The organism is Rhizobium sp. RCC_161_2, from assembly GCF_041355235.1.
Classification (GTDB): Bacteria; Pseudomonadota; Alphaproteobacteria; order Rhizobiales; family Rhizobiaceae; genus Rhizobium.
This window is the reverse complement of record NZ_JBFUPL010000005.1, coordinates 224,459-278,275: the sequence shown is the minus strand read 5'-3', so window position 1 is coordinate 278,275 and position 53,817 is coordinate 224,459. Positions and strand designations below refer to the sequence as shown.

The window sequence follows — 53,817 nt, the reverse complement described above, 5'->3', positions numbered from 1 at the left end:
CAATATCTTCAGTTATGCCGCTGCGCTGTTTGGGGCGATCCCGCAATGGAATCCGGTGAGCGTCGCGGTGGGGATCGTGGCGCTCGCCGCTCTGCTGCTGCTCAAGCGTGTGCCGGGCATTCCCGGCGCTTTCCTCGTGCTGGCGGCCGGCATCCTCAGCTCCTTCGTCCTCGACCTGGCCGGCCACGGCGTCAAGCTTGTCGGGACGATCGAGGTCCTGCCGCAATGGCCGTCGTTGCCCGATGCCGGCTGGGTGGCCTATTCGCGGCTGGCGCAGTTCACCGTGCCGCTGGTGCTCATTCTCTTTGCCGAATCCTGGGGAACGATGCGGGCCTTGGCGCTGCGCTACGGCGATACGCTGGCGGTCAACCGCGAGCTGGGTGCACTCGGCTTTGCCAATATCGCCAGCGCTGTCGTCCAGGGCATGCCAGTCGGCGCTGGTTTTTCCGCCGGTTTCGCCAGCGAGGCGGCAGGCGCGAAGACGCGCGCCACGGCGGTCTTCGCCGCTATCGGTCTTGCCATCCTGATTGCCTGCGCCGGGCCGCTGGTGGCGCGGCTGCCGGAGCCGGTGCTCGCCGCCGTGGTGATCGCGGCGCTGACGCATGCGCTCGACCCCAGCCCGATCCTGCGCCTCAGGCGGCTCCACCGCGATTTCTACGTTGCCCTCGGCGCCACGGCGGGCGTGCTGATTTTCGGCGTCCTCAACGGTATGCTGCTGGCGATCGCGCTGTCATTGGCCGCGATGATGCACCGGCTGGCCTCGCCCTATATCGCCCGTCTCGGGCGGCTTGGAAGCAGCCACAATTTCGTTGACCTCAGCCGCCACCAGGAGGCGTCGGAAACGCCCGGCGTTGCCATCTGGCGCCCCGGCGAACCGCTGTTCTTCGGCAATGCCGATACGATCTTCGGTGAGATCCTGTCGCGCAGCCGAGGAGAGGCGGGGATCAGGTCCGTCGTTCTCAGCCTTGAGGAGAGTTCCGACCTCGACAGCACTGCGCTCGATGCGTTGATGGAATTTGACGGCGCCATGCGCGTCGCCGGCATCCGCCTGCAATTCGCTCGCGTCCACGACCGCGTCCGCGATCTCATGGCAGCGGCCGGCATGGCGGATATCGACAGCCGTTGCAGCTTCAGCGTCGACGACGCGATCGCGGCGATCGGACAGGCATCAAAGAGCAGCGCGGCTCAGTCCGATAGCAGCCAGTAGCAAAGATGCTCGTGTTTGGCCTTGCCCTGCAGGCTGTTGACGAGCACGAAATCCCGGACGGTCCATGAGACCGGCCTTTCGAGCGTCACCTCCGGAATGAGATGGCCTTGGTAGAGCAACGTCATGTGCGGCTCGAATTTCCCCTCATGGTCATTGGCAAATCCGGTGAGCCGCATGGCTGCGTCCAACTCCCGATGAAGTGCCTTCAGCTCCGCATTTCCGTCCCTGTTCCAGAGAACCAGCGGGCGATTGTCGCCGCCTCCGAAGCTGACCGCCCGGTCAAACTCCACCTGGAAGCATCGTCCCCTGACGGTCGATGCTGCCTGCATCGCCGCAAACGCCGCTTCCTCCGGCAGGCCGCGATAGGAGCCGATCCTATAAAGCGAGATATGAGACAGATCCGGGCGGCGCGGCTTTGCCGAAAAGCCATGTTGCAGGCGCAGATCATTCGCCAGGTCGACACTTGCCGAGGCTATGTCCGGATCCGGCAGGATGGCGAAATAAAGAGCTTCCACATGCGTCGGATCGGCTTTGGATTTTCGCATCCGCGATCCCGCTCCGAGATTGAGCGAAAGCTGTCCGTTGTTTCTCATGGGATTGCTTCAAAGCCAGGCGGCCTTGCCTTGTCCTGTACGCGAAAATTCTGCGTATCCTAAGATCGCATAGTTGCAAAATCAAGAACAAAAGAGGAACATACGATCCATGCAAGAATCGGGTTGAACTTGGCCGTCCGAAGCACGATTCTCATGGCCAAGTGGAAACATGGAGCTTTTGCCATGAGCGATGCACAGCAATATTATCTGATCTTCGAAACCGCGGGCGGCTTCTGCGGGATCGCCTGGAACGATATCGGCGTCACGCGCTTCCAGCTGCCAACGAAAGAGGCAGGCTCAACCGAGCGTCTTCTGCTGCGTCGCATTCCGGATGCCCGGCCGGGCACGCCGCCGCTGGAGGTGACTGACGCGGTCGCTGCCGTGAAGCGCTATTTTGCAGGCGAGGAAATCGACTTTTCCCGTATCAAGCTGGACCTCGGCGAACTGGATAGCTTCTTCGAGCGCATCTATGCAGCTGCGCGACAGATCGGATGGGGCCACACGACGACCTACGGCGCGCTGGCAAAGCAGCTCGGCGCCGGACCGGAAGCCGCCCGCGATGTCGGCCAGGCCATGGCGCGGAACCCGGTGGCGCTGATCATCCCCTGCCATCGGGTGCTTGCCGCCGGCGGCAAGATCGGCGGCTTCTCGGCACCCGGCGGCTCCACCGCCAAGGCCCGCATGCTGGAACTCGAAGGCGTCCAGCTTGCGCCGCCGAAGCCCGTGCAGCAATCCCTCGGGTTTTAGGCGGGAGATCGGGCTTCGAGGTCAACGCTCCGGTCACGCCTGCCCGATGCCCGGCATGCCGGCAATCTGTTCGGCGAGAAAGTCGATCAGCAGCCGGACCCGGCCAATTCCCGCCCGCTCGGGAACGATCAGCATGCTGAGCGGAACCGGCGGCAGTGCATAGTCTGGTAGAATTGCCACGAGCCGGCCGTTCGCCAGCAGATCGTCGACGAGCCAGTGATGGGCGGGGGCGATGCCGCGTCCCGCGACGAGAGCTTCGCGCGCAGCAAGTCCGTGGTCGACCCGGAACCGTCCGCCGAAAGGCACCAGATGGCGCTTGCCATCCGGGCCTTCGAGGACGAGCGTATCGCTGCCCGCTATGTTTGACATCCGGATGCCTTCATGACCGGACAAATCCTGCGGGACGACAGGTATCCCCCGCGCCGCCAGATAGTTGGGTGCGGCGGCCAGCAGGCGCCGGCTCTGACCAAGCGCGCGCAGTTTCATGGAGCTGTCGGCAAGCGGACCGAGGCGTAATGCGATATCGACGCCTTCTTCGACAAGGTCGACGCGCTCGTCGGTGAGGCTGAGATCGACTGCGATCTCGGGATAGCGGTCCTGAAAGGCGAAGATCATCCGGCTGATATGCAGGACGCCGAAGGCGGCCGTGCAGGATATGCGGATCGTGCCGGCGGGCGCGCCGCGCGTGCTGCGGGCCTCATCGCCGGCGTGTTCGACAAGCCGTAGGATCTGGATGCTGTCGGCATAATAGCGGCTGCCTTCGTCAGTCATGGTGACGCGCCGGGTGGTTCTCGATAGCAGGGGAACGCCGACTGCCTCCTCGAGCTCCCGCAGATGCCGGGTTACCGTCGACTGGCCTATTCCGAGCTCGCGTGCCACCGCGGATAGGCTGCCGCGCTCCGCCACGCGGACGAAGGTTCGCATGCGCTCCAGCGTGACATCGGATTTATCCATTTTTCGGCATAGTCTTATCCATTGCCTAGATATAGCGGATCATTCCGGCACTGACTACTTTGTGGGTCAATCTTCCATCACTCAAGGACCGCTGCCCATGAAAGTTCTGCTTGTCTTTGCCCATCCCGAACCTCGCTCGCTCAACGGTGCGCTACGCGACATCGCCATCAAGGAGCTGGAAGCTCAGGGCCATGAGGTGCGGGTGTCGGACCTCTATGCCAACGGCTGGAAATCCGAGATCGACCGCGCCGACTTCCCCTCATTGGCGCCGGATGCACGCCTTATACCGGTCGCGGCGTCCAAGAATGCCTTCGACGCCGATACGTTGACCGACGATGTCAAAGCCGAGATCGAGAAGCTTCTGTGGGCGGATACCCTGATCCTGCAATTCCCTCTCTGGTGGTTCTCCATGCCGGCCATCCTGAAGGGCTGGGTCGAGCGGGTCTTTGCCTACGGCTTCGCCTATGGCGTCGGCGAACACAGTGATAAGCGCTGGGGAGACCGCTACGGTGAAGGAACGCTGGCAGGCAAGCGCGCCATGCTGATCGTCACCGCCGGCGGCTGGGAGGCGCATTACTCGCCGCGCGGGGTCAATGGACCGATCGACGACCTGCTTTTCCCGATCAATCACGGCATCCTCTATTATCCCGGCTATGATGTGCTGCCGCCCTTCGTGACCTACAGCGTCGATCGTCTCGATGAAGCCGGCTTCGGGTCCGTTGCCGAGGGCCTGCGTGAGCGGATGCGGACGCTCGGCTCCACGCCGCCCATCCCCTATCGGCAACAGAATGGCGGCGATTATCTGATCCCGAGCATGCAGCTCCGTCCGGAGCTGGGTGAGGCCACCGCGACCGGCTTTGCTCTGCATTTGAAGTATGAGACGACGGCTGATTAGCCCGACGGCCGCTCTTTCGTCGGGTTGGTGCGGTTCACTCGGGCATGACGATACGGATCGGGCGGGTTCCGATCGGAGCGCCGGTCGCGCGATCGATGGTGACAGGATCGATCTCGTCTCCGGTCTCGGCATCGAAGAACCGGGTAACACCGTCTGCGTTGCGGTGTTTTCGCCCCCAGGCGCCGATCGCGAACAAGACCGGCAGGAAATCCCGGCCCGCTTCGGTCAGCACGTATTCATCGCGCGGCGGGCGCTCCGAGTAGCGCCGCTTTTCCAGCAATCCATCTTCGGTCAGTGCCGCAAGCCGACGGGTGAGGATCGTCGGAGCGATGCTGAGGCTCTTGCGGAATTCATCGAAGCGGGTGAGCCCGGTATGGGCATCCCGCAGGATCAGCATGCTCCATGCATCCCCCACCAGAGCGAGGCTGCGGGCGATCAGGCAAGGTTGGTCCGAAAGATTCTGCATGTTAGTATCTTTTTGATAGTGACTTAGTTTCGAAATGATAGTAACTTAGTTTTCATCGATGTTCCATGACAAAAATGAAAGCTGAGACAAATGAGCAATAAAGAACGCGGCGTCGCCCTGGTCACGGGCGCTTCCTCCGGCATCGGGCTGGCAACGGCGCGAGCGCTGCGGCGCAATGGCTACCGGGTGTTCGGAACCAGCCGCAAGCCGATGGCCGATACCTCGGATGGCGTGATAATGCTGGTCTGCGACGTCACCGACGACAGGTCCGTGCAGAACGTGGTTGACGATGTCGTGAGCCGCGCGGGACGGATCGATCTTCTCGTCAATAATGCCGGGATCGGGCTGCTCGGAGGTGCCGAGGAGTCCTCTGCCGCACAGGCAAAGGCCTTGTTCGACGTCAATGTCTTCGGCGTCGTGCGCCTAACGAATGCGATCCTGCCTGTCATGAGACGCCAGCGGAGGGGCAGAATCATCAATCTGAGCTCCATTCTCGGGCTCATCCCGGCCCCGTTCAACGCCCTCTACGCATCGACCAAGCACGCGATCGAAGGCTATTCGGAATCGCTTGACCACGAAGTGAGGACGCAAGGCATCCGTGTCGTGCTGGTGGAGCCCGGCGTCACCCGCACGGCTTTCGAGGAAAATCTGACGCGCGCGGATCAGCCGCTTGCCATTTACGATACCGTTCGTGCCGACGCCGAGACACTGATGCGTGAGATCGTCGAGACGGGGGATGCGCCCGAGATCGTCGCCGACATGGTGGTCAAGGCGGTCAATGCGACGGTGCCGAAAAGACGGTACACTGCAGGAAAGGCGGCAGGCCAGATCCGCTTCATCCGCCGCTTCCTGCCGGAGTCGTTTGTCGACAAAAATCTCCGGAAATTCAATAGGCTTCCCGCCTGAGCCACCAGCGCCGTAATCTCAGGAAAGAGAGTTGTTATCATGAAGGCATTTCTGATCGATCGCTATGCGAAGGGCGCCGCTCTGCGCTTCGGTGAAGCACCTGAGCCGGTGTTGCGGGAGAACGACGTCCTGATCCAGATCCATGCGACAAGCGTAAACCCGCTGGATGCCAAGATCAGGGACGGCGAGTTCAAGCTTATCCTGCCATATCGCCTGCCGCTGATCCTCGGCAATGATGCGGCGGGCGTCGTGGTCCGGGTCGGGTCCAAGGTCCGGCGCTTTAAGCCGGGCGACGAAGTCTATGCGCGTCCGGCCAAGGACCGCATCGGTACCTTCGCGGAGTTCATCGCCATGAACGAGGCCGATGTGGCGGCAAAGCCGAAGACCCTGACGATGGAAGAGGCGGCATCGATGCCGCTCGTTGCGCTGACCGCCTGGCAGGCGCTTGTCGAGCGGGCAAAGCTTAAGAAGGGGCAGAAGGTCCTGATCCATGCCGGTTCGGGCGGCGTCGGGGCGATCGCCATCCAGCTCGCCAAGCATATCGGTGCGACCGTGGCGACAACAACGAGTACGGCCAATGTCGATCTGGTCAGGAGCCTCGGAGCGGATGTCGTCGTCGACTACAAGAAGGACGATTTCGAAAACGTGCTGCAGGGATATGATGTTGTCCTGAACAGTCTCGGCAAGGATACGCTGGAGAAATCACTCCGTGTTTTGAAGCCGGGCGGAAAGCTCATCTCGATCTCCGGCCCGCCGGATCCGGAGTTTGCCAGGGAAAACGGTTCCGGCTGGTTGCTTCAACAGGTCATGCGCCTGCTGAGCTTCGGTATCCGCCGGAAATCGAAACGTCATGGCGTCAGCTATTCGTTTCTCTTCATGAAGCCGAGTGGCGAACAGCTCGGGCAGATCGCCGCGCTGATCGAGGCAGGGGTCTTACGACCTGTCATCGATCGGGTGTTTCCGTTCGAGAAGACCAATGAGGCGCTAGCTTATGTCGAGACCGGTCGCGCCAAGGGCAAGGTCGTGATCGCCGTGAAGTGAGGCGCGCTGGAACTGTCAGCCCCGCGACCCGGCGCCGCGGGGCAGTTCCTTACGCTCTTCATTCCCGGCTACTCAATAGGGACGGCCGCCCGATCGACCGTCAACTTCATCTCGCGATAATGTTCCGTCAATCTCGTGAGATCAAAGGCCCTGTTGAGTCCGCTCGGATTTGGGAGCACCCAGACCGAAGCGCCGGCAAATTCATCCGGCTGCCTGCCCCATTCGACATGTGCTTGAAGGCTGATCGCCGCATAGGCTGCTTTGCCTAGAAACGCCAGATTGCCGGGTGCGAGCCTTCTGATCTTGTCTTCCAGTACAGGAGAAGCGGTGATGTAATCGCGCTTCGTAAGCTCGCTGGCGCTTTTCGTGGGGCGCGAGACCGCCGATGTCAGGCCCAGGCCATATCTCAGCATCTCGCGTTCCTCCTCCGCCCGCAGCAGGCGAGGCGTAAATCCGGCGAGATGCAGGACACGCCAGAAGCGGTTGCTTCGGTTCGAGAAGTTGTGGCCATCACGATGGGCTGTGAGAGCAGGGTTCAAGCCGCAGAAGACCACAGAAAGGCGCGGCGCAAGAATCTCCGCCAGCCCGCTCGCCTGCGTTGCGATTTCGGCTCGGGCATCCATCTCGGCGGCTATGGTATTCTCCTGCATATCAAACGTCCCTGCGGAGGCAAGGGCGCCTTCCGTGATCTTCGGCGCCAGATTATTGACGCAAATCAGCCATCTCGTATAGCGGCCGGATTTCGATTTCGCTCGGTCCTGGCATGGGATTGGGGCAGCGCTTTACCCAGGCGACTGCCTCGTCCATGTCCTTGACCTCCCAGAGCCAGAAGCCGGCGACCAGCTCGCGGGTCTCTGTGAAAGGTCCGTCGATGACCGTACGACCCGGACCATCGAAGGCGATACGCTTGCCCTGCGACGAGGGCTTGAGGCCGTCGGCGGTAACCAGAATGCCGGCATCGCGAAGCTCGTCGTTAAATCTGCCCATCGCCGCCATCATCTCCATAGTCTCGGGCGTGGCGAAAAACCCCTTTTCGCTGTCGTCGGTAGCCTTCACCAAAACCATAACACGCATCGTCCGTCTCCTTGTTTGAACCGGCCTCGTCGGCCTGATATCGAAACGACGAATGGCGTTTTCGAAAACCGACAGTGTCTCGCGAATTTTTTGCGATCTCGGCCGCTATCGACGCTGTGCACCGGTGTGAGCATCGATGGCCGCAATGATTTCATTCCAATCCCCGGGATGAATTTCATGGCCGCCGCTCTCGAGACGAAGAAGCTTTGCGCCTTCGATGGCTTCCGCCAGCAATTCGCCATGCTCGACCGGGAAGATCGGGTCTGCCGTACCGTGGATGATGAGAAGAGGCGCGGCCAACTCGCTGAGCTTGTTCTTCCACGCTTCCCCACCCTTCAGCATGAAGTGATTGGTCGCACTGACGAAGTTTTTTGCGCGCTTGACGTCGCGCTCGACAAGATTGCGGGCACCTGCCTCATCATAGGGGTGTGCCGTGCCGGCAATCATCCGCGTATCCTTGACGATAAAGTCGATGACCTGAGCGTTATCAGTCCAATCGATGCTCTCGCCCGCCGCCGCGTGTTCCATGTAGGTATCGCTGGTCCGCGGCAGGGCGGAGGTGTCGATACCGATCGGCGTGGTGGAGATCAATGTAAGTGTTATCACCCTTGCTGGATGAGCAAGCGCCGCGATCTGAGCGATCATCCCGCCCAGCGACATGCCGATCAGATGAACGGTGTCGATGCCGTAAGCGTCGAGCACGCGCATTGCGTCCTCGGCCATGTCGTCCATCGTATAGGGAGAGCTGCCCGGCTCGTAGAAGGTCGAAAGCCCGGTGTCGCGATTGTCATAGCGGATGACATAGCGGCCCTGGGCGGCGAGCCGCCGGCAAAACGCCTCCGGCCACCACAGCATTGAAGCCATGGCACCCATGATCAGCAGAGTAGGCTGATGGCTCGGGTCGCCAAAAGCCTGCGTGGCAATCTCCGCGCCGTCAGCCATGATGATGCGTTCACTCATTTCGGTCGCTCCTCCTCTTGCAGAATATCCGATTGCATTTAGCAATCGGTTTTGTTATCCCATAACCGATCTCGTTATGCAACCGGTTTCCCAAGGGGGTCGATAGGAACGATAATCGTTGAGGTTGCCCCATCAACCAAATGACCAAGACAGAACCAAGTGAGGGTGGAGATGTTGAATCGCGCTGACTTCTATGATGCGGAATTAAAGCGGCACAACGGGCATTTGCGCGCCGCCGCCAGCGTTGGAATACGCGACCGCGTGCTCGATATCGGTTGCGGCGCGGGACAGTCGACGCGTGAGGCCGCCCGTGTCGCGGTGGAAGGCAGCGCGATCGGTGTCGATACGTCCTCGGAGATGCTCGAGGTTGCGCGACGACGTGCCGAGGAAGCGGGCTTGAGAAATATTGCGTTTGAAGAGGGTGACGCCCAGCATCACGCATTTCCCGCTGCCGGCTTCGACCTATGCATCAGCCGGTTCGGCGTGATGTTCTTTGCCGATCCGGCGGCGGCGTTTGCCAATATCGCCCGCGCGCTGCGTCCGGGCGCGCGCCTTGCCTGGATGGTGTGGCAGAGCCAGGAGCGCAACGCGTGGTCTGGTGCCCTTCGGCGAGCCCTGGCACCGGAAACCGCAGTTTCCGCAAATGCCCTCACGCCGTTCTCACTCGGCGATCCCGCCATCGCCACAGAACTTCTGAGCACGGCCGGCTTTGTTTCGATCGATTTTATCGACGTACGGGAACCGGTCTTCTATGGCCCCGACGTCGATGCGGCGTTTGATGCGCTCATCAATCTCTATCTTGTGAAGGATGCGCTTTCGCGAACCGAGGAAGCGCCCGACAAGGCATTGCAGCGGCTGCGCGCTCTACTGGAGGCGCATATGACCACGGAGGGTGTACTCTTTGACTCGCGCGCATGGATTATCACCGCTCGGAGGCGACAGGGTGGTTGACATTGAATGCTCGGATGAGCCAGCCTCCCGTTCCCACGCGATTACTTGGATGTGCTCTAACGCTTTGTTATTATCCTGCTTTGGAACCAATGACGCGCGAAACTGTTCATCTATAACTTTGATACGACGCTGACGTCGTGCCCGGCCGGCTGGTTATAAGCGGCGCTCTAGAGGATTAGCTCATCATGAATATTTCGTCCGGATTTCGTTCAGTCGCGGTTGCCGCCATCGCTGCCGCGGGAATTGGCTTTGCCAGTGCCGCGCATGCCGAAAGCGGTACGATCCGTTTTGCCGTCTACAAGGCGGCCTTCTTCGTCGGCGGCTCCGGAGGCGAGGGCACGTTGACCTTCCATGGTCGCAAATATCCGGTCTCGATCGGCGGTATCTCGGGCGGCCTCGCCTTCGGGGCCTCCAAGACCTATTTCCAAGGCACCGTGCGCCACATTCGCCGTGCCCAGGATGTGTCGGGGATCTATGGTGCAGCGGGTGGCGGCGGCGCAGTCGGCAAAGGGGCTCAGATGATCGTCATGACCAATGACAAGGGCGCCCAGCTCGAACTCACAGGCAGGCAGGTTGGCCTGCAGGTCAACGCCGATATCAGCGGTTTGAGCATCACGGTGAAGTAAGGGCGCCACGCCTTTCGTCATGCCCCGGATGCGTCCGGTTTGCTGAATTAAGCGATTGGACACGTCCGGGAAAGGTACCCAGAGTACCTTTGCGCCGGTTACGATACGGCGCAACATTCGCAGGCAACATTCGCGGATTGAACGCCGCCGCTTCAGCGAGCGCAGTTCGCTTGCGACTGGACTACGGCAGGCGTCGCCGGCGACCTGCCGGGCGTCAGTCGCGCGATATGGACAGCCCTGCGAGAAGCGGAGCGTAGGCGGCGAGCCTGCGGGATACGAACTCCGTGAAGAGCTGCACGCGCTTCGTCTTTCGTGTCTCTCCCTGTGTGAGAAGCCAGAGCGTTCCGTACATGTGCAGGTCGGTGGCCGGCACCCTCACCAGTAGCGGGTCGGCATCTCCGACGAAGCACGGCAGTGTCGTGATGCCGAGCCCTTGCCGTACAGCAACGATCTGCGCCTCTCCGTCCGTGGTCCTGAACGGAGCCCCCGTGGTGCGAACCTCACCCTCGTGGACCCAGTCCGGAATTCCATGAATGCTGATGACGATCCACCGAATGGGATCAGGCGCGCCCGCCCGCCAAGCGGCTAGTCGATCGCGAGATATGTAAACGCCGCCGAACAACTCCGGTCCCTTCAGGCCGTGAAGATTGAGCGGCAGGGTTTTGCGGTCGTAGACGACGCGGATCGCCACGTCGGCCTCTCGGTTGGTCAGATTTGCCAGCTCGCCGGACGATAAGATTTCCATCTCGATGTCCGGATGCAGACGCGCGAAATCGGCGAAGTCCGGCATGAGCAGGTGTGTCGCCAGCGTCGGAGCCAACGTCACCCGCAGAAGCCCGCGCACGCTCTGGTCGCGACCGAAGACGCGCGTCTCCAGCTGGTGCGATGACGCTTCCATCTGGTTCGCGAGCTCGAGGACCTCCTCGCCCGCCGCCGTCAGGCGGTAGCCCGAAGGTAGCTTTTCGAACATCTGCGCCCCGAGGCGTTCCTCGAGCTGAGCGATGCGTCGCAGCACGGTCGAGTGGTTCACTCCGAGACGCTGCGCGGCAGCTCGTACTGAGCCTCCACGCGCGACGGCGAGAAAATAGCGAATGTCATCCCAGTCGATCATGGTGCAATCCGGCACCACGCGGTGCGCCTTCCAAAGCCCGTATCCAACGCATCGTACAGCAGTACGGACGGTCATCATAGCTTATGCCGGCGAGCGCGGCTCAATTCCGAATGGCGGACACCGATCGCCGCGGCTGGCACCAGTCGTCCAACCGGATCGATTTTGCACCACCGATGTGCGTGCTTCCGCACTCAACAACTGACGCCGGCGGACCCATTTCGAGGTCCTCGGAGGCAGATGTTGTCCCGACACCACGAAAGGAGAAATCATGGGAAAGCTTGAAGGTAAGGTTGCAGTCATCACGGGTGGATCGAGCGGCATGGCGCTGGCGAGCGCCAAGCGGTTCGTTGAAGAAGGCGCCTACGTTTTCATCACGGGCCGGAAACAGGAGACGCTGGACGAGGCCGTCAAGCTGATCGGTCGGAACGTGACCGGCGTGCGGGGCGACGCGGCCAATCTCGACGACCTCGACCGCCTGTTCGACACGGTCAAGCGGGAAAAGGGCAAGATCGACATCCTGTACGCGAGTGCCGGCATGGGCGAAGCCGTCCCGCTGGGCGAGATTACCGAGCAGCATTTCGATGCGGCCTTCGGCCTGAATGCGCGTGGCACCCTGTTTACGGTTCAGAAGGCGTTGCCGCTGTTCAACGACGGCGGATCGATTTTCATGACCGGGTCGGTTGCTTCGATCAAAGGTTTTCCGGGTTACAGCGTGTATGCGGCGAGCAAGGCGACGTTGCACGCATTCGCACGCGGGTGGCTCAACGAACTGAAGGGCAGGAATATCCGGGTGAACGTGCTGCACCCGGGGCCGATCGCCACGCCGATGCAGGACCAAGTCCTCACCGAGGAGGCGAAGCAGATGTTCGAAGCTCTGATCCCGCGGGGAAAGATGGGTCGTCCTGAGGAAATTGCGGCGGTCGCGCTGTTTCTTGCTTCAGACGATTCGAGCTTCGTGAATGGGGTGGAGTTGTCTGTCGACGGCGGCTTCTCGGCCATCTGAATTCGCGCCGGAGCGCCACACAACGAAACGGATAACCCGGCGCTGTTGAAGGTCGGGGAATCAATATCAACACGGATTGGAGAAGTATTATGAGCTATGCGATTGTAGGATTCGGGAGGATAGGCCAGGCCCTTGCCCACGCCTTCGCACGTAACAACATCGACGTGACCGTCGCCAGCCGGCGGCCGGCCGAGGCGTTGGCGCCGCAGGCTCGGGCGATTGGACCCACCGTCGTCGCCAAGTCGCTGCGGGATGCACTCGAGGCTGACACGATCATCTTGGCGGTCCCGTTCGGGGAGCATCGAGAGGTTGCGAAGGCCCTGCCGAGCTGGAAAGGCAAGACGGTCATCGACGCGATGAACGCGTTTCCAGTCCCTGAAGAGCTGGACGGCCTCCCGTCCTCCGCCTTCGTTGCGAAGTCGTTCACCGGCGCCAAGCTCGTGAAAGGTTTCAATCACCTGATTGCTGCCACCCTGGCTACAGATCCGATCGTCGAGGGTGGCCACCGGGTCGTCTTTCTGTCGAGCGACGACGAGGACGCGATCGCTCCCGTGGCCGCCTTGGCCAAACAACTCGGGTTCGCACCCGTCAAGCTGGGAAAGTTCGACGAGGGTGGCGCGCTGGTGCACGCACGCGGCCGCACTTGGGGCCAGCTCATCTTCCAGGATTTGTTCAAGAAGGAGCAGTAATCGATCGACGACCGTGTGATCGACGCCGAGAACCGGTCGCGCGCTAACGTCTTCGAGCAGCGCGCGACCGAATATTTGAAGGCCATGAAGTCGCGAAGGTTGGGGTGGGGCTGATGGCGTATAGGCGCCGTTCGAAGAGCGGGAGACGCGCGACAGAGCGGCAGATCTGCGGGTCGCAGAATCTTTCGACTGCTATCGATGGCCTAGGATTCGCTCGAGTCTCCTCTGCTATCCGATACTACTCCGCGGTACTCCCCTTCACTCCCACTCGATTGCTCTAAATCTAGTTATATAATTGATATATATAGATTTTTTGCTCATCCACTTTGGGCAACTCAGGTGGGTTTCACAGCGAACGAAGAAAGTACCGTCACCAACTTTCATAGCACAGCGCGCGCCACAACGCGACCCGCTGCGGCAGCGTCATCCAAGCGCCATCCCTCTCCGTTTGTAGGTGAACTGGATATCGCTGGCAGTGTGCAGATAGCCGAAAGCCGTCAAGGCTGGGCCATACTCGCCGACCGCTGATGGCCAGAGTTTCATCCACGCGCAGCCAACAGATCGTCCACCCGGGTCACGCATGCTCGCTGACGGCGTACCGGAACGATGCTCGGTTATCGGAGCGAAGGACCGGGTATCTCCGGGGACGACCCGCATCATCCCCGGGGAGCGCCTTGATGCTGGCGACCACAAACAAGTGACGGCTGGGTCGGCAGGCTCAGCGGCGGACGCGGTAGCGGATGTGCGTGGCCTCGGGTGTATCGATCACCCGAACGATCTCCAAATCGACGCGCGATGGTAAGACTTCGAACATTCGGCGGCCACATCCGAACAAGACTGGAACCTGGTGTATTTGCAGTTCGTCGAGCACGCCAGCTTCCAGCGCCCGTTGCGCCGTATACGCGCCAAGCACCAACACGTCCCGGTCCCCGGCGGCAGTCTTCGCCTGCGCCATTGCGCTCACGATCCCGTCGCTCACGTATTTGACCAACGGATAATTCGCGACGGATGGCCCGGGCGGCCTGTGACTGGGTACGAAGATCGCGACACCGTGATTGTCACCGCCCCAGTGATCGACCTGCTCCACGGTTCGCCGACCCGCCAGAATAGCACCTGGCGCGTTCCATTCATCCCACAATTGTCCGACCGGTCCGGTCGGTCGGGAAAAATCCCCGTACCACTCGTGCAACCGCATAAAGTTGTCGCCGCCGGGATTGCCCACTTCATCGTTGGGCCCCGCGATATACCCGTCCAATGACATGGACATGAAGAGCACTGACGCAGACACTTTTATCTCCTGTGGTTTTTTCCAAACTGGGGCGGTGGGAATTCGCTCTGCGGGCAGTCTTGATGTTCCCAAGGACGATCGAGCGACGCTGACGCCGACATCCCGAATACTTATTTTGGGTATTGCCCTATCTCACAAAGGGTCGGACCATGCTCGAGCCGACTGGTTTGGTCCGGCCCCATATCCAGCGAACCCTATTCCATCATACAATGGGACCAGACAGCTAGGATATAGGCGGGTCGTCTAAGGCGCCTAAACTGCGACAGAGAGCTTGTGTCGGTTGCCGCCGCACTCACGAATTGCACCGAAGCGGTGACCTCGGCTGGATGATTAGCTGGCCACGGGTGGAGTCTCGGTTTGGCTAGGCATGGCCGTTTTATTGGCTACATGCAGCAGTGCAAACTGGACACTCCCGGCAGCATAACTGGACACCTCAAGACCCACCCGCTCCGAGGGCGCGACAGCACGGTTCAAAGTGCAATGTCGCGTCCTCAATTGCTGAACTTCTTCCCGGGGAGCGGGCCGGGGGAGGTTAAATAGCCTGTGGAAACTCTGTGGGTCTTTTGGGACCCTTTGCGGACCGGCCTAAGCCTAGGAATCGTTTTCCTCAACTGCCCCTTCGAGACGGTTGACCGGCCAAAGACGTGCCTCAGGGAGAGGGGCCAGCGTTCCGTGACGCCGGCCCGCAACCTTCGGAATATGATAGCCCGCGGCAACCGGTGAAGGGAATCTGCGCTCTCAAACCAGCATCGACTGCTGGGCGAAGATACCCGCCATCGCGCCGTGCGACGATGCCAGGGTGACCGATGGCGGCGTGATGGGGTTGGCGAGGTCGCCGGCGGCGTAGATGCCGGGCATGCTGGTTTCGCGGCGCTCGTCGACCTTGAGGATGATGCCGAGAGGTGTTTTGACCGTGGCGAGCCCCAGTGATTCATGCAGGCTTGCGGACGGCTTGTTGCGCGGATGCGCGAACAGGATGTCGACCGCGACATCGGGGCCGGTATCGAGCTTGACGGTGGCGTTATGGGCCCCGCGTCGGGCGATCCCAGTGATCCGGCCATCCACGACAGGGACGTTGCGGCGAGCCAGATCGGCCCGGATATCGGGCGGAATATCGTGACCATCGGCGAAGACCGTCAATCTGTCGGTCCAATCGTGGAACAGCCTGACCTGATTCATCGACTGCGGGCCGGACCAGACGAGACCCCAATGCTGGCCGGCGACTTCAAAGCCGTCACAATAGGGGCAGGGCACAATGGATGTGCCCCAGCTTTCGGCGAACCCCGGAACATTGGGCATCTGGTCGACAACGCCATAGCTCAGGATCAGGCGGCGCGCGCCAAGGCTTTCGCCATCGCCAGTGAGGACGGAGAAATTGTCGATGGCGCCGGAGATGCTGTCGGCCCGGGCATTGACCAGCCTGATCGTGGGATAGCGCGCCAGCTGCTGCCGCGCCTCGGCCAGGATGTCCAGCGGTGGCTTGTGATCGTGGCCGAGCAGACCATGCGAGTGGCCGGCGAAGCGGTTGCGCGGCAGGCCGGTATCGAGAACGGTGACCTTGCGGCGGGCACGGCCGAGCTGCAGGGCGGCGGCGAGGCCGGCAAAGCTGCCGCCGATGATGATGACGTCATCCATGGTGATGGGCTCCGTGTTGAGGATGGAGGGGAGTGGGTTTGGTCTGGCGCGAAATAGCGTCCAGCGATACGCGCCCGAGACGGGCAGCGAGCAGGGCTCCGGCATCGCCGAGACTGTCGCCGATCACTGTATTTACCGGCCGGACGATGCCGCATTCGATATCGCCGAGCGGCCTCGGGAAACTTGATTTGGAGGACATTGTTAAAACCCACCCATTGGCTTGCACATTTTGGATACTATATGGTATCGTAATCCAAGAATTGGGATACTGTCAAGGACTGTAATTATCGTGACCCAAAACAGCCAGGCCCGGCGCGGCCGCCCCGCCAACGAGGCGCTTAGCCAAACGATAGTCGACGCCGCATGCGAACTCTTTGTGGAATTGGGTTTTCAGGCGACGACATTGGACAAGGTCGCCCAGCGAGCGAGGATATCCAAGCTCAGCATCTATCGGCACTTCGCGAACAAGGAGGCGCTGTTCAGCGCAGCCATCGCAGCCCACTGCCAACAGTTTGCACCACAGGCTCTTATTGAAAGCGTCGGCGGTTCGGCAGAACATCAACTCATGGCGGTTGGAACATACCTGCTTCGCACGCTGTTGAGCCCGGACGTCCGCAGTGTCGAAGCCATGATCATGGCCGACAAAACGAATCAAAATTCATTAAGCAAGCTCCATTATGAAGCAGGCCCTGCTTATGTCATCGCTCAAATCGAGGCCCTATTGCGTCAGTTGCACGCGAAGGCGGCTCTGAACGTGCCCGATCCTCTCCGGTCGGCCCGCTTGTTTGCCGCGCTTATCAAAGGATCCGATCTCCTGATTATCGCACGCTTCGATCAGGCGAGAGCAGAGGACGACAACGAAATCGAATCCTATTGCCGGTCGGCTGTCGCCATGTTCATCGCTGCGCACGGTGGCAACGACCAGGCTGGCGGATAGCCCCAGCAACTCTCTCGGCAACAGCACGAAGTTCATTTTCGTATTCGACGAGGATCTTCTGCACCCAGCGCAAAATTGAACTTCACTCCCACTCGATCGTGCCCGGCGGCTTCGATGTCACGTCATAAACGACGCGGTTGATGCCGCGGACTTCGTTGATGATGCGGGTCGCGGCGCGGCCGAGGAATTCCATGTCGTAGTGGTAGAAGTCGGCGGTCATGCCGTCGACGGAGGTGACGGCGCGCAGCGCACAGACGAACTCATAGGTGCGGCCGTCGCCCATGACGCCGACGGTCTGGACCGGAAGCAGCACGGCGAAGGCCTGCCAGATGGCGTCGTAGAGGCCGGCCTTGCGAATTTCGTCGAGATAGATGGCGTCGGCCTCGCGCAGGATCTCCAGCTTTTCGCGGGTGATGCCGCCCGGGCAGCGGATGGCAAGGCCCGGACCCGGGAAGGGATGGCGGCCGATGAAGCTGTCGGGCAGGCCGAGCTCCTTGCCGAGCGCGCGCACTTCATCCTTGAAAAGTTCGCGCAACGGCTCGACGAGCTGCATCTTCATGCGCTCCGGCAGGCCGCCGACATTGTGGTGCGACTTGATCGTGACCGATGGGCCGCCAGTGAAGGAGACACTTTCGATGACGTCGGGATAGAGCGTGCCCTGGCCGAGGAAATCGGCGCCGCCGAGCTTCTTGGCTTCCTCTTCGAAGGTTTCGATGAAGAGACGGCCGATGATCTTGCGCTTGGTCTCTGGGTCGCTGACGCCCTCCAGCTCGCCGATGAAGCGCTCGGAGGCATCGACATGCAGCAGATGCAGATTGTAATGCTCGCGGAACATGGCGACGACGTTGGCCGCCTCGTCCTTGCGCATCAACCCGTGGTCGACGAGGATACAGGTCAGCTGGTCGCCGACCGCCTCGTGGATCAGCAGTGCCGCGACGGAGGAATCGACGCCGCCGGAGAGCGCGCAGATGACGCGCTTATCGCCGATCTGGTCGCGGATCGCCTGCACCGCCTTGGCGCGATAGGCCGACATCGACCAGTCGCCCTTGATCCCTGCGATATTGTGGATGAAGTTGCCGATCAGCTTGGCGCCGTCGGGCGTATGCACGACTTCCGGATGGAACTGTACGCCGTAGTACTTGCGCTTCTCGTCGGCGATGAAGGCATAGGGTGCGTTCGAGGAGGTGGCGACGACTTCGAAGCCTTCCGGCAGCGCGGTAACGCGGTCGCCATGGCTCATCCACACCTGATGGCGCGAACCGGAGGACCACAGACCCTCGAACAGCGCGCAATCCTCGTTGACGTCGAGGAAGGCGCGACCGAATTCGCGGTGATGGCCGCTTTCGACCTTGCCGCCGAGCTGCATGCACATGGTCTGCTGGCCGTAGCAGATACCGAACACCGGCACGCCGCTGTCGAAAATGATTTGAGGCGCGCGGGGCGATCCTTCGTCCACGGTCGAGGCCGGGCTGCCGGAGAGGATCACGGCCTTTGGCTGCAGCCGCTTGAAGCCGGCGTCAGCGGACTGGAAGGGGACGATCTCGCAATAGACGCCCGCTTCGCGCACGCGCCGTGCGATGAGCTGCGTCACCTGGCTGCCAAAATCGACGATAAGAACGGTATCGGGCTGTGCTGTCTGGGTCATGGCGAGCCTTTAATGAAAAGTGCTTTCGCTGGCAATCGGGCAAATCGCGGCGGAGCCGAATTTATTGTCCCGATTGTCCTAACTTCTAGCGGTTTCCGGTCCTTTAGAACCAGAATACGCCGTCTTCAAGGGCGGTGAACAGCCCGTCGACGGCATTGGAAAGCTTGCGGTCGATGATATGCAGATATTCCGTCCAGTCGGAAATATGCTGCAGATCGACCTTTCCGTCGGAAATGCCGCGCAGCCCGATCAGCGGCCGGCCAAAGGCCTGGCAGGCCCGCAGCACCGCATAGGTCTCCATCTCCACCATGTCGGCGGCGATCCGGCCATAGGCCTCCGCGCCGGAAATGATGTTGCCGCCGGTCGAAAGACTGGCCTCCGGAACGCCGGGAATGCGCAGCGGCAGTTCGATGGTGGCGGGCAGGTCGAGGAAGGGTGTGCGGCCCTTCTCGAAACCGAGCGGCGAGGCATCCATGTCGCGATAGGAAACGGAGGTGGCCTGATAGACTTCCGTCTGCTCCAGCCCGGCGGAACCGGCCGATCCCAGCGACACCACGAGGTCGGGGAGGTCGTTCTGCGCTTCGAGCTGCGAAAGCGTGCGTGTCAGCACAACCGCTGCCTCGACCGGGCCGACGCCGGTGATCAGCGGCTCGAAGCGGGATCGCAGGAAGGGGCCATATTCGGCTTCGGCCGCCATCACGAACAGGATCGATTTTCCCGATACGCGCTTCAGTTCGAATGTCATCCGGTAATTCCCTCTCGGCCCCGTATGACCATCATTGTCCCGGTCATCGAGGCAATCAGCTTGGCGGGTCCATCGCCGATGGCGTAGCCGCGCCCGTCGGCGACGATGATGGTATTGCCCGGCTTGGTGACCTCGCCACGGAAGAGAAAGCGCTCCCCGCGCCCGGGCGACATCAGGTTGACCTTAAATTCGATGGTGAGGATCGAGGCCGTGGGGTCGATGAGGCTATAGGCTGCGAAACCGCAGGCCGAATCCAGCGCCGCTGAGATAATGCCGGCATGCAGGATACCGTGCTGCTGCGTCAGCTTGACGTCGAATGGCAGCTCGATCTCGACCATGCCATGCTCGACGCGCGTCAACTCGGCGCCGATGGTCGCCATCGCCGCCTGCCGCTCGAAACTCGTTCTGATGCGCGCGCGATAGTCGCCGCTGTTTTCCCCGGTCATGCTGTTCCCTTTCGCAGGTGCGAAATTGGCATGGCAAGACCGTTTGGACAAGGGTCATGCAATGGAAATCGATATCGGGGAAGTGATGCGTCTGCGACATTGTTTTTCCATGATGTTCGGTTTTCGGTATGGTCATCAAGAGATTCGAGATGGAGCTGAAATGGCGACGATCCTGCAATCGACCAAAGCCTACGAAAGCTGGATGCGCGCGCAGCTCGGTGACGATCTGGTGGAGGCCGATCTCGCCAAGAAGTACAAAAAGATGAAAAGCGGCGGTTTCGTCTTCCTGCGCGCCACCTATTGGCGCTGGGCCGAGACCATCTTCGACATCTGCCCCGACCTTGCGGATGCCCCGCAGTTGCTGGCGATCGGCGACACGCATCTGGAGAATTTCGGCACCTGGCGCGACGAGGAGGGGCGGCTGGTCTGGGGCCTCAACGATTTCGACGATGCCGCCACCATGCCCTATGCGCTCGATCTGGTGCGCCTGGCGGCAAGCGCTATCCTGGCGCGGGGCGATGCCGGCCCGACGCCGCGTGCTATCGCCGATGCCATATTGGGCGGCTATCGGCGCGGCATGCAGAAGCCCTCGGCGGTCATCCTCGAGCGCGATTATAAATGGTTGCGCAACGAGGTGATCCTGTCGAACGCAGAGCGCAAGGCGTTCTGGGATAAGTTTCGCGACCTGCCGCCGGCGACGAAACCAGTGCGCGAGCCCTATCTCGACGCATTGCGTCGGTCATTGCCGGACCCGACACTGACCTTCGTCCCCAAGCCGCGTACTGCCGGCACCGGCAGCCTCGGCCGCCCGCGTTTCGTCGCCGATGTCGAATGGCGCGGTGGGCCAGTGCTGCGCGAGGTCAAGGCGCTGGCCCAGTCCGCCTGGTCGCTCTGCCACAATCCGTCGGATACGGCGATCCATACCGGCGTCATCGCCGCCGGCCGGACGCGTGCTCCCGATCCGCGCTATCAGGTAACCGGCAAGCTGTTGGTTCGCCGGCTGTCGCCGAACAGCCGCAAGATCGAAGTCTTGGGCGATGCGCAGATCCTGCTGTCGCCCGATATGCTCGCCCTGATGGGTTTCGAAATCGCCAATTGCCATGCTGGTGACGCCTCGCGCATTCCGCCGGTTCTGGCCGATCTCGACAAGCGCGGTGGCGATTGGCTGAGGGCATCCGCCAAGGCGGCGGCAACGGCGATCAGCGTGGAGCAGGCGGAGTTTGCCAAGCGGTGGTGAGGTGAAGTCTCGGCCGCGAGTTTGCGGAGAGTGAACATGCCTCAGCCACGCCCGATCCGCACAATATGCTGATCCCAGGCCACATCGCTGTGTTGCCCCAGAAACTCGCCGCGATAGGACGACACCGCAAACCCATGCTCTGCCGGCGCAATCCCCGCCGCATCCGCTACGCTCTCGACCTTCAGCACCGCCCCGGTCTTCGCATCCAGCGTCACGGATGTGCCCTCGACGGGCGACGTCACGCCAACGAGGTTGTCGGCTCGATTGACGGCGATGGCGCCGACATAGTTGCCGAGTGCGCGGGTGGTGTCGTCCGGCAGGGGGACGAAGGTCAGATCCTCGCCCTTGGCGAAATGGCCGATGAGTGGCGGCAGGTCGTTGCGGCGGCCCTCATACTGGCAGGCGAACCAGATGCGGCCTGTGGCGTCGATATCGACGTGCCGGGTGGAGACCTGGGCGTATTGCGGCGGCAGGGCGTGCTTTTCGATCAGCCGGCCGCTTGCCGCGTCGATCAGCGTCAGCGACGGCTCCATGTGGTCGAGATTGAGTTTGGTGCGGCCGAAATCCGGATGCGTCTCGATGCCGCCATTGGCGACGATCAAAAGCTTGCCATCGTCGGACACCGTCATGTCGTGCGGGCCGGTGCCGTAGGTCTCGTATTCGCCGATGCGGTTAAAGCGGTTGCGGGCATCGTAGATGCCGATCATGCCCCTATTGGCGTCGAAATCATTCTCGCTGGCATAGAGCAGCTTGCCGTCCGGCGAAAACGTGCCGTGGCCGTAGAAGTGCCGGCCCTCGCGCGCGGTGATGACGATAGGCTCGCCCTTATTCCAGGGATCGAAGATCATCGCATAGGTGCCGGGCCGGCGGGCGAAGGCAACTGTCTTGCCGGTCGCCTTCGAAAAGGCCATGCCGTGGGCACGGGCAGGCAGCGCCACCTGGTCGATGATCTCGCCGCGCTCGGTGACAGTCGCCACGGCAAAGGAGCCATCAGCGGCGCGCATGCCGGAGGCATAGACCGCGTCGGCCCGCTCCAGCGCCATCAGGGCGCCGGGCTTCAAGGCCGCCAGGAAGGTCAGCCCTGCGGCCCTGACGAAGGTCCTGCGGTCGATCAGCGCGCTTCGCATCGCCGTCAGTCCCCGTCGGCGAAGGAGAAGCCGGCGGAAAGGCCGATCGCGCCGCCGTAATTGTCGCTGAAGCCAGTCGTCAGGTCGCGGGTCTCGGCAAGCAGCGTGTCGATCTTGGCGCGGTCGGCGTCGCTTGCGATCGCCGCGTCGATATCGGGATTGATCGTCGGCGCGGTGGCGATCAGTCTGTCGAGCAGTGCATCGATCTTGACGGCCATGTCGCGCTTGCCGGCGGGCAGGAGATCGGCCATCCCGGCCTTTTCCCAGAGCGTCTTCAGCCCTTCGAGATTGGCTGTGAGCGAGGTCCAGGTGTTGCCGGAGCGCCAGTAGATCGCCATCTTCGGCCGTGCCGCTGCCGGATCGCCCTTGTAAAAGGTTTCCAGCCGCTGGTCGCGCACGTTGCCGGCACCATGAACGAGGATGCCGAGCAGCGCCGTCACCGCCTCCTTGTTGTCCATGAATTCTTCGCTGTCCTTGCCGGGGTTCTTCCAGGACTTCTGCACGCCGTTCGGATCGTCCCATTCGTCGGCGATGTCCTTGGCGGTATTCTCGATATTGCCGGCGATGGCGGCGCCATAGCGGCAACGGAAGCCCTGCTTCTCGGAGCTGAGAACGCTCGAGCCGTTGCCGTAGAGCACATATTCCAGCGCCGTCATGCTCATCAGCGCCACGCTCTTGCCGGCGACGGCCTCGACGGTGGTGTCGTGCTCGTCGGCCTTGGCGATCAGCGCCTGTACCTGCTTCAAACCAACGCCCTTGCGGTCAGGGTAGAAGAGGATGTGCTCGAAGCGGTTCTTCTCGATGATCGGCCCCGTCTGCACGATCTCGATACGCGACCAGCTCTTCACCGTATCGCCAAAAGCGGACTGTGCGGCGGAAAGGCTTGCGGCGGAGGGATCGGCGCAAAGCGCCTTCATTGCGGTCGTCAGCTTCGAGGCGCTGTCATGCACGGCACGGTAGCCGGGGCGGATGACGTCGTCGATCGCCTTCTGCATGACCGCCGGTACGGCCGCCTCGTTCAGCCCGGCGCCGTTGGTCGTTGCCTCCTGGGCGCCGGCAGGCAGCGCCGTGAGGCTAAGAAGGAGGCTTGCGACAAGCGGCTTGGCAAGGGATGTCCACGGGCGCATCAGAGAGACTCCAGAAAGTTGATGAGGGCTTGCCTGTCGTCCGGCGGCAGGTTTGCGAAGGTATTGCGGGCTTTCTCCGCCTCTCCCCCATGCCAGAGGATGGCTTCTGTCAATGTTCGGGCGCGGCCGTCATGCAGGTAGGCTTGCCGGCCGCTCACCGTCTGCGTCAGGCCTATACCCCAGAGTGGCGGCGTGCGCCAATCGCGGCCGGATGCCACACCCACTGGCTGGCCGTCCGAGAGGCCGTCGCCCATGTCGTGCAGCAGGAAATCGGAATAGGGCCAGATCAGCTGGAAGGCCTGAACCTTGTCCTTGCCGTCGCTGCCCTTGAGATCGTCGCGCGTGACGAATTTCGGCGTATGGCAGGCGGGACAGCCGGATTGATAGAACATGTCCTTGCCGCGCAGCACATCGGGAAAGCTCGCCTTGCGCCGGGCGGGCACGGCGAGGTTTTCCGAGTAGAAGGTGACGAGATCGAGGATCGGCCCCGGCGCTTCCGTAGCGCCGAGGCGCTTCTGCACGCCGGTCGGCATGGAGAGGCATTTCGGCTGCTTGACCGTGCAATCGCCATAGGGATCCGGCCGGTCGGGGGTGGAAATGCCGATATCGGCGGAGAAGGCGCTCGCGACCTGATTGCGCACGCTCGCATTCTGCGCTTTCCAGCCGAAGCGGCCGAGCGCAATTTCGCCGGTGCGGTGATCGCGGACGATGGCGGCGCGGCCGCGAATGCCGTCGCTGTCCCGGTCGTCCGGATCGGCATGAGCGAGAATATCGGCTTCCGGAATGGCTTCGATGAGACCAAGGCCGATCATCGGCGGCGCGATGCGCGCCGAGAGCGTCGTCGTCTCGCCGAGCGGGCCATAGGCAAGGTCGGCCACGGCATAATGCGGCTTGCGCAGCGTGACGGTCTCGCCGCCCGAAAGCATCACCGTTTCCTCGGAATAGCTGACGGCCACCTTGCCCTCGGCGGCAAGGCCGGGCACGGCGAGATCCTGCAATTGCGCGCCATAGGTGGCGTCGGGAAAGTTGATCGCCTTGAAATCCCGAAGCGCCTGTTCCTCCTGCGGCGTGACCGCCGGCCGTGCCAGGCGCAGCACCATCGATGTGGCGGCGGCTCCCGCCGTCTCCGGCGGATGGCCGCGACCGTCGCGGATATGGCAGCTCTGGCAGGAGCGGGCGTTGAACAGCGGGCCAAGCCCATCCGAGGCTTGCGTGGAGGAGGGGGCGGAAACCCAGAGCTTGCGGAAAAGCGCATTGCCGAGATGGAAATTCTCTTCGCGCTCGAGGCCGAGATTGGCCGAGGGCTGCGAGAAGATATCGCGGCTGACAGGGGCGACCGTCGTGGTCGCGCCGCTCTCCATCGCCTCATAGGGCTCGGCTTTGGAGAAATCCGCGGTCGGCCGGGTGATGTCCTGCACCCGTTTTAGCTGTTCGGGCGAAAGATCGGTGCGGACGGACGGGAAATTCAGGATCTCCGCCGCGGCCAGGGTGATGGAAAAAACCAAAAAACCCGCGACGAAGGCGGGCAGGAGGGCGCGGCGAGCCGGAATGCGGGTCATATGTGTCGGAGCGGCAGCGCTTTAGACGCTGCCGCTCTCCCTTACTTACTTCTTGAAGACAGCGTTAGGATTATCCAGGCTGTCCGAGCCTTCAAGCTTGATCGTGCCGAGATCGAGTGCGGCGACGACGCGCTGGATGCTTTTCGTCTGGTCGAGCAGGCCGTCGATCGCCTTCTGGACGGTGGCGTTGCCGACCGTGTTGCCTTCGCCGATCATCTGGTCGTACTTCTCGACCGTTTCGCCGCGATGAACCATCGCCTTCATGGCATCGAGCGTGGCGTTGAGCTTGGTTTCGACTTCCTTGTCGAGCGCCTTGTCCTTGGCGGCGACCAGGTCGTGCAGCGACGGACCCTTCAGCTTCTTGCCGTCGATGCGCGTATAGTTGCCGTTATAGGCGGCAGCGATACCGATGGCGTCGTTGTTGTGCGAGTTGTAGGTGTTATCCGAGAAGCAATCATGCTCTTCTTCCGGATCGTGCAACAGCAGGCCGAGCTTCATGCGCTCGCCGGCAAGTTCGCCGTAGGAGAGCGAGCCCATGCCGGTCAGGATGGCGGCAAGGCCAGCCTTCGGATCGGCTTCGACATGCTTGGTGGCTTCGCCATCCGGCGTCCACTTTTCGGTCATTTCCTGCAGGTCGGAGACAAGCAGGGTCGAGGCAGACTTCAGATATTCGGCGCGGCGATCGCAATTGCCGTGCGTGCAATTCTTCAGGTCGTAGTCGGTGGCGGGACGTTCGCCGGCGCCGGGACCGGTGCCGTGCAGGTCCTGACCCCAGAGCAGGAATTCGATGGCGTGATAGCCGGTCGCGACATTGGCTTCGACGCCGCCGGCCTGATGCAGCGTGCCCGAGAGGAATTCCGGCGTCAGATGCGAAGCGTCGACATCCTTGCCGTTGATCTTGATCGTCTTGTTGGCGATGACATTGGCGACATAGAGCGAATTCTCGTCGCTCTCGGTGCCGTAGGAGGCGTCGACATAATCAATCAGGCCTTCGTCCAGCGGCCAGGAGTTCACCTTGCCTTCCCAGTCGTCGACGATCGGATTGCCGAAGCGATAGACTTCCGACTGCTGGTAGGGAACGCGCGCCTTGATCCAGGCGGCCTGGGCAGCCTTCAGCGTCTTGTCGCTGGGATTGGCAAGCAGCGCGTCGATGGCCTTGTCCAGCGCCTTCGCCGTGATCAGCGAATCCTCATACTTCGCATGCGCGACTTCGGCATAGTGCTTGATGATGGCGGCCGGCTCGGGAGCCTTGGCGAACGCTGGAACGGCTGATGTAGCAACGGCCAGCGCCAAAGCGGCGGCTAAATTGATTTTCAATTTCATGTTCCCTCTCCTATGACGGCTGGGGCACCGTCAAAAACTTGGCGATTGGTGTCATGTATTAAAATTAAACTGGTGTCAAACGCTCTAGTTTGTGACGATTTTCGAAGATAGGAAATTACCGACTTAGGTCCCGGCAGCGGAATAGATTTGCTTGAAAAAGCGGCAGATACAGTTCAAAAAATAGGCAAGTTGAGTCCAATCGAGTCTTCAAGCCCCCATGCATCGCCATTTCAAGCATTTCATCCATCGCCACGAGCCGGAAGGCCATTGGCACGGACATCTGAAATCCGGCCTCGGCGCGGTGACGGGCATGGTCGCGGTTGGCGGTCTGACGATCGCAACCGGCATTCCGCTACTGATTGCCCCCTTCGGCGCGACGGCCGTGCTGATCTTCGGCCAGCCGAAGAGCCCGCTGGCGCAGCCGGCCAATGTCCTTGGCGGCTATCTGCTGGCGGCGCTGGTCGGCAGTCTTGCGATGGCACTGTTTCCGGGTCTCTGGTGGGCGGCGGCCATCGCGGTCGGCCTTGCCATCGCCGGCATGCTGATGCTGCGGGTGACGCATCCGCCGGCGGGCGCGGTGCCACTGGTGGCACTCGGCTCGCATCTGTCCGCTTGGACGCTGTTTACGGTGGTCGGTCTCGGCGGTCTGCTCTTGATCGCCATTGCCGTGCTGCATCATCTCATCCCGCCGAAGCAGCAATATCCGCTGCGGGCGGAATAAACGCCCTTACTGCTTGCGCTGCAGGCGACAGAAGAAGAAGCCATCGGTATCGGTCGATGCCGGCGTCAGCGTGATGGTCTTGCCATCCGACGAACGCGGCTTCGGCGCTTCGTTGCCGAACAGCTTTTCCCAGGAACTCAGTGCCTCGACCACCTCGAACTCCGGATTGTTGGCGGCGAAGCGGTTGACCTGCGTCTCGTTTTCGTCCGGCAGGACCGAGCAGGTGACATAGAGCAACGCGCCGCCGGGGCGAACGAATTCGCCGGCCTGGGCCAGCGCTTCCTGCTGCTGGCTGATCCGTTCGTCGAGGTTCTTCTGCGTCAGCCGCCATTTCGTATCGGGACGGCGGCGCCAGGTGCCGGTGCCGGTGCAGGGCGCGTCGACCAGCACCTTGTCGAATTTGCCGCGCAGGGCAAGCAGGGCGTTGCGCTCGTCGTGAACCTGGACATTGCGGGTGCCGGCGCGCTTCAATCGCTCGATGATCGGCGCCAGCCGCCGACGATCGGTATCATAGGCGTGGACCTGGCCCTTGTTGTGCATCGCCGCCGACATGGCGAGCGTCTTGCCGCCGCCGCCGGCGCAATAATCGAGCACCTGGTCGCCCTCCTGCGGCAGGACGAGATCGGCAACAATCTGCGAGCCCTCGTCCTGAACCTCGAACCAGCCTTTCTGGAAGGAAAGCTCGGCGGTGACGTTCGGCAGGCGCGATGCGCCTTCGCCGGCGGGAATACGGATGCCGTTGCGGGCGATCTTCGAGGCTTGAGCTCCGGCGCGTTCCAGCGCCTTGACCGCCTTGTCGCGGCTGGCCTTCAGCGCGTTGGCGCGCAGGTCGAGCGTCGGCCGCTCGGCAAGCGCCTGTGCCTCGGCCAGCCAGCTATCGCCGAAAGCCTGCTGGAGGGAGGGCTCGACCCATTCGGGGATATCGCCCTGGACATGGCGGGGAGCATCCTCGAGCTTGCGGGCGGCAAAGGCGGCCAGCGCCTCGGCGCTCGGTGCTTCCGGCGCGAACTTGTCGCCATCGAGTTCGGCGGCCAGCGCTTCGGGCGTCAGGCCCCATTGGCGAAAGAGGACGGCATGGGCGAGCGCGGAGGGGCTGTCGTCGCCCATCAGCCAGGCATGCGAGAGCCGCATGCGCAGGGCGTCATAGACGATGTTACCGATCGCGGCGCGGTCGCCGGAGCCGGCGAAGCGATGGGCAAGCCCCCAATCCTTCAGGGCGTCGGCCACCGGTCGCTTGCGCGTTTCGATATCGGCAAGAACTTCGATGGCACCCTGCAGCCGGCCGCCCAAACGCATTCACTACTCTCCTGCTTGGCGCATGGCCCCGAAATCAGGATCGATTGTCGGAAGGGATCATGCGCACATCATGATGTCGCTGACACCTCATCAATCCGCACGAAGATATAGCACATGGCGGCGGATTATTGAGACGTCTCAACCGCGTGGTAGCCGCGATTGACGGAGAGAGCAAGCATTACGCCAAAACGCCGGATCGTTACCGGCGAATTTGCGGATTACCTGGAAGCGACGATTTCGTAGCAGACCTTGGCCGTGCCGGAGGAAACCATTCCGATATCCTGTGCGGCTGCACGGGAAAGATCGAGTACCCGGCCCCGAATGAAAGGTCCGCGATCGTTGATGCGAACGACGACGCTGCGGCCGTTATTGCGGTTGGTGACCTTCAGGCGTGTGCCGAAGGCAAGCGAGCGATGAGCGGCAGTAAGACGTGCGGAACTCATGCGTTCCCCAGAAGCAGTCTTGGTGGTTCCGCCGTACCATGATGCGCCCCCGCATCCCGTTGCTGCAAATGCGTCCGTAGAAAGAAAAGCAAAAGAGGCGGATATAGTCGCGGCGATCGCAATAGCACGATTGATTTTCTTCAAACCGATTTTTCCCTCAAGCAATTGAACTTGCGCCCTGCAGGCGGTGCGGGCTTAAATCGGGCCAAAAATGGCGAAAAAGTGCCTCTTGCGATCACGGAATGTTACGGACTGTAATATTCGTGATTTCGAGCAATCAATATGACACGGCGTCTGAAAAGCCGCTTCTTGGAAAAAACCTAATGGAATCAGTTAAAAACTGAATAAATTTTCTCGAACCTCCGGCGCGATGCGAAGGATCACAAAACTCGGAAAAATAATTTTCCGACTTTGCCATAATCGCTGCCCCATTTGTGCAATTTTAGAGATCGTTAACCCTAAATGCGGAGCAAATTGAACTAAGTTGAGTGGCTTAGTAGGAATTTTCATGCGAAATGGCTGGGGGTACTGGAGGCTCTGTTCAGCCGCGCCAGCGTCCCGAAGCCCATAATTCGGCGAGCGACATGCGGTACTCCGGATAACGGAAAAGGAAACCGAGGGAGCGCAGTTTTGCGTTGGAAACGCGCTTGTTCTCGCCATAGAACGAACGCGCCATCGGCGTCAGTTCCGCTGTCTCGAAAGGCTGTTCCGGCGGCGGCTCGACACCCATCAGGCGGGCCGCTTCGAAAATGATATCCTGCGGCGCGGCCGGTTCGTCGTCCGTGACATTATAGATGCCGCCGAGACGGCGGTCGGAGAGGAACTTGGCACAGGCGCCGATATCCTCGACACGGATGCGGTTGAACACCTGGTTCGCCTTGATCAGCCGCCGCGCCGTCCCTTTTTCCAGATTGCTGAAGGCATTGCGGCCGGGACCATAGATGCCGGCAAGCCTGAGTACGGCGACCGGGATGCCAAGCCGGATGCCGACGCGCAGCCAGCCATCCTCCGCTTCGACACGCTCGACGGAACGGCTGGAAACCGGATGCAGCGATGTCTCCTCGTTGATCCACGCGCCCTTATGGTCGCCATAGACGCCGACGGTGGAAAGGTATCCGATCCATTCGAGCTTCGGCATCAGCGTGGCGACATCGAGATGCGCCAGCCTGAGCAGCGGATCGCCCGCCGTACCCGGAGCAATCGATTGAATAAGGTGCGTGGCGGATTTCATTGTCTCGGCGAGCGCCGGATCGAGCGTCTCGCCGTCGAAGACGAAGGCTTCTACGCCTTGCCTGGCGAGAAGATCGGCCTTGTCCGCCGAGCGGGTCGTGCCGGTGATGCGGACACCGGAACCGGCGAAGGCCCTGGCGATGGCGGTTCCAGAATAGCCGCAGCCGAAAATCATCACATGCATCACGCCACTCCCGCCAGTTTCCATTCGGCGCGGACATCCGCGTCCGGCTCGTCGGTTCGTTCTGCCGCAAAAGCGAGGAATTCGCCAGCCGTCATCAGTCGAGACAGTGCCCAGACGGCCATGCCGCGCACCACGGGCGAGGGATCGGCGGAGAGGCGACGGCAGGCTTCGATCAAGGTGCGATCATCGGAATTGCCGGCGGCGATCAGTACGTTGCGGACGAAGCGGTCGCGGCCGATGCGCTTGACCGGCGAGCCGCTGAAGAAGGTACGGAAGGCGGCATCGTCGAGCTCAAGCAGAAAGGCGATCGACGGCTCCTTGAGGTCTTCGCGGGCGACAAGCTTCATTTCGGAGGCGGCGCTGGCGAATTTGTTCCAGGGGCAGGCGGCGAGACAGTCGTCGCAGCCATAGATACGATTGCCGATCAGCGGCCGAAGCAGCGGATCGATCGGACCTTTATGTTCTATGGTGAGATAGGAAATGCAGCGGCGCGCGTCGAGTTGGTAGGGCGCCGGGAAGGCCGCCGTCGGACAAGCGTCGAGACAGGCGCGGCAGGAACCGCAATGGTCGATCTCGGCCTGGTCCGGTTCCAGATCCGCGGTGGTGAACATCGAGCCCAGAAACAGCCAGGAGCCATGCGTGCGGCTGACGAGATTGGTGTGCTTGCCCTGCCAGCCGAGCCCGGCCGCGGCCGCCAGCGGCTTTTCCATGACCGGGGCGGTATCCACGAAGACTTTGACGTCTTCCTGCGAGCGTGCCGCAAAGCGGGTGGCGATCTCCTTCAGCCTGCCCTTGATGACGTCGTGATAGTCGCGATTGCGGGCATAGACGGAGATGGCTGCCTTGTCGGATTTCTCCAGAATGCCGCGCGGATCTTCATCGGGACCGTAATTCAGGCCGAAGACGGCGATGGAGCGCACATCGCCCCAGAGCATGCGCGGATCGCCGCGGCGCTCGCGGGTCTCTTCCATCCACGCCATGGTGCCGTGGTAGCCCTGCTCCAGGAACTGGTCGAGCCGCATGCTGGCCTCGGGAATGGCGTCCGGCCGGGTGATGCGACAGAGATCGAACCCCTGCGCCCGTGCCTCGTCGCGCAGAAAGGCGGTCAGCGTCTGCCGCCGCCTGCTTTCCTTTTCTGCTGCACGGTCTTCGGGCATATCGAGCCCTCGTCAGAAATCCAGGTCGGCGTAGTGGGATACCGGGGTGACACCGCGCACACGCTCCGCCAGGATCGGACGGAAAGACGGGCGCGATTTCAGCCGCTGATACCATTCCTTGGCAACGGGTGATTCCGCCCAGTCGATCTCGCCGAGATAGTCGAGGACGGAAATGGAAGCTGCCGCCGCCAAGTCGGCATAGCTCATCCGGTCGCCCGCGAGCCATTGCCTGGAACCCGCGAGCCAGGAGAGATATTTCATGTGCTGGCGGATATTGCCGCGTGCCATGCGCATCACCTTGGAATCAGGCGCGCCGCCGCCCTGGTCGGCGGTCATCTGCAGCTTGTAGACCCGCTCGCGCACCAGCGGCCGCGTCACGTCCTGCTCCATCTTATGCATGAACCATTCCGTCAGCCGGCGGATTTCCGCGCGCTGGAACGGGTCTTCGGCCAGAAGCCGTCGGTCGCGCTTCAGCACGCCATGGGTCTCGTCGAGATATTCGGAAATCACCGCTGCGCCGCAGAGCGCCCGCATGCTGTCGTCAACATAGACCGGCAGGGTGCCGGCCGGGTTGAGCGCCAGGAAGTCGCGTCGCTTTTCCCACGTCTGTTCCTCGATCAGTTCCGTCTGATAGCCGTATTCGGTCAGAATCAGACGGACGAACCGTGACGGAGATGACATGGAGTGATGATACAGCGTCGGCATTGATACTCGGGCTTTTGTGATTGATGCTTAAAGGCGTTTCGGGTTCGTCATGATTGTGCGACCCTAGTCATTCGTCATCGGTTGAAGCTATAGGAGCTTGGCCTAGTTAACACAAGCGAATCGGGCCGCCCCGCCGTTTGACAAAGGACACAATATGGCTGAACAAATTATTATCGCGCTGGTTTTGGGCCTTGTGGAAGGCCTTACGGAGTTTATTCCCGTTTCCTCCACGGGTCATTTGATATTGATTGGACATTTTCTCGGCTTCAAATCCGCAGGTACCTTCGAAGTTCTGATCCAGCTTGGTGCGATTCTCGCCATCTTGCTCGTCTATTTCAACCGCCTCGTTCAAATCGCCAAGGCCCTGCCGGTCAGCGTCAAGGCGCGGCATTTCGTGCTGGCCGTCCTCTTCGGCTTCCTGCCGGCGGCGGTTATCGGCGCGCTCGCCCATGATTTCATCAAGGGCGTGCTGTTCGAGACGCCTATCCTCATCTGTATCTCGCTGATTCTCGGCGGCATCGTCCTGCTCGTCATCGACAGGATCGAGTTCAAGCCGAAATATACCAGCGCCTACGATTTCTCGTGGCCGATGGCGATCAAGATCGGCTTCTTCCAGTGCCTGGCCATGATCCCCGGCACCTCGCGGTCCGGCTCGACCATCGTCGGCGCCCTGCTGCTAGGCGCGGACAAGCGTTCAGCCGCCGAGTTTTCCTTCTTCCTCGCCATGCCGACCATGGTCGGCGCCTTCACGCTGGATCTCTGGAAGAGCCGTCACGATCTCAGCATGGCCGACGGCCAGCTGATCGTCATCGGTTTCGTTGCCGCTTTCATCACGGCGCTCTTCGTGGTGCGGGCCTTGCTCGACTTCGTCTCGCGCCGTGGCTACGCACCCTTTGCATGGTGGCGTATTGGCGTCGGCATCCTCGGCCTGATCGGGCTTTACACCGTCGGCTAAGTGACGAGACACATGTCAGAAGCTGAAGAGAAGTGAGGCCGGTGAAAACCGGCCTTTTTCATGCTCGATCAGTTCGAGGATGAAGTGTCGATGGAGCCCGTCGTGCAGGGGTCGACGCCATAGGTCGGCGTGCATTCACCCTTGACCGAAGCGATGCTGCCCCGGGCCATGAACGAACCCGCGAGGATCACCAGTGCCGCGCACGCAAACAGAAGCGCGATAGACTTGCCCATCGAAAAATGCCTTTCCGCAGAAGTAGAGCGCGCCACGACATGGCTCCTTGGGTGAGCCTCTGGACGCGCGGTTGTGTTAGTCAGTGACGTGACCAATAGCAATAAATCTTCATGTTAAATTTGACGTTAATGCTAGTATTTTCGGGGTGCGTCTTTTCGGCAACGCCAGGCTGTGAATCAAGCCGGCGAAGGGTGCGCTTTCAAGGCAAAAGTGTGGCCGCAGAAACGAAAACGCCGCCTGGCGAAACCAGACGGCGCTTGAATGTCTTGAACGGTCGAGGTGTCAGGCGGCCTTGCCGGAACCGGTAAACTGACCCTGCGGACGGTAGCGCACCAGATAGGAGGGCAGCACGGAGACCAGCAGCGTTGGCAGCAGGCCGATGCCCTTCAGCGTCCGTCCCTCGGCTTCGGCTTCCTTGGAGACGACATTGTCGCTCTTCAGCAGTGTGACCTGGTCGGAGGTGATCGGCGGCGCGATCAGCGGTATCAGCGAAGCGACCGAGCCGATCAGCGAGGCCAGCCCGAAGGGGATGGAGACCAGCGGCTTCTTGCGATTGATGACCGCAAGCGTGGTCTCGAGACATTCTCGGAAGGACAACACTTCCGGGCCGCCGAGTTCATAGATCGTGCCGGCCTTCAGCTTGCCGTCGACGCCACGGGCAACGGCCTCGGCGACATCCTCGACGTAAACCGGTTGAAACTTCGTCTTGCCGCCGCCGATCAGCGGCAGGAAGGGCGCCGACCGCGACATATCGGCGAACTTGTTGAAGAAACCGTCTTCCGGACCGAAGACGATCGACGGCCGCAGGATGACGGCATCCGGCTTGATCGAGAGAATGGCGGCTTCGGCACGGCCCTTGGTGCGGGCATAGGCCGAGGGCGAATTGGCGTTGGCGCCGAGAGCGGAGACATGCGTCAGCGAAGCGCCGACGCCGCGTGCGGCTTCCGCAATGGCCTTGGCGCCGAATTCCTGCACGGCGTCGAACGTGTTGCGGCCGCTTTCAGCGAGAATCCCGACGCAATTGACGACATGCTGAGCGCCTTCGACGGCGCGGTCGATGGAGTTGCGGTAGCGCAGGTTCGCCTGCACGATCGAAATCTGGCCGAGATTGCCCTGCGGCTGCAGGTAACCGGCGAGATCGGGGCGGCGAACGGCGACACGGATGCGGTAGCCGCGCTTGGCGAGCGCGCGCACGACATGCCGCCCGATGAAACCTGATCCTCCGAACACGGTAACGAGCGGCGGAAGGTTGGACAGGGTCATGGCAGGCTCCTCGAAAGGCTTAGATGGGGCTGATCTGGTTTCGTCTTAGCCGATCCGAGGGCCGAGGTGAAGTGCCATCGCGCCGCATTGTCGAGCTGCTTTTTGAATGCGTTAAACGCCCTCGACGACAACCATTTCCGCGTCCGCCACTTCCTGGCGGATTTTGGCGGCGATCTGGTATTCCGGCGAGTTGTAGCAATCGACGGCATGTTGCAGCGAGGGGAATTCTATGACGACGTTGCGGCTGCGCGCCTGGCCTTCCAGCGGCGTGAAAGCACCCCCACGAGCCAGAAAATTCGCGCCATATCGCTCGAAAGCCGGCTTGGCGGCGGCCACGTAATCCTTGTAGCGCTCGGTATCGCGAACATCGACGCGAGCGATCCAGTATCCCTTTGCCATCTCGGCCTCCCTTTATCTCGAAATTAGAGTGCGGCATCCATTTCCGCGAGGATGGCGCGGGCGGCCTCTCTCGGGTCAGCCGCTTTGACGATCGGCCGTGCCACCACAAGATGGCTCGATCCGGCACGGATGCCTTCCGCCGGCGTCATCACGCGCTTCTGGTCGCCCTTGTCGCTGCCCACCGGGCGGATGCCGGGGGTAACCAGCGCCATATCGGGGCCGATGATCTTGCGCACGGCCGAGGCTTCCTCGGCCGAGCAGACGATGCCGCCCATGCCGGCAAGCAGCGCCTGTTCGGCGCGGCGCAGCACCAGCGTATGCGGGTCGTATTCGTATCCGGCGGCAATCAGGTCTTCCTCATCCATCGAGGTCAGCACGGTGACGCCGAGCAGGCAGAGGTCGGAGCCTTTCGCAGCGGCGACGGCCGCCTTCATCGCCTTCGGATAGGCATGCAGCGTCAGCATCGACATCCCCATCTTGACGATGTTCTCGACGCCGGAGGCGACGGTGTTGTCGATATCGAGCAGCTTCATGTCGAGGAAGATCTTCTTGCCGTCCTTGGCAAGATCTCGGGCAAATTCCAGCCCGCCGGCAAAGGCGAGCTGATAGCCGATCTTATAATAGAGAATATCGTCGCCGAGGGCGCTGACGACTTTTTCGGCCTCCTGAAGGTTTGGAACATCCAGTCCAACGATCAAGCGGTCGCGCGCGGTCATCTCAAGCCCATCCCTGCCAATTTTCCATAGGCGTCCAGTCGCATGAGACGGCGCGCTTCGCAAGATCGAATGCGAAAAGATTGCCGCCGCCTGGCGGCTGATCGCCCTGGCGCTTGATCGGCTTGCCCTCGAGGTGACATTTCAGCAGCGTGCCAACGCCGCCATGGCCGACGAATGCGATGGGCACGCGAGGGTCATGCCGCGACAGAACGGCTTCCACCTCAGAAACGATCCGCGTCTGCGCATCGATGGCGCGCTCCCACCCTTTGAAGCTTTCGTGCGGATGGGCAAAGAACCAGTCGGCCGCCTTCTCGAATTCCGGCGGGACAAGAAAGCCGGTGGCGCTGCGGTCGTTCTCATGCGTGGCTTCGATGATTTCCACCGCGGCGCCGCTCGCCGTTGCTAAAGCCTCGGCGGTCTCTATCGCCTTGCGCTCGGCGCTGGAAACGATCAGGCCGAGCTTGCCGGCCCAGGGCCGGGTCGCCGCCAGTTGCGCCCGCGCCGCACCGATTTCGGACAGGCCCCATTCCGGCACCGGAACCGTGGGGTCGATACGCACCTGCGGATGGGTGATGTAGAGAGCGAACATCGGCGACGGGATCCTGTTCTGCGGAAGAAGCTTCGGAGCCGAAATATGTCCTATCGAAAGGCAATGGCAAGATGGCTTTTCGTAGCCATTCAGCTGCGCCGATAAATCCAGAGCTGCGCCGGCGGGATGTTGCGGACAATAAAGTCGAAATGCTGGATGTGGTAGCGATCCGGCCGGGCAATGATCGGCGAAACCGGACCGTAGGAAATCTGCACCACAGGGCGGCCGGGCGGCATGCGGTCCAGCAGGCTTTCGAGCAGGGCGACGCGCGCCTTCATCGGGAAATTCAGCAGCGGAATGCCGGAAATGACGGAATCGAAGGTCTGGCCGCGCAGCACGCCGAGTGTCGTGTCGAGATCGAAGGCGTCGCCATTGATGAAATTGACGCCGGCATAACGGCGGACGAGGTGATTGTAGAAGTCGGTGGAATATTCGATGGCGACGAGGTTCTGCGGCTCGACGCCGCGCGCCAGGATGGCCTTGGTGATCGCGCCGGTTCCGGGACCAAGTTCCAGCACCGGCAGGCCCGACTGCAGGTTGATGACGCTCGCCATCTTACGGGCGGTGATCGAGGATGTCGGAACGATCGAGCCAACGGTCTTCGGACCCTGCATCATGCCTTTGAAGAAACGGATTTCCTCATCGAATTTCTTGCCCAGCCGTTCCTTGAGACGCAGCGCCATGCTCTCCCCCACCATTTTCTACAGTTGCGACTTACATATCGCTTGTGTCTAATCTTGCAATGCCGTGACGCAATAACAAAAGAAAATGTCGCAATCAACGCGCGTTAAAATAAAAGCGTCCTTCCCGTGTTCATGAGAACGCGGGAAGGACGCTTTGGTTTCGCTAGACGCGCATCGGCATCAAAACGTAGAGGGCGTCGTCACCGGCCGTGTCGCGGATCAGCGTCGGCGAGCCGGCATCTGCAAGCAGGAAGATCGCGGCGTCGCCGGACAGTTGCGCGGTGATGTCTAGCAGGTATTTGGCGTTGAAGCCGATTTCCATCGCATCCGTGTCATAGCCGACCGCGACTTCTTCCGTCGCGCTGCCCGAGTCCGGGTTGTTGACCGTCAGCAAAAGCTGACCGTCCGACAGCGCCAGCTTCACGGCGCGGCCGCGCTCCGACGAGATGGTCGAGACGCGGTCGACCGCCTGGGCGAAGCTCTGGCAATCGACCCGCATTTCCTTGTCGTTATTCGTCGGGATGACGCGCTGATAGTCGGGGAAGGTGCCATCGATCAGCTTCGAGGTCATGACGATTGAGCCGATCGTCGTGCGGATCTTGGCGTCCGACACTTCGACGGTGACGATGACGTCGGGGCTATCGACCAGTTTCTGCAGCTCGCCGACCGTCTTGCGCGGGATGATGATGCCCGGCATGCCTTCCGAACCCGAGGGGGCGCTGACATCGGCGCGGGCGAGACGGTGGCCGTCGGTGGCGACGGCCCTGAGTTTCAGGTCGCCTTCGCTTTCGATCGTGTGGAAGAAGATGCCGTTCAGATAATAGCGCGTCTCTTCGGTGGAGATCGCGAATTGCGTCCGGTCGATCAGCATCTTCAGGTCCGATGCCTTCAGCTTGAAGGAATGGCTGAAGCTGCCGGCGGTGAGATCCGGAAAATCGGATTCCGGCAGGCATTGCAGCGAGAATTTCGAGCGCCCGGAAGCGACGGTCATCGAGCCGCCGTCGGGATTGGTGGCGAGAAGCACTTCCGAACCGTCCGGCAGCTTGCGCACGATGTCGTAGAGAAGATGTGCCGGGACAGTGGTGGCGCCGGCATGCTCGACATTGGCGGGGGTTGCCTCGGTGATTTCCAGATCGAGGTCGGTCGCCTTCATGTCGAGGTTCGCGCCCTCGGCCTTCAGCAGCACGTTGGACAGGATCGGGATCGTGTTGCGACGCTCGACCACGCGATGGACGTGGTTCAGCGACTTCAGGAGGTTCGACCGCTCAATTGTAATACGCATGGATGCTACCGCTTTCGACCGTGACTGCCCGGGCGGTCCGACGCGCCCGAAGGATATGGTTCCGAGCGGCCCCGAAGGGAGCGCCCCGAAGATTGGACGGGCAAAATGACAGAACTCAGCATGCGAATGCAAGAGGCATCGGGATATGCTGCACGTCATTTCAGTAAATGATGGGGAAAGCTCACAGGATTTGCTGTGCACTTGCCGTCAGACGACGCCTCGCCCATAAAGGCGATGAATCCAAAGCGAATTCAGGACAGGCATGAACGAAGACCATCCCAGCGGCGGAGCGCGCAGCTTCCGCTTGCATAACCACACGGTTCCCGCCCGTCCGCTCGAGCCGGCGCTCTATCTTGTCGCGACGCCGATCGGCAATCTCGGCGATATCACGCTCAGGGCATTGGAAACCTTGGCCGGCGCCGATGTCCTTGCCTGCGAGGACACCCGCGTCACCCGCGTCCTGCTCGATCGCTACGGCATCCAGAACCGGCCCTATGCCTATCATGAGTACAATGCCGACGAGGTTGGGCCGCGCCTGCTGCAGGCGCTGGAAGCCGGCCGCTCCGTGGCGCTGGTCTCCGATGCCGGCACGCCGCTGGTCTCCGATCCCGGCTACCGGCTGGCGCAACAGGCGATCGAGGCCGGATATCGCGTCGTGCCCATTCCCGGCGCTTCGGCGCCGCTTGCGGCACTGGTCGGCTCCGGCCTCCCCAACGATGCCTTTCTTTTCGCCGGTTTCCTGCCGACCAAGGACAAGGCCAAGCGCGACCGGCTGGCGGAACTTGCGACCGTCCCCGCAACGCTGATCTTCTTTGAATCGCCGCATCGCATCGCCGCGACGCTGGCCGCCGCCGCCGATGTGCTCGGCGCAGAGCGCCCGGCCGCCGTCGGTCGCGAACTGACCAAGACCTTCGAGGAGTTCCGTCGCGGTACGCTCGCCGAACTCGCCGCATTTTATGAGACGGTCGATAACGTCAAGGGCGAGATTGTCTGGCTGGTCGGCCCGCCACAGGAAGTCATTACGCCGGAGGCCGATATCGACGCCATGCTCCGCGATCTCTCCAAGACCATGCCGACCGCCAAGGCGGCAGCAGAAGCCGCGCGCCTGACCGGCCTCCCGCGCAAGGATCTCTATCAGCGCCTGCTCGATATGAAGGCGCAGTCCGAGTGAAACTTTTGCCGCGTGAAAAGGCTCTTCGCGTTCGTGGAGAACTTACAAGCTGTGAAATACTGAGTTTCCATCGCTCCTAAGGAACGTTTCCATGAAAGCTGGTTTGCTAACGGTTATGTTGCTGCTCAAAATGATTGGTTATGTTTTCGCTGAAGAGCAACCGCTCGCTGGGGATTGGATCGCTATATTCGGCAATTCACAACTCACTGAGGAGCAGTCGAAGGCGCAGGTAGAAAAGATTAAGGCAGTCTATCACTTTGAAGAGGATGGCACCTTGGCGATTGACGGCATCATGTTCTATCGAGGATCGATTGCTCCACCCAAAGCCGTTCAAGGTTTTAGGGGACACTGGAAACTGGAGCCTGGTGACAAGGCTAGGAGCCAAGGGTTTGATGGCGCCGTTTTGCTGACTTTTGACGCTCTTCCATCTTGGAAAGTCAGTCGCTGTTCATTTAAGTTGACCGCAACGACACTAAAATTTGCATTTTGCTCGTTGAGGGATATTCAATTCACGAGAGGCAACTAGCCTTATTGAGCGTTCTAAAACTCAGAGATATGATATTGGCCGATACGGGCGAAAGGCTGAAGCGACAAAATGCATGGCGGCGCGGCCACATCTCCGAATATCTCGCTGCCGCTTTTCTACTGCTCAAGGGCTACCGCATCCTCGCCATCCGACATCGCACCAAGCTCGGCGAAATCGATATCATCGCCCGCAAGGGTGATCTCGCCGTCTTCGTCGAGGTCAAGGCTCGGCGTGGCGATCAGGAGGCGATCGATGCCGTTTCCTTTTCCGCGCAGAAACGCATCCGTGCCGCGAGCGACCTCTGGCTTGCCCGCCAGCCGGACTATGCGCTGCTGTCGCAACGCTACGATATCGTCGCCATCCTGCCCGGCCGCTGGCCCCGGCATTTTCAGGATGCTTTTTGACGCCGATATCATGGAGCCGTCATAAAACGCGCCTATTGCCGGACGATCCGCGCCATGCTGCTCCAAGGCATCGGCGCCTTATCTCATCTCGACAGGCCTCATCATGATCCGCAGTACCGTCTCCGACTTCGCCGTTCCTTCGCAGGAGGAGCGTCAGAGTTTCATTTCGCTGGAAAAGACCCCCGCCATCCACGCTGCGACCCTGGCGTCGCTTGCCTGCATGAACACGGTGCGTGTCGGCGGCGGGAGCGGCCAGGGGCGGCCGCTTGCTTTCCCCTTCACCGTGGCGGCGTGGAATTTGGAGCGTTGCCTTTTCCCGCTCGAATCCGCCGCCAAGCTGCGGGCGACCGATGCGCCTTTGGTGCTGCTTTCGGAAATGGATAAAGGTATGGCACGCACGGAGCAATGCGACCCGACCGCCATGGTCGCCGGTGAGCTGGGCATGAATTACGCCTATGGCGTCGAATTCCTCGAACTCAGCCTCGGCTCCGAGATCGAGCGGTCCTTCTGTAAGGACGACTTCAACGAGAAGGGCTTTCATGGCAACGCACTGATGGCTTCGACCGCGCTGAAAGACGTCTTCCTGTTCCGTCTGCCGGGCGAGGCCGTCTGGTTCAAGGACAGCAACGAGCAGCCGCGTGTCGGCGAGCGCTGCGCCATCGGCGCCATTGTCGAGACCGAAGCAGGTCCCTTCGTCGCCGTCTCGGTGCATCTCGAAAGTGTCGCTACCGTCGCCTATCGCGAACGCCAGATGGCGGCATTGATCGATGCCGTCGAGGCCTACGCGCCCGGCCTGCCGATCCTGATCGGCGGCGACCTCAATACCGGCAATCATACCGGCGGGGATTTCAGGACGGATACTCTTTTCGCGATGGCAGAGGGTCGTGGCTTCGAATGCCATGGCGGGCCGCTCGATCAGACGAGCACGCGCCCGAGCCTCATCACCCGCTTTCCCGACCGCACCATGAAGCTCGACTGGTTCCTGAGCCGTGGCCTGAAGATCGGCGAAAGCCATCTGGTCTCTTCGCTCAACGCCGACGGCAAGCCGCTCTCCGATCACGACATGATCGTCTGCACCATCGAAGGTTTTGCGGCCTGATCGCTGCAAACCGATAAAATGCCAGCTTTTTCCTGAACCGTGCCGTTACTTGTTTCGTGCCATGAAGGCCAAGACGCGCATGGAATTGGGGGATTGCATGGTCTTGAGATTGATGTTGGCGAGCATGGCGGCCTTTGCCGCCCGTGCCGTACCAGTCGCTGTGGCATTGCCGCAGTCGAAAAACTTTGTGGCGGGCGCTGCCGGCGAGATGGACATGAAGCCGTCGCCGATCGAGCCGTCCTGGGTCGTGGCAGGCACGCCGGTCGCCCGCCTTGCCGAGCATTCTCGCGGGCAGGACGATGCCGCGCTGACGGCATTGTGGGATTGTACGGCGGGCGAGTTTCACTGGCATTTCGGCTGGGACGAGACCGTGATGATCCTCGAGGGCGAGGTGCATATCACCACCGAGGATGGCGTGGAACGTCTGCTCGGCGCCGGCGACGTCGCTTATTTTGCCGGAGGCACATGGGCGACATGGCGCATCGACCGCTATGTGCGCAAGGTCGCCTTCTGCCGCAAGCCTTTCCCGAAGCCGCTGACCATGGCCTATCGCCTGCGCAATCTCGTGCGGCAGGGCGGCGCCCAGGGTATCGCCGCCTGATGCCGTCAATAGCCGTTGCGTTTGAACGCCGGCCGACCTAAATCTGTCGGCGAATTCGAGCGAGGGCAAATCATGGCGAAGATCAAGAATGTTGCGGTCCAGATGGACCATGTACAGGGCATCAACATCGCGGGCGACTCGACGTTCGCCATGAGCCTGGAGGCCCAGAACCGCGGCTACAAGCTCTTCCACTACACGCCCGAGCGCCTCAGCATGCGCGACGGCACGGTCTATGCTTCGGTCGAGCCGATGATCCTGCGCGACGTCAAGGGCGACCATTTCGAACTCGGCGAACCCGAGCGCGTCGATCTCTCGACCATGGATGTCGTCCTGCTGCGTCAGGATCCGCCCTTCGACATGGCCTATATCACCTCGACGCATCTACTCGAGCGCATTCACCCGAAGACGCTCGTGGTCAACGATCCGGCCTGGGTGCGCAACTCCCCGGAAAAGATCTTCGTCACCGAATTCGCCGACCTGATGCCGAAAACGCTGATCACTCGCGATGCCGACGAAATCCGCCGCTTCCGCGAGGAGATGGGTGACATCATCCTGAAGCCGCTCTACGGTAATGGCGGCGCCGGGGTCTTCCACTCGACGCGCGACGACCGTAACCTGTCTTCGCTGCTCGAAATGTTCGGCCAGCTCTTCCGCGAGCCCTTCATCGCCCAGCAATATCTGCCTGACGTGCGCAAGGGCGACAAGCGCATCATCCTCGTCGACGGCGAGCCGGTCGGCGCCATCAACCGCGTTCCAGCCGAACATGACAGCCGCTCCAACATGCATGTCGGCGGCCGTGCCGAGGCAACGGAGCTGACGGCGCGCGAACAGGAAATCTGCGCCCGCATCGGCCCATCGCTGAAGGCACGCGGCTTCCTCCTCGTCGGCATCGATGTCATTGGTGACTATATGACGGAGATCAACGTCACGTCGCCGACCGGCATTCGCGAGGTCAAGCGCTTCGGCGGCGCCGATATCGCCAGCCTGCTCTGGGATGCCATCGAAGCCAAGCGCGCCTGATTTCGGCGCTCTCGTCTTATTTTGTTCTTATATTACAACTTGCTGTCGTAGCATCTCGTGCGATAGTAGATTTGTTCGTTTATTGTTCTTGTTTTATTCCTTTTTCCATGCAAGATTGCAACCTACAACCTACTAAAGGGATGGGTTGTTAGCGTAAAAAGCTTGCGGCACAGGGGATAGAGCATGGTGGCGCGCGTCAGCACGGTTGCGTTTCAGGGCATTGAAGGCGTTCCCGTCGAAGTGCAGGTGATGATCGCGCCCGGCAAGGTGCTGATGCATATCGTCGGCCTGCCCGACAAGGCGGTGGCCGAAAGCCGCGAGCGCGTGCAGGCCGCACTCCACGCTTCCGGTCTGGCGCTGCCGCCGAAGAAGGTGACGGTCAATCTCGCGCCAGCTGATTTGCCCAAAGAGGGCAGTCATTTCGATCTTCCGATCGCGCTCGGGCTGATGGCAGCACTGGGCGCCATTCCGGCGGATGCGTTGTCCGCCTATGCCGTCCTTGGCGAACTCAATCTTGACGGCACGATTGCGCCCGTTGCCGGTGCATTGCCGGCCGCAATTGCCGCCAATGCCATGGGCAAGGGCCTGATCTGCCCGGCCGAAAGCGGTCCCGAAGCCGCCTGGGCCGGCGCCGAAATCGATATCCTCGCGCCACGCAGCCTGATCGCGCTCGCCAATCATTTTCGCGGCACCCAGGTCCTGTCGCGCCCGGAACCCGCCATCCGCGCAACCGCCGCCAATTTCCCGGATCTTGCCGATATCAAGGGGCAGGAAAGTGCCAAGCGGGCGCTGGAGGTAGCAGCCGCCGGTGGGCATAATCTGCTTTTTGTCGGACCGCCTGGTTCCGGCAAGTCGATGCTGGCCTCGCGCCTGCCATCCATCCTGCCGCCGCTGTCGACGGCGGAGCTACTGGAAGTGTCGATGATCCATTCCGTCGCCGGTCAGCTGTCCGGCGGTAAGCTCTCCGATCGTCGGCCCTATCGCACGCCCCATCATTCCGCCACCATGGCCGCATTGGTCGGCGGCGGCCTGCGCGCCCGGCCCGGCGAAGCCTCGCTTGCCCATCATGGCGTTCTCTTCCTTGACGAGCTTCCGGAGTTTTCACCGCAGGCGCTGGATGCGTTGCGCCAGCCGTTGGAAACGGGCGAATGCATCATCGCCCGCGCCAATCATCGTGTTTCTTACCCTGCCAGCATTCAGCTTATCGCGGCGATGAACCCTTGCCGTTGCGGCATGGCCGGCGAACCGGGCCACACCTGCGCCCGTGGTCCGCGCTGCGTCTCGGACTACCAGGGTCGTATTTCCGGGCCGCTGCTCGACCGTATCGATATCCGCATCGATGTGCCTGCGGTTTCGGCCGCTGATCTCATCCGGCCGGCAACGGCGGAAAAGAGTGCCGATGTCGCCCTTCGCGTCGCTCGCGCCCGCGAACGGCAGCGCGAACGCTTCGAGGCCGCCGGCCTGAAAGGCATCTCCACCAACGCCCGCTGCTCGACATCGATGATCGAGACCATCGCCGAGCCGGACGCCGCCGGCCTGCAATTGCTCCGTGACGCGGCCGAGAAGATGAAGTTTTCCGCCCGCGGCTATCATCGCGTCTTGAAGGTGGCGCGCACGCTCGCCGATCTCGACGACAAGCAGACGGTCGGGCGCATCCATCTCGCCGAGGCTATTTCCTACCGCATCGCCGGCGAACGGCTGACGGCGGCGGCGTGAGGGCAAGTCGCTGAAACAACAAAGGGCGCCGCAGCGCCCTTTGGGTATTTAACGATTGTAGCAGACTTTATCAGCCGCCCAGCCCCTCGAACAGGACCGTCGACAGATAACGCTCGGCGAAGGAGGGGATGATGACGACGATGCTCTTGCCTTCGTTTTCCGGCCGCTGACCGACCTTGATCGCAGCCGTCAAGGCAGCACCAGAGGAAATGCCGACCGGCACGCCTTCGAGCCTGGCGACGAGGCGGGCCTGCTGGAAGGCTTCGTCGTTGGTGACGGTGATCACTTCGTCATAGACATGGGTGTCGAGGATCTTCGGGGCGAAGCCGGCGCCGATGCCCTGGATCTTGTGCGGACCGGGATTGCCGCCGGACAGAACCGGTGAATCGGCCGGCTCGACGGCGATGACCTTGATGTCGGGATTGCGGGCCTTCAGCACCTGGCCGACGCCTGTGATCGTGCCGCCGGTGCCGATGCCGGAGACGAAGATGTCGACCTTGCCGTCGGTGTCGTTCCAGATTTCCTCGGCCGTCGTCTTACGATGGATTTCCGGGTTGGCCGGGTTTTCGAACTGCTGCGGGATGACGGCGTCGGGCAGTGTCGAGGCCAGTTCCTCGGCCTTGGCGATCGCGCCCTTCATGCCCTTCGCCCCTTCGGTCAACACCAGTTCGGCGCCGAGCAGGGCCAGCATCTTGCGGCGCTCGATCGACATGGTTTCCGGCATGGTGAGGATCAGCTTGTAGCCCTTGGCGGCAGCGGCAAAGGCGAGTGCGATGCCGGTATTGCCCGACGTCGGCTCGATCAGCACGCTCCGGCCGGGGGTGATCTTGCCCTGGGCTTCCAGGCTCTCGATCATGGCGACGCCGATGCGGTCCTTGACGGAGGCGATGGGGTTGAAGAATTCGAGCTTTGCCAAGAGGTTGGCCTTGACGCCCTTCTCCTTTGCCAGCTTGTCGAGACGCACGAGCGGCGTGTCGCCGATGGTCTCGGTGATCGAGGCATAGACGCGGCCGCGGCCTGGTTTGCGGGTGTCGGACATGGGTAGCTCTCCCTTTATTGGAATTGTGAAGGCACAATAGGATCAAACGGTAACGGAAACCAGAGTGATCCCACTCTGAGCTTCAGTTCCACTTGGGAAAAGAATCTCCTAAATGGCGTCATCGGGGAAGGTTTTTTTAGGCTGCGCGGGCGGCGATGAGGGCTACCGTGCCGGCGATGAAAACTGCGCCGCTATAGGTGAGCAAGGCTGCCAGCGTCATGGTGATCTTCCTCGAGAGACAGAGGCTTGCTCTATCGCAGCATTCCTACCTTTTCAAGCGGTTGTGCTGTCGGTGCGAATACACTACCAAAGGATTAACGGCCTGCCGAACCACGTTGTCGAAACCACGCTGCATAAGGCTCCCATGTCCTCCGCATTGCTCCTGATCGATCTCCAGAACGCCGTCCTGACCGGCCTTGGCACGCCAGCGCGCCAGCCGGCGATCGATGCCGCCTTTGAGACGGTCGTCTCCAAGCTCGCAGCGTTGAAGCGCGAGGCCCGCGCCGCCGGCGTTCCATCCTTCATCGTTCAGCATGACGGCCACGGAGCCCATCGTCTGGCCAAGCGTGGCGAAGGCTGGCAGCTGCGGCGGGAAGTCGCGCCGGAGGCGGGCGATGTCGTGGTTCACAAGACGAGTTGCGATTCTTTTTTCGAGACCGACCTCGAGCAGCGCCTGCGTGCCAAAGGGATCACCCGCCTCATCATCGGCGGCTGCATGACCCAGTTCTGTGTCGACACCACGGCCCGGCGGGCCGTCTCGCTCGGCTTTGATGTGACGCTGATCAGCGACGGCCATACGACCGCCGATATGGGCAAGCTGTCGTTCGAGGCGATTGTCTCCTATCACAATATGCTGCTTGACGGCTTTGACGCCGGGCCGCATGAAATTAAGCTTGTTCCGACAGCCCACATCGCCTTCTGACACCCCTCAGCCGGAGACCCCAATGCCGCATCTGACCAGCATGATTGCCTTTGCCCTGATTGCTCTCAGCATGGTGCTGACACCGGGGCCGAACATGATCTATCTGGTATCGCGATCGATCTCGCAGGGGCCTGCGGCCGGGCTGATTTCGCTCGGCGGCGTCGCCTGCGGCTTCGTCTTCTATATGCTGTCCGCAGCGCTGGGCATCACCGCCTTCGTCTTCGCCGTGCCCTTTGCCTATGACGCGCTTCGTCTTGCCGGCGCTGCCTATCTCGTCTGGCTTGCCTGGAATGCGCTGAAGCCCGGCGGCCGCTCCGCCTTTCAGGTGCGCGAACTGCCGAAGGACAGCAAGCGCCGGCTCTTCACCATGGGGCTGGTGACCAGCCTGTTGAACCCGAAAGTGGCGATTCTTTATCTTTCGCTGCTGCCGCAATTCATCGACCCGGCCGCCGGCAGTGTCTTCATCCAGTCGATCGCCCTCGGTTTCACGCAGATCGTCATTAGCCTGACCTTCAACGCCATCTTCGCGCTGACGGCCGGCTCCATCGCAATGTTCTTCGCCCAGCGTCCGGCCTTCATGCTGGTGCAGCGATGGCTGATGGGCACGGTGCTGGCCGGCCTCGCCGTCCGCATGGCAGTCGAGGCGCAGCGGTAATGCGGATGGTTCCGCAGCAATTTGTCGTGGGGCTGTTCTGCCTCGCTTCCTTCTGCGGTTCCGCGTCGATGGCTATGGCGGCAGACGGGGCGGCGACACAGACGATCGTCTTCCTGCGTCATGGCGAAAAACCGGAGGCAGGTCTCGGCCAGCTCAGTTGCCAGGGGCTCAATCGCGCATTGGCGCTTCCGCCGGTACTCACCCGCCTCTTCGGCAAGCCTGCAGCGATCTTCGCCCCCGATCCGTCGAAGCAAAAGGATGATTCCGGCACGTCCTATGATTATGTCCGCCCGCTTGCGACCATAGAGCCGACCGCCATTGCGCTTGGTCTGCCGGTCGACACCAGCTTCGGCTATGACGATATCGATGGCCTGAAGGCGGCGCTGGAAAAGCCGGATTATCGCGGAAAAATCGTTTTCATCGCCTGGGAGCACAAGCAGATCGTCGATCTCGCCCGCGAGCTGATGACCGATAATGGCGGTGATGCCAAGGTGGTGCCGAAGTGGCACGGCAAGGATTTCGATGGGCTCTACATCTTGCGCATCACACGCAACGGCTCATCGACAAGTGTCGCCTTCGAGCGGCTAACCGAAGGCCTCGACGGCCAATCGGAAAGCTGCCCCAACTAGAGCAATTCCAGGAAAAGTGTGCTGCGGTTTTCCGTCCGGAATTGCGTACAAACAAAAGGCCTAGAGTGTTTCTGCGCTTCAGTGAGGCGTTGAAACGCTCTAGGCAAAATAAGATCAGAAAACAGGCCGCATGAAGCTGCGCTCATAGCTGAGGATACAGCGCGTCTCCTCAGCGTAGGCAAAGGCGGCGCGGCATTCGGCATCCTCGGCCATTCTCTGACGATAGGTCTCATAGTCGGCGAGGCTCGGGAAGCTGAAGAGCGCCAGCGCAATATTGTTGGCGCCCTCATGCGGCAGGAAATAGCCATGATGCGTGCCGCCGAGGCGGTTGACGAGCGGGATCCAGAGCTTGGCGTAATGTTCGAATTCCGTGAGCTTGTAGGGGTCGATCGTGTAGCGGAGATAGCAGGTGATCATTCGGCGGCTTCCTTTGGGAGATGACCGCTTTTATGACGCGGCGGCGGGATCGTCCAGCCGAGGTTCATGCCTGCCGCTGCCGCCAGAATGATCACCGCGCCGATGATCTGCGCGACGCCAAGCACATGGCCGAAGGCGAAACGATCGACGACGATGGCGGCGATCGGATAGATGAAGGACAGCGCGCCGGTCAGATGCGTCGGCAGCTTCTGGATGGCGCCGTAGAGCAGCACATACATCAGGCCGGTATGGACGATGCCCATCGTTGCCACAATGGACCATCCGCCCGCACCTTGCGGCAAATCGGAGAAATCAGTGAAGGGCGCGAGCATGAGAATGCCGGTCGAGACCTGGATCAGCGCAATCAGATGCGGCTGCGTACCCTTCAGCCATTTGGCGGCAATCGCCGCCAGCGCATAGAAGAAGGCGGCACTGAGCGAGAGCAGGATACCGATGAGATAGCTGCCTGCAGCTCCCGTCTGCGCGGATTTGCCTTCGACGATGACAATCATGCCGGCAAAGGCGAGGCCCAGCCAGAAAAGCTTGGTGAGCGTGATCTTCTCGCCGAGAAACAGGGCGCCGAGGCCGAGCAGCATGAAGGGCTGGGTGTTGTAGACGGTGGTGGCGATCGAGATGGAGGCATGCGAATAGGCGGCGAAAAGCAGCAGCCAGTTCAGAACGATGGCGATGCCGCCGCCAACCGCAATCGCGAAGGTCCGCAGGCTGAGGATGCCGGGACGCAAGAGGCCCATGGCGCCGCAAATGACAAGAAGCGTCAGCGCGCCGATCAGGCAACGCCAGAAAACGACGCCGGTCACAGGCTGCCCCGACATCAGCACGAACCAGCCGATCGTCCCTGAAATCAGCATTGCCGCCGTCATTTCCACTGTGCCGCGTCTTATCTCGTTCATTATCCGGGCTCCCGTTTGCTGAGCCTGATAATATTGCTGCCAGCGCGCATATGATATAGGTTGGATAAAGATTATTGGCATGGATGCCTAATTATATGAGGCAATGATATGGGTGTACCTAATACGGCGATAGAACTCGATGCGATCGACCAGCGGATGCTGGAGGCGCTCGCGCGCAATGCCCGGATTTCGCTGAAGGAGCTGGCCGAGGTGGCGGGCTTGTCCTCGCCGAGCGCCGCCGAGCGGTTGCGCCGGTTGGAGGAGCGCGGCGTCATTGCGGCGTTCACCTTGGATATCGCGCCGGAAGCGATCGGCTATTCTTTGCAGGCGATCGTCCGCATCCGGCCGCTGCCCGGCCAATTGCATGTGGTCCAGCGCCTGATTCAGGAGACGCCTGAATTCATCGAATGCGACAAGGTCACTGGCGAAGACTGCTTCATCGGCCGGCTCGTGGTCCGCTCAATGGGCGACCTCGATGGCATCCTCGACAAGATCACCGAACGTGCCGAAACCAATACGTCGATGATCAAGGCAACCCCGGTCAAACGCCGGCTGCCGCCGCTGTCCCGCTAGAATTCCGCCATCACACGCCGGTCGAGCCGAAGCCGCCGATGCCGCGCGCCGTTTCGCTGATTTCGGTGATCTCAGCGACACGCACCTGCGTCACCGGCGCGATCACCACCTGGGCGATGCGCATGCCGCGCGTGATTTCGAACGGTTCGTCGCCATGATTGATCAGCAGAACCTTTACTTCGCCGCGGTAGTCGCTGTCGACCGTGCCGGGCGAATTGAGGCAGGTGATACCGTTCTTGAAGGCAAGGCCTGAGCGTGGACGGAGCTGGGCCTCGAAACCCTCGGGGATTTCGAAGATAAAGCCCGATGGCACTAGTGCCCGCTTGCCAGGCGCGAGCGTCAGGGTGGTGCCGTCTTCGATTGCCGCGCGCAGGTCCATGCCGGCGGCACCCTTGGTCTCATAGGCGGGCAGGTCGAGGCCCTGGCCATGGGCAAGGCGGATGAGATTCAGCGTCGGGCGCGTATCGGTGTGAATGGTCATGCGGCATTAGTTTGCGCGTGAGCGCCCAAGGTCAATTGCAATCCGGGCCTTGAGTCGCTAGATACGGCCGCAATTCACAGGATTCACACGCATGGCCGAAAGTCTCGCCGAGGCGGTCTCCCGCCGCCGCACATTCGCTATTATCGCCCACCCGGATGCGGGCAAGACGACGCTCACCGAAAAGCTGCTGCTGTTCGGCGGCGCCATTCAGCTTGCCGGCGAAGTCAAGGCGAAGAAGGATCGCATCCAGACGCGCTCCGACTGGATGAAGATCGAACGCGAACGCGGCATCTCGGTCGTGACCTCGGTCATGACCTTCGAATATGAAGGCAATGTCTTCAACATTCTCGATACGCCGGGCCACGAAGACTTCGCCGACGACACCTATCGCACGCTGACGGCCGTCGACGCCGCCGTCATGGTCATCGACGCGGCCAAGGGTATCGAGCCGCGGACGCTGAAGCTTTTCGAAGTCTGCCGCATGCGCGACATCCCGATCATCACTTTCATCAACAAGATGGACCGCGAAAGCCGCGATCCCTTCGAGATTCTCGATGAAGTGGAAGAAAAGCTGGCGCTGGATACCGCGCCGATCACCTGGCCGATCGGCCGGGCGAAAAGCTTCTGCGGCTCCTATCATCTGGCCGACAATACCGTGCGCGGCTCGGATACCGAAGTGGCGCCGACCCCCGTCAACGGCCCACAGGCCGTGGCCGGCCGGCTACCGGAAAACGAGCGTCAGGGCTTCATCGACGAGACGGAACTGGCGATCGAAGCCTGCCGTCCCTTCGACCGGGAGTCCTTCCTGGAGGGTCACATGACGCCGGTCTTCTTCGGCTCGGCGTTGCGCAATTACGGCGTCCGCGATCTCATCAACGCGCTCGGTGAATTCGCGCCGCCGCCGCGTGACCAGGTCGCTGATATCAGGACGGTTCACGCCACCGACGACAAGATGACGGCCTTCGTCTTCAAGATCCAGGCCAATATGGACCCGAACCATCGCGACCGCATCGCCTTTGCGCGCATCTGCTCCGGCAAGCTCGAGCGCGGCATGAAGGCGCGTCTGTCGCGCACCGGCAAGCAGCTCGGCCTGACCGCGCCGCAATTCTTCTTTGCCTCGCAGCGCCAGCTTGCGGACACCGCCTATGCCGGCGACGTGGTCGGCATTCCCAACCATGGGACGCTGCGCATCGGCGATACGCTGACGGAAGGCGAGTCGCTGGTGTTCCAGGGCGTGCCGAACTTCTCGCCGGAAATCCTGCGCCGCGTCCGTCTTGAAGATGCGATGAAGGCGAAGAAGCTGAAGGAAGCCTTGCAGCAGATGGCCGAAGAAGGCGTCGTGCAGCTCTTCTCGCCGGAAGACGGCTCGCCCGCCATCGTCGGCGTCGTCGGCGCGCTACAGCTTGACGTGTTGAAGGAGCGGTTGATGGCCGAATACGGTCTGCCCGTCTCCTTCGAAATGTCGCGCTTCTCCGTCTGCCGCTGGATCTCGGCCGATCAGGCCGCCGACCTCGACAAGTTTGTCACCGCCCGTCGCGGCGACATCGCCCGCGACCTCGACGGCGACCCGGTCTTCCTCGCCCAGGACGGCTTCTCGCTGCGCTACGAGGCGGAACGTTATCCGGCTATCAAAATGGTCGCCATCAAGGAATATCACGCCTTCAAGGCGGCGTGATATCAGCGACTGCTGCTCTGACGCTGCCCTTCTATTGGGCCGCGTTCATCAGTTCGGCGTATCGAATCTCCGTGGCTTCATCCAACGGGAACATGCATTCGACCCGCAACTCCTGGGCCGTTATCATCTGCGCGGTGCCGACCGTCGTGACCAGTGAGAAAAATCTCAGAAGCTGTCCGTCTTTCATAAATGACAGAGGGATCATGGGCGTATTGTCAGCCGCTAAGGATGTTTTCCATTCGGCGTTCACATCGGGATAGGCAAGCAGACTATCGATAAGCTCCTTCGTCCGCGCGTCGATAACGCGGCCGACGGACTCGCGGAAGGCTCTCCCCAACAGGCTTTTCGTCGTCTGTTCCCAATCCGGAATGAAGGGCCGCATACCCTCGGGGTCGAACATGAGATGGAGGAGATTGCGCGGTGCCGCGCGTCCGGCCACGTCGATAAAACAGTTGAAGAAGCGCGGGGTCGCGTCGTTGGTCATAACGACGTTCCAGTAGCGGTCCATTACAACAGCCGGAAACGGCTCATGCTGGCGAAGCATGCGCTGGAGTGCCTTCGTAAGGCCCTGCATCTCGCGATCGTCGAAATTTCCTTCGGAATAGATCGGGGCATAGCCGGCGGCGAGGAGCAGGGAGTTGCGCTCCCGGAGCGGCACGTCCAACGCCTCGGCAAGGTGCAAGAGATTGTGGCGGCCGGGGATGCTCCGACCGCTTTCGATAAAGCTTATCTGACGCTGCGAAATGCCGGTGTCGAGGGAAAGATCGAGTTGGCTCTTGCCGCGTGTGCCGCGCCATGCGCGCAGCTGCGGTCCGAGTTCATTTGGCATTCTTAAGTTGATGCGGGAAGAGCTCATCCGGCAGAAGCCTCGCTTCGTTCGTCGGTGGCGGGGCCACCATTCGACAACCCCGCCACCATAGATTTTCGTCAGAACGCGATAGGTCCAACAGATCCGTACCAATGACGCACTTTGGTCGGCTCGACCTCATCCATATAGAAGAAGTGGGTCATGACCGGTTTGACCACCGGCTGTGTTTGGTCATCGGGCGTCATGGTGACGGTCCCGCGAAACACTTTGAGCGATCCACCGTCCCAATATTCGGTAACATCATGCAATGCGGTGAAGCCTGTGTCGATGAAGGCGCGCAAGTTCTCACGAATGGTGTCGCGGCCCTTCCAGTCGGCAACGCCGAGATTGCATGTTGCACCTTCGGTGAGGCAGTTGAAGCCGTCGCCGAAGGTCTTGTCGTCAATTTCTCGCCAGAAGGACAGCAGCCATTGGGGAGCGTCTTTTTTCGCAAATGACACCGTAGTCATGGGTTTCTCCTGAGCCTGCCGTCGGAACGAAGAATCGTGGCCACCGACATCGTCCCGGCGAAAGCTCTCTATGTTGAAGGGCTTGAAATGCTCTTCCTGCAAGAAGACCATTGTCAGATACCCCGGGTGAGGTGCTGCTCTCAATTACATGCGATGTAATAAAAGCCCGCGTCGGGGGGGCAAGGCGGAACGCTGCCTCGGCATCAAAGAAAATCACGCCGTCAAGGCGGCGTGATATTGGGGATCATGGAACGGGAGCCTCCAGCTCTCAGATCGCGCTGGCCTTTGCCACGCCATCAAGCTGGGCCAGTGCATCGTCCGGCAGATCGATCTCAGGCGCTTTCAGATTTTCCCTGAGATGGGCGACGGACGACGTGCCCGGAATGAGCAGGATGTTGGGTGCGCGGCGCAGCAGCCAGGCGAGCGCAACCTGCATGGGGGTGGCACCGAGGCGTTCGGCGACGTCGGAGAGGGTCGACGATTGCAGCGGGCTGAACCCGCCGAGCGGGAAG

General features: G+C 61.4%; 61 protein-coding genes (2 of these 61 only partly in view). 26 read left to right on the top strand and 35 right to left on the bottom strand.

Going from position 1 to position 53,817, the window contains the following annotated elements; genetic code table 11:
* A protein-coding gene (locus AB6803_RS15840; RefSeq protein ID WP_371109770.1) for a SulP family inorganic anion transporter crosses the window boundary here: on the top strand, window positions 1–1,207 show its 3' portion. The gene continues 452 nt to the left of window position 1, outside the view; the window shows 1,207 of its 1,659 coding nt (coding positions 453–1,659); the start codon falls outside the window, past its left edge; its stop codon occupies window positions 1,205–1,207.
* Here AB6803_RS15840 and AB6803_RS15835 read toward each other — a convergent pair.
* A complete protein-coding gene (locus AB6803_RS15835; protein WP_371109769.1) occupies window positions 1,186–1,752 on the bottom strand; it encodes a 2'-5' RNA ligase family protein in 567 nt (188 codons plus the stop codon). The two genes, AB6803_RS15840 and AB6803_RS15835, sit on opposite strands and share 22 nt — an antisense overlap.
* Window positions 1,753–1,983: 231 nt before the next feature.
* On the opposite strand from AB6803_RS15835, the gene AB6803_RS15830 reads away from it, so the two are divergent.
* Entirely contained in the window at window positions 1,984–2,547 is a 564-nt protein-coding gene (locus AB6803_RS15830; protein WP_371109768.1) for a methylated-DNA--[protein]-cysteine S-methyltransferase, read from the top strand.
* Window positions 2,548–2,580: 33 nt separating this feature from the next.
* Here the strand turns inward: AB6803_RS15830 and AB6803_RS15825 are convergent, their stop codons facing one another.
* Window positions 2,581–3,501, bottom strand: coding sequence for a LysR family transcriptional regulator (locus AB6803_RS15825; RefSeq protein ID WP_371109767.1), 921 nt, complete (start codon window positions 3,499–3,501; stop codon window positions 2,581–2,583).
* A gap of 97 nt (window positions 3,502–3,598) precedes the next feature.
* Here AB6803_RS15825 and AB6803_RS15820 point away from each other — a divergent pair, with 97 nt between their 5' ends.
* Window positions 3,599–4,396: an NAD(P)H-dependent oxidoreductase gene (locus tag AB6803_RS15820; RefSeq protein WP_371109766.1), complete on the top strand. Its 798-nt coding sequence runs from the start codon at window positions 3,599–3,601 to the stop codon at window positions 4,394–4,396.
* Window positions 4,397–4,430: 34 nt separating this feature from the next.
* Here the strand turns inward: AB6803_RS15820 and AB6803_RS15815 are convergent, their stop codons facing one another.
* Entirely contained in the window at window positions 4,431–4,862 is a 432-nt protein-coding gene (locus AB6803_RS15815; RefSeq protein WP_371109765.1) for a winged helix-turn-helix transcriptional regulator, read from the bottom strand.
* A gap of 90 nt (window positions 4,863–4,952) precedes the next feature.
* Between AB6803_RS15815 and AB6803_RS15810 the strand changes: the two genes are divergently transcribed.
* Together AB6803_RS15810 and AB6803_RS15805 are read left to right on the top strand one after the other, a co-directional pair.
* Window positions 4,953–5,768, top strand: coding sequence for an oxidoreductase (locus tag AB6803_RS15810; RefSeq protein WP_371109764.1), 816 nt, complete (start codon window positions 4,953–4,955; stop codon window positions 5,766–5,768).
* 39 nt (window positions 5,769–5,807) lie between these two features.
* Entirely contained in the window at window positions 5,808–6,809 is a 1,002-nt protein-coding gene (locus tag AB6803_RS15805; protein ID WP_371109763.1) for an NADP-dependent oxidoreductase, read from the top strand.
* 68 nt (window positions 6,810–6,877) lie between these two features.
* On the opposite strand, the gene mug is transcribed toward AB6803_RS15805, so the two are convergent.
* The 3 genes from mug to AB6803_RS15790 all read right to left on the bottom strand — a co-directional run bounded on the left by mug (window position 6,878) and on the right by AB6803_RS15790 (window position 8,843).
* Window positions 6,878–7,432: a G/U mismatch-specific DNA glycosylase gene (gene mug / locus AB6803_RS15800; RefSeq protein WP_371109957.1), complete on the bottom strand. Its 555-nt coding sequence runs from the start codon at window positions 7,430–7,432 to the stop codon at window positions 6,878–6,880.
* A gap of 79 nt (window positions 7,433–7,511) precedes the next feature.
* On the bottom strand, window positions 7,512–7,883 hold the full coding sequence (locus tag AB6803_RS15795; protein ID WP_371109762.1) for a YciI family protein: 372 nt from the start codon (window positions 7,881–7,883) through the stop codon (window positions 7,512–7,514).
* A gap of 105 nt (window positions 7,884–7,988) precedes the next feature.
* Entirely contained in the window at window positions 7,989–8,843 is an 855-nt protein-coding gene (locus AB6803_RS15790) for an alpha/beta fold hydrolase (protein ID WP_371109761.1), read from the bottom strand.
* Window positions 8,844–9,014: 171 nt separating this feature from the next.
* On the opposite strand from AB6803_RS15790, the gene AB6803_RS15785 reads away from it, so the two are divergent.
* The gene (locus AB6803_RS15785; RefSeq protein ID WP_371109760.1) at window positions 9,015–9,794 is read left to right on the top strand and encodes a class I SAM-dependent methyltransferase; all 780 of its coding nucleotides are present in this window, start codon (window positions 9,015–9,017) and stop codon (window positions 9,792–9,794) included.
* Window positions 9,795–9,979: 185 nt separating this feature from the next.
* Window positions 9,980–10,420 carry a hypothetical protein gene (locus AB6803_RS15780; RefSeq protein WP_371109759.1) on the top strand — a complete coding sequence of 147 codons (441 nt, stop codon included), beginning with the start codon at window positions 9,980–9,982 and terminating at the stop codon, window positions 10,418–10,420.
* Between the two features lie 214 nt (window positions 10,421–10,634).
* Here AB6803_RS15780 and AB6803_RS15775 read toward each other — a convergent pair whose 3' ends face one another.
* Window positions 10,635–11,531, bottom strand: a complete 897-nt coding sequence (locus AB6803_RS15775; protein ID WP_371109758.1) for a LysR family transcriptional regulator — start codon at window positions 11,529–11,531, stop codon at window positions 10,635–10,637.
* Window positions 11,532–11,799: 268 nt separating this feature from the next.
* On the opposite strand from AB6803_RS15775, the gene AB6803_RS15770 reads away from it, so the two are divergent.
* Entirely contained in the window at window positions 11,800–12,534 is a 735-nt protein-coding gene (locus AB6803_RS15770) for an SDR family NAD(P)-dependent oxidoreductase (protein ID WP_371109757.1), read from the top strand.
* An 89-nt stretch (window positions 12,535–12,623) separates the two neighbouring features.
* Complete coding sequence (locus AB6803_RS15765) at window positions 12,624–13,223, top strand: NADPH-dependent F420 reductase (RefSeq protein ID WP_371109756.1); 600 nt, start codon at window positions 12,624–12,626, stop codon at window positions 13,221–13,223.
* Window positions 13,224–13,941: 718 nt separating this feature from the next.
* Here the strand turns inward: AB6803_RS15765 and AB6803_RS15760 are convergent.
* On the bottom strand, window positions 13,942–14,499 hold the full coding sequence (locus AB6803_RS15760) for a dihydrofolate reductase family protein (protein WP_371109956.1): 558 nt from the start codon (window positions 14,497–14,499) through the stop codon (window positions 13,942–13,944).
* 750 nt (window positions 14,500–15,249) lie between these two features.
* Window positions 15,250–16,146, bottom strand: coding sequence for an NAD(P)/FAD-dependent oxidoreductase (locus tag AB6803_RS15755; protein WP_371109755.1), 897 nt, complete (start codon window positions 16,144–16,146; stop codon window positions 15,250–15,252).
* On the opposite strand from AB6803_RS15755, the gene AB6803_RS15750 reads away from it, so the two are divergent.
* Together AB6803_RS15750 and AB6803_RS15745 are read left to right on the top strand one after the other, a co-directional pair.
* Window positions 16,145–16,333, top strand: a complete 189-nt coding sequence (locus AB6803_RS15750) for a hypothetical protein (RefSeq protein ID WP_371109754.1) — start codon at window positions 16,145–16,147, stop codon at window positions 16,331–16,333. The genes AB6803_RS15755 and AB6803_RS15750 overlap by 2 nt on opposite strands.
* A gap of 102 nt (window positions 16,334–16,435) precedes the next feature.
* Entirely contained in the window at window positions 16,436–17,083 is a 648-nt protein-coding gene (locus tag AB6803_RS15745; RefSeq protein WP_371109753.1) for a TetR/AcrR family transcriptional regulator, read from the top strand.
* A gap of 82 nt (window positions 17,084–17,165) precedes the next feature.
* Here AB6803_RS15745 and guaA read toward each other — a convergent pair whose 3' ends face one another.
* The 3 genes from guaA to AB6803_RS15730 all read right to left on the bottom strand — a co-directional run bounded on the left by guaA (window position 17,166) and on the right by AB6803_RS15730 (window position 19,919).
* The gene (gene guaA / locus AB6803_RS15740) at window positions 17,166–18,728 is read right to left on the bottom strand and encodes a glutamine-hydrolyzing GMP synthase (protein ID WP_371109752.1); all 1,563 of its coding nucleotides are present in this window, start codon (window positions 18,726–18,728) and stop codon (window positions 17,166–17,168) included.
* A gap of 103 nt (window positions 18,729–18,831) precedes the next feature.
* Window positions 18,832–19,473 (bottom strand): 5'-methylthioadenosine/S-adenosylhomocysteine nucleosidase, encoded by a 642-nt coding sequence (locus AB6803_RS15735; protein ID WP_371109751.1) that lies wholly within the window; start codon window positions 19,471–19,473, stop codon window positions 18,832–18,834.
* A complete protein-coding gene (locus AB6803_RS15730) occupies window positions 19,470–19,919 on the bottom strand; it encodes a PaaI family thioesterase (protein ID WP_007694473.1) in 450 nt (149 codons plus the stop codon). Before AB6803_RS15730 ends, AB6803_RS15735 begins: the two co-directional genes overlap by 4 nt.
* A gap of 160 nt (window positions 19,920–20,079) precedes the next feature.
* On the opposite strand from AB6803_RS15730, the gene AB6803_RS15725 reads away from it, so the two are divergent.
* Window positions 20,080–21,156, top strand: a complete 1,077-nt coding sequence (locus AB6803_RS15725) for a DUF2252 family protein (RefSeq protein ID WP_371109750.1) — start codon at window positions 20,080–20,082, stop codon at window positions 21,154–21,156.
* A 41-nt stretch (window positions 21,157–21,197) separates the two neighbouring features.
* On the opposite strand, the gene AB6803_RS15720 is transcribed toward AB6803_RS15725, so the two are convergent.
* From AB6803_RS15720 to AB6803_RS15705, 4 genes are read right to left on the bottom strand one after another with little or no spacing between them, the layout of a single operon-like run.
* Window positions 21,198–22,283, bottom strand: a complete 1,086-nt coding sequence (locus AB6803_RS15720) for a DUF1513 domain-containing protein (RefSeq protein WP_371109749.1) — start codon at window positions 22,281–22,283, stop codon at window positions 21,198–21,200.
* A 5-nt stretch (window positions 22,284–22,288) separates the two neighbouring features.
* Window positions 22,289–23,410, bottom strand: a complete 1,122-nt coding sequence (locus AB6803_RS15715) for an imelysin family protein (protein ID WP_371109748.1) — start codon at window positions 23,408–23,410, stop codon at window positions 22,289–22,291.
* Complete coding sequence (locus tag AB6803_RS15710; RefSeq protein WP_371109747.1) at window positions 23,410–24,969, bottom strand: di-heme oxidoredictase family protein; 1,560 nt, start codon at window positions 24,967–24,969, stop codon at window positions 23,410–23,412. Before AB6803_RS15710 ends, AB6803_RS15715 begins: the two co-directional genes overlap by 1 nt.
* Before the next feature lie 45 nt (window positions 24,970–25,014).
* On the bottom strand, window positions 25,015–26,292 hold the full coding sequence (locus AB6803_RS15705; protein ID WP_371109746.1) for an imelysin family protein: 1,278 nt from the start codon (window positions 26,290–26,292) through the stop codon (window positions 25,015–25,017).
* A gap of 217 nt (window positions 26,293–26,509) precedes the next feature.
* On the opposite strand from AB6803_RS15705, the gene AB6803_RS15700 reads away from it, so the two are divergent.
* Window positions 26,510–27,013, top strand: a complete 504-nt coding sequence (locus AB6803_RS15700) for an HPP family protein (RefSeq protein WP_371109745.1) — start codon at window positions 26,510–26,512, stop codon at window positions 27,011–27,013.
* A gap of 6 nt (window positions 27,014–27,019) precedes the next feature.
* On the opposite strand, the gene AB6803_RS15695 is transcribed toward AB6803_RS15700, so the two are convergent.
* The 5 genes from AB6803_RS15695 to AB6803_RS15675 form a co-directional block, all read right to left on the bottom strand.
* Window positions 27,020–28,309: an RsmB/NOP family class I SAM-dependent RNA methyltransferase gene (locus AB6803_RS15695; protein WP_371109744.1), complete on the bottom strand. Its 1,290-nt coding sequence runs from the start codon at window positions 28,307–28,309 to the stop codon at window positions 27,020–27,022.
* Window positions 28,310–28,527: 218 nt separating this feature from the next.
* A complete protein-coding gene (locus AB6803_RS15690) occupies window positions 28,528–28,896 on the bottom strand; it encodes a septal ring lytic transglycosylase RlpA family protein (RefSeq protein ID WP_371109743.1) in 369 nt (122 codons plus the stop codon).
* A 397-nt stretch (window positions 28,897–29,293) separates the two neighbouring features.
* Window positions 29,294–30,166, bottom strand: a complete 873-nt coding sequence (locus tag AB6803_RS15685) for an SDR family oxidoreductase (RefSeq protein ID WP_371109742.1) — start codon at window positions 30,164–30,166, stop codon at window positions 29,294–29,296.
* Complete coding sequence (gene queG, locus AB6803_RS15680) at window positions 30,166–31,323, bottom strand: tRNA epoxyqueuosine(34) reductase QueG (RefSeq protein WP_371109741.1); 1,158 nt, start codon at window positions 31,321–31,323, stop codon at window positions 30,166–30,168. The genes AB6803_RS15685 and queG overlap by 1 nt, the downstream gene beginning before the upstream one ends.
* A gap of 12 nt (window positions 31,324–31,335) precedes the next feature.
* On the bottom strand, window positions 31,336–32,028 hold the full coding sequence (locus AB6803_RS15675; RefSeq protein ID WP_371109740.1) for a glutathione S-transferase family protein: 693 nt from the start codon (window positions 32,026–32,028) through the stop codon (window positions 31,336–31,338).
* A 154-nt stretch (window positions 32,029–32,182) separates the two neighbouring features.
* On the opposite strand from AB6803_RS15675, the gene AB6803_RS15670 reads away from it, so the two are divergent.
* Entirely contained in the window at window positions 32,183–32,983 is an 801-nt protein-coding gene (locus AB6803_RS15670) for an undecaprenyl-diphosphate phosphatase (RefSeq protein WP_371109739.1), read from the top strand.
* A gap of 68 nt (window positions 32,984–33,051) precedes the next feature.
* Here the strand turns inward: AB6803_RS15670 and AB6803_RS15665 are convergent, their stop codons facing one another.
* The 7 genes from AB6803_RS15665 to dnaN form a co-directional block, all read right to left on the bottom strand.
* On the bottom strand, window positions 33,052–33,216 hold the full coding sequence (locus tag AB6803_RS15665; RefSeq protein WP_371109738.1) for a hypothetical protein: 165 nt from the start codon (window positions 33,214–33,216) through the stop codon (window positions 33,052–33,054).
* A 283-nt stretch (window positions 33,217–33,499) separates the two neighbouring features.
* The gene (locus AB6803_RS15660) at window positions 33,500–34,480 is read right to left on the bottom strand and encodes a complex I NDUFA9 subunit family protein (RefSeq protein WP_371109737.1); all 981 of its coding nucleotides are present in this window, start codon (window positions 34,478–34,480) and stop codon (window positions 33,500–33,502) included.
* A gap of 111 nt (window positions 34,481–34,591) precedes the next feature.
* On the bottom strand, window positions 34,592–34,879 hold the full coding sequence (locus tag AB6803_RS15655; protein WP_371109736.1) for a DUF1330 domain-containing protein: 288 nt from the start codon (window positions 34,877–34,879) through the stop codon (window positions 34,592–34,594).
* Between the two features lie 23 nt (window positions 34,880–34,902).
* Window positions 34,903–35,595, bottom strand: a complete 693-nt coding sequence (gene pyrF, locus AB6803_RS15650; RefSeq protein WP_371109735.1) for an orotidine-5'-phosphate decarboxylase — start codon at window positions 35,593–35,595, stop codon at window positions 34,903–34,905.
* Between the two features lies 1 nt (window position 35,596).
* The gene (locus tag AB6803_RS15645) at window positions 35,597–36,184 is read right to left on the bottom strand and encodes a histidine phosphatase family protein (RefSeq protein WP_371109734.1); all 588 of its coding nucleotides are present in this window, start codon (window positions 36,182–36,184) and stop codon (window positions 35,597–35,599) included.
* A gap of 89 nt (window positions 36,185–36,273) precedes the next feature.
* Window positions 36,274–36,867, bottom strand: a complete 594-nt coding sequence (pmtA, locus tag AB6803_RS15640) for a phospholipid N-methyltransferase PmtA (protein ID WP_371109733.1) — start codon at window positions 36,865–36,867, stop codon at window positions 36,274–36,276.
* Window positions 36,868–37,030: 163 nt separating this feature from the next.
* Window positions 37,031–38,149, bottom strand: coding sequence for a DNA polymerase III subunit beta (gene dnaN, locus AB6803_RS15635; protein ID WP_371109732.1), 1,119 nt, complete (start codon window positions 38,147–38,149; stop codon window positions 37,031–37,033).
* Between the two features lie 262 nt (window positions 38,150–38,411).
* Here dnaN and rsmI point away from each other — a divergent pair, with 262 nt between their 5' ends.
* From rsmI to AB6803_RS15600, 7 genes are all read left to right on the top strand, one after another.
* Window positions 38,412–39,320, top strand: coding sequence for a 16S rRNA (cytidine(1402)-2'-O)-methyltransferase (rsmI, locus tag AB6803_RS15630; RefSeq protein ID WP_371109731.1), 909 nt, complete (start codon window positions 38,412–38,414; stop codon window positions 39,318–39,320).
* 91 nt (window positions 39,321–39,411) lie between these two features.
* The gene (locus AB6803_RS15625; RefSeq protein WP_371109730.1) at window positions 39,412–39,846 is read left to right on the top strand and encodes a hypothetical protein; all 435 of its coding nucleotides are present in this window, start codon (window positions 39,412–39,414) and stop codon (window positions 39,844–39,846) included.
* Between the two features lie 35 nt (window positions 39,847–39,881).
* Entirely contained in the window at window positions 39,882–40,250 is a 369-nt protein-coding gene (locus tag AB6803_RS15620; RefSeq protein WP_371109729.1) for a YraN family protein, read from the top strand.
* 103 nt (window positions 40,251–40,353) lie between these two features.
* A complete protein-coding gene (locus AB6803_RS15615) occupies window positions 40,354–41,349 on the top strand; it encodes an endonuclease (RefSeq protein WP_371109728.1) in 996 nt (331 codons plus the stop codon).
* 97 nt (window positions 41,350–41,446) lie between these two features.
* Entirely contained in the window at window positions 41,447–41,950 is a 504-nt protein-coding gene (locus AB6803_RS15610; protein ID WP_371109727.1) for a cupin domain-containing protein, read from the top strand.
* 72 nt (window positions 41,951–42,022) lie between these two features.
* Window positions 42,023–42,970 carry a glutathione synthase gene (gshB, locus tag AB6803_RS15605; RefSeq protein WP_371109726.1) on the top strand — a complete coding sequence of 316 codons (948 nt, stop codon included), beginning with the start codon at window positions 42,023–42,025 and terminating at the stop codon, window positions 42,968–42,970.
* A gap of 183 nt (window positions 42,971–43,153) precedes the next feature.
* Window positions 43,154–44,686 carry a YifB family Mg chelatase-like AAA ATPase gene (locus AB6803_RS15600; RefSeq protein WP_371109725.1) on the top strand — a complete coding sequence of 511 codons (1,533 nt, stop codon included), beginning with the start codon at window positions 43,154–43,156 and terminating at the stop codon, window positions 44,684–44,686.
* Between the two features lie 70 nt (window positions 44,687–44,756).
* Here AB6803_RS15600 and cysK read toward each other — a convergent pair whose 3' ends face one another.
* Complete coding sequence (cysK, locus tag AB6803_RS15595; RefSeq protein ID WP_371109724.1) at window positions 44,757–45,725, bottom strand: cysteine synthase A; 969 nt, start codon at window positions 45,723–45,725, stop codon at window positions 44,757–44,759.
* A gap of 364 nt (window positions 45,726–46,089) precedes the next feature.
* Here cysK and AB6803_RS15590 point away from each other — a divergent pair, with 364 nt between their 5' ends.
* From AB6803_RS15590 to AB6803_RS15580, 3 genes are read left to right on the top strand one after another with little or no spacing between them, the layout of a single operon-like run.
* Window positions 46,090–46,647, top strand: coding sequence for a cysteine hydrolase family protein (locus AB6803_RS15590; RefSeq protein ID WP_371109723.1), 558 nt, complete (start codon window positions 46,090–46,092; stop codon window positions 46,645–46,647).
* A 22-nt stretch (window positions 46,648–46,669) separates the two neighbouring features.
* Window positions 46,670–47,302, top strand: a complete 633-nt coding sequence (locus tag AB6803_RS15585; RefSeq protein WP_371109722.1) for a LysE family translocator — start codon at window positions 46,670–46,672, stop codon at window positions 47,300–47,302.
* The gene (locus AB6803_RS15580) at window positions 47,302–47,931 is read left to right on the top strand and encodes a hypothetical protein (protein WP_371109721.1); all 630 of its coding nucleotides are present in this window, start codon (window positions 47,302–47,304) and stop codon (window positions 47,929–47,931) included. Before AB6803_RS15585 ends, AB6803_RS15580 begins: the two co-directional genes overlap by 1 nt.
* A gap of 114 nt (window positions 47,932–48,045) precedes the next feature.
* On the opposite strand, the gene AB6803_RS15575 is transcribed toward AB6803_RS15580, so the two are convergent.
* Both AB6803_RS15575 and AB6803_RS15570 read right to left on the bottom strand, forming a co-directional pair.
* Window positions 48,046–48,348, bottom strand: a complete 303-nt coding sequence (locus tag AB6803_RS15575) for an NIPSNAP family protein (RefSeq protein ID WP_371109720.1) — start codon at window positions 48,346–48,348, stop codon at window positions 48,046–48,048.
* The gene (locus AB6803_RS15570) at window positions 48,345–49,259 is read right to left on the bottom strand and encodes a DMT family transporter (protein ID WP_371109719.1); all 915 of its coding nucleotides are present in this window, start codon (window positions 49,257–49,259) and stop codon (window positions 48,345–48,347) included. The genes AB6803_RS15575 and AB6803_RS15570 overlap by 4 nt, the downstream gene beginning before the upstream one ends.
* 108 nt (window positions 49,260–49,367) lie before the next feature.
* Between AB6803_RS15570 and AB6803_RS15565 the strand changes: the two genes are divergently transcribed.
* Entirely contained in the window at window positions 49,368–49,832 is a 465-nt protein-coding gene (locus AB6803_RS15565) for an Lrp/AsnC family transcriptional regulator (RefSeq protein ID WP_007702781.1), read from the top strand.
* 10 nt (window positions 49,833–49,842) lie between these two features.
* Here the strand turns inward: AB6803_RS15565 and dut are convergent, their stop codons facing one another.
* A complete protein-coding gene (gene dut, locus AB6803_RS15560; protein ID WP_371109718.1) occupies window positions 49,843–50,313 on the bottom strand; it encodes a dUTP diphosphatase in 471 nt (156 codons plus the stop codon).
* Between the two features lie 91 nt (window positions 50,314–50,404).
* Here dut and AB6803_RS15555 point away from each other — a divergent pair, with 91 nt between their 5' ends.
* Window positions 50,405–51,988 carry a peptide chain release factor 3 gene (locus tag AB6803_RS15555; protein WP_371109717.1) on the top strand — a complete coding sequence of 528 codons (1,584 nt, stop codon included), beginning with the start codon at window positions 50,405–50,407 and terminating at the stop codon, window positions 51,986–51,988.
* Window positions 51,989–52,019: 31 nt separating this feature from the next.
* On the opposite strand, the gene AB6803_RS15550 is transcribed toward AB6803_RS15555, so the two are convergent.
* The 3 genes from AB6803_RS15550 to AB6803_RS15540 all read right to left on the bottom strand — a co-directional run.
* Window positions 52,020–52,817, bottom strand: coding sequence for a helix-turn-helix domain-containing protein (locus AB6803_RS15550; RefSeq protein WP_371109716.1), 798 nt, complete (start codon window positions 52,815–52,817; stop codon window positions 52,020–52,022).
* Window positions 52,818–52,915: 98 nt separating this feature from the next.
* Window positions 52,916–53,305 (bottom strand): nuclear transport factor 2 family protein, encoded by a 390-nt coding sequence (locus AB6803_RS15545; RefSeq protein ID WP_371109955.1) that lies wholly within the window; start codon window positions 53,303–53,305, stop codon window positions 52,916–52,918.
* Window positions 53,306–53,573: 268 nt separating this feature from the next.
* On the bottom strand, window positions 53,574–53,817 hold the end of the coding sequence (locus tag AB6803_RS15540) for an aldo/keto reductase family oxidoreductase (RefSeq protein WP_371109715.1). 635 nt of this gene lie beyond the right edge of the window; only the last 244 of its 879 coding nucleotides appear in the window; its start codon lies off the right edge, out of view — the gene reads right to left on this strand; it ends in the stop codon at window positions 53,574–53,576.

Coding starts and splice junctions, on each gene's coding strand:
- dut (WP_371109718.1), bottom strand. CDS start 50,313: ATGACCATTCACACCGATACGCGCCCGACGCTGAATCTCATCCGCCTT.
- AB6803_RS15685 (WP_371109742.1), bottom strand. CDS start 30,166: ATGCATGTGATGATTTTCGGCTGCGGCTATTCTGGAACCGCCATCGCC.
- AB6803_RS15765 (WP_371109756.1), top strand. CDS start 12,624: ATGAGCTATGCGATTGTAGGATTCGGGAGGATAGGCCAGGCCCTTGCC.
- guaA (WP_371109752.1), bottom strand. CDS start 18,728: ATGACCCAGACAGCACAGCCCGATACCGTTCTTATCGTCGATTTTGGC.
- AB6803_RS15655 (WP_371109736.1), bottom strand. CDS start 34,879: ATGGCAAAGGGATACTGGATCGCTCGCGTCGATGTTCGCGATACCGAG.
- AB6803_RS15665 (WP_371109738.1), bottom strand. CDS start 33,216: ATGGGCAAGTCTATCGCGCTTCTGTTTGCGTGCGCGGCACTGGTGATC.
- pyrF (WP_371109735.1), bottom strand. CDS start 35,595: ATGACCGCGCGCGACCGCTTGATCGTTGGACTGGATGTTCCAAACCTT.
- AB6803_RS15590 (WP_371109723.1), top strand. CDS start 46,090: ATGTCCTCCGCATTGCTCCTGATCGATCTCCAGAACGCCGTCCTGACC.
- AB6803_RS15700 (WP_371109745.1), top strand. CDS start 26,510: ATGCATCGCCATTTCAAGCATTTCATCCATCGCCACGAGCCGGAAGGC.
- cysK (WP_371109724.1), bottom strand. CDS start 45,725: ATGTCCGACACCCGCAAACCAGGCCGCGGCCGCGTCTATGCCTCGATC.
- AB6803_RS15615 (WP_371109728.1), top strand. CDS start 40,354: ATGATCCGCAGTACCGTCTCCGACTTCGCCGTTCCTTCGCAGGAGGAG.
- AB6803_RS15670 (WP_371109739.1), top strand. CDS start 32,183: ATGGCTGAACAAATTATTATCGCGCTGGTTTTGGGCCTTGTGGAAGGC.
- gshB (WP_371109726.1), top strand. CDS start 42,023: ATGGCGAAGATCAAGAATGTTGCGGTCCAGATGGACCATGTACAGGGC.
- AB6803_RS15610 (WP_371109727.1), top strand. CDS start 41,447: ATGGTCTTGAGATTGATGTTGGCGAGCATGGCGGCCTTTGCCGCCCGT.
- AB6803_RS15550 (WP_371109716.1), bottom strand. CDS start 52,817: ATGCCAAATGAACTCGGACCGCAGCTGCGCGCATGGCGCGGCACACGC.
- dnaN (WP_371109732.1), bottom strand. CDS start 38,149: ATGCGTATTACAATTGAGCGGTCGAACCTCCTGAAGTCGCTGAACCAC.
- AB6803_RS15775 (WP_371109758.1), bottom strand. CDS start 11,531: ATGATCGACTGGGATGACATTCGCTATTTTCTCGCCGTCGCGCGTGGA.
- AB6803_RS15810 (WP_371109764.1), top strand. CDS start 4,953: ATGAGCAATAAAGAACGCGGCGTCGCCCTGGTCACGGGCGCTTCCTCC.
- AB6803_RS15645 (WP_371109734.1), bottom strand. CDS start 36,184: ATGTTCGCTCTCTACATCACCCATCCGCAGGTGCGTATCGACCCCACG.
- AB6803_RS15675 (WP_371109740.1), bottom strand. CDS start 32,028: ATGCCGACGCTGTATCATCACTCCATGTCATCTCCGTCACGGTTCGTC.
- queG (WP_371109741.1), bottom strand. CDS start 31,323: ATGCCCGAAGACCGTGCAGCAGAAAAGGAAAGCAGGCGGCGGCAGACG.
- AB6803_RS15565 (WP_007702781.1), top strand. CDS start 49,368: ATGGGTGTACCTAATACGGCGATAGAACTCGATGCGATCGACCAGCGG.
- AB6803_RS15575 (WP_371109720.1), bottom strand. CDS start 48,348: ATGATCACCTGCTATCTCCGCTACACGATCGACCCCTACAAGCTCACG.
- AB6803_RS15825 (WP_371109767.1), bottom strand. CDS start 3,501: ATGGATAAATCCGATGTCACGCTGGAGCGCATGCGAACCTTCGTCCGC.
- AB6803_RS15780 (WP_371109759.1), top strand. CDS start 9,980: ATGAATATTTCGTCCGGATTTCGTTCAGTCGCGGTTGCCGCCATCGCT.
- AB6803_RS15600 (WP_371109725.1), top strand. CDS start 43,154: ATGGTGGCGCGCGTCAGCACGGTTGCGTTTCAGGGCATTGAAGGCGTT.
- AB6803_RS15835 (WP_371109769.1), bottom strand. CDS start 1,752: ATGCGAAAATCCAAAGCCGATCCGACGCATGTGGAAGCTCTTTATTTC.
- AB6803_RS15755 (WP_371109755.1), bottom strand. CDS start 16,146: ATGGATGACGTCATCATCATCGGCGGCAGCTTTGCCGGCCTCGCCGCC.
- AB6803_RS15820 (WP_371109766.1), top strand. CDS start 3,599: ATGAAAGTTCTGCTTGTCTTTGCCCATCCCGAACCTCGCTCGCTCAAC.
- AB6803_RS15750 (WP_371109754.1), top strand. CDS start 16,145: ATGGTGATGGGCTCCGTGTTGAGGATGGAGGGGAGTGGGTTTGGTCTG.
- AB6803_RS15770 (WP_371109757.1), top strand. CDS start 11,800: ATGGGAAAGCTTGAAGGTAAGGTTGCAGTCATCACGGGTGGATCGAGC.
- AB6803_RS15720 (WP_371109749.1), bottom strand. CDS start 22,283: ATGCGAAGCGCGCTGATCGACCGCAGGACCTTCGTCAGGGCCGCAGGG.
- AB6803_RS15830 (WP_371109768.1), top strand. CDS start 1,984: ATGAGCGATGCACAGCAATATTATCTGATCTTCGAAACCGCGGGCGGC.
- AB6803_RS15790 (WP_371109761.1), bottom strand. CDS start 8,843: ATGAGTGAACGCATCATCATGGCTGACGGCGCGGAGATTGCCACGCAG.
- AB6803_RS15730 (WP_007694473.1), bottom strand. CDS start 19,919: ATGACCGGGGAAAACAGCGGCGACTATCGCGCGCGCATCAGAACGAGT.
- AB6803_RS15625 (WP_371109730.1), top strand. CDS start 39,412: ATGAAAGCTGGTTTGCTAACGGTTATGTTGCTGCTCAAAATGATTGGT.
- AB6803_RS15735 (WP_371109751.1), bottom strand. CDS start 19,473: ATGACATTCGAACTGAAGCGCGTATCGGGAAAATCGATCCTGTTCGTG.
- AB6803_RS15555 (WP_371109717.1), top strand. CDS start 50,405: ATGGCCGAAAGTCTCGCCGAGGCGGTCTCCCGCCGCCGCACATTCGCT.
- AB6803_RS15570 (WP_371109719.1), bottom strand. CDS start 49,259: ATGAACGAGATAAGACGCGGCACAGTGGAAATGACGGCGGCAATGCTG.
- mug (WP_371109957.1), bottom strand. CDS start 7,432: ATGGATGCCCGAGCCGAAATCGCAACGCAGGCGAGCGGGCTGGCGGAG.
- AB6803_RS15715 (WP_371109748.1), bottom strand. CDS start 23,410: ATGCGCCCGTGGACATCCCTTGCCAAGCCGCTTGTCGCAAGCCTCCTT.
- AB6803_RS15725 (WP_371109750.1), top strand. CDS start 20,080: ATGGCGACGATCCTGCAATCGACCAAAGCCTACGAAAGCTGGATGCGC.
- AB6803_RS15805 (WP_371109763.1), top strand. CDS start 5,808: ATGAAGGCATTTCTGATCGATCGCTATGCGAAGGGCGCCGCTCTGCGC.
- AB6803_RS15785 (WP_371109760.1), top strand. CDS start 9,015: ATGTTGAATCGCGCTGACTTCTATGATGCGGAATTAAAGCGGCACAAC.
- AB6803_RS15815 (WP_371109765.1), bottom strand. CDS start 4,862: ATGCAGAATCTTTCGGACCAACCTTGCCTGATCGCCCGCAGCCTCGCT.
- AB6803_RS15545 (WP_371109955.1), bottom strand. CDS start 53,305: ATGACTACGGTGTCATTTGCGAAAAAAGACGCTCCCCAATGGCTGCTG.
- AB6803_RS15795 (WP_371109762.1), bottom strand. CDS start 7,883: ATGCGTGTTATGGTTTTGGTGAAGGCTACCGACGACAGCGAAAAGGGG.
- AB6803_RS15660 (WP_371109737.1), bottom strand. CDS start 34,480: ATGACCCTGTCCAACCTTCCGCCGCTCGTTACCGTGTTCGGAGGATCA.
- AB6803_RS15580 (WP_371109721.1), top strand. CDS start 47,302: ATGCGGATGGTTCCGCAGCAATTTGTCGTGGGGCTGTTCTGCCTCGCT.
- AB6803_RS15695 (WP_371109744.1), bottom strand. CDS start 28,309: ATGCGTTTGGGCGGCCGGCTGCAGGGTGCCATCGAAGTTCTTGCCGAT.
- AB6803_RS15585 (WP_371109722.1), top strand. CDS start 46,670: ATGCCGCATCTGACCAGCATGATTGCCTTTGCCCTGATTGCTCTCAGC.
- AB6803_RS15710 (WP_371109747.1), bottom strand. CDS start 24,969: ATGACCCGCATTCCGGCTCGCCGCGCCCTCCTGCCCGCCTTCGTCGCG.
- rsmI (WP_371109731.1), top strand. CDS start 38,412: ATGAACGAAGACCATCCCAGCGGCGGAGCGCGCAGCTTCCGCTTGCAT.
- AB6803_RS15705 (WP_371109746.1), bottom strand. CDS start 26,292: ATGAAATTGAAAATCAATTTAGCCGCCGCTTTGGCGCTGGCCGTTGCT.
- pmtA (WP_371109733.1), bottom strand. CDS start 36,867: ATGGCGCTGCGTCTCAAGGAACGGCTGGGCAAGAAATTCGATGAGGAA.